Below are 57,671 nucleotides of genomic sequence, written 5' to 3' on the forward strand. Positions count from 1 at the left end.
GCCCGGTGGTGTCCTTGACCATCTGCGTGGTCTGGTGGACTCCGCTCGAGACGTTCCTGCTGAGCTGGCTCGCGCCGTCGGTGGAGACGACGGTCATGGTGTCGATCGCCGACATCGGCGCGGCGATCTCGCGGGCCATCGCGGGCAGGACCTCGAGGACCTTCGACAGGATGGCGGCCTGGTTGAACTTCTCGTAGGCCTCCGCCTGCGCGGCGATCCCGGCAGCCTCCGCCTTGCCGCGCGCTTCCGCGGACCCGGCCTCCGCGTCACCGCGGGACGCGATGACGGCGGCGTCGGCGCGGCCCTTGGCCTCGCTGATGGACGCCTCGGCGGTACCGCGCGCGGTGTTCGCGGCGGCGTCGGCCTCTGCGGCCACGCGGTCACCCTCGGCGACGAGCTTGCGGCGCGCGAGGTCCACGCGGGCCTCGATCTCGGACGCCTCGGAGGCACGACGGCGCTCCTCGAGCTTCGCGTCCGCCTGCTGGATGAGGCGGTACTTCTCGGCGTCCGCGGGCTTGCGCACCTCGGTGTCGAGCTCGCGCTCGCGCAGTTCCGAACGCCGCTGCGCCACCTGCTGCTCGCGCATGATGACCTGCTCCTGCTGTTCCGCCTGGGCGAGCGGTCCCGAGGCGTCGGCCCGCGCCTGGCGGGCGTCGGCCTCCTCCTTGAGTTCCGCGCGCCGGATGATCAGCTGCTGCTGCGCGAGGGCCACCTGCTCGTCGGACAGGGCGCGTGCCTGCTCCGACTCCTGCATGGAGCGTGCCTCGGCGATCTTCGCGTTCCGTTCGGCGAGGGCCGCCTCGGGCCGGCCGAGGTTCTTCAGGTACCCGGAATCGTCGTCCACGGACTGGATCTGGAAGGTGTCGATCTCCAGCCCCTGGTTGTGCATGGAGTGCTCCGCCTCCTCCTTCACGCTCTTGGCGAAGGTGGCGCGGTCCCGGATGATCGACTCGACGGTCAGGGTGCCCACGATGGAGCGCAGCGAACCGGACAGCGTCTCCTGCGTGTAGTGGTCGATGGCGTCCTGCTGGTTGAGGAAGCGCTGGGCCGCCTTGCGGACGGCGTCGGCGTCGCCGCCCACCTTGACCTGCGCGACGCCGGTCAGGTGGAGCTTGATGCCGTTCTTCGAGATGCCCTCGATGCGCAGGGACACCTGCCGGGAGGCCAGGGACAGCGGGTAGGCCCGCTGGGAGAACGGGTTGATGAAGATGCGGCCGAAGACGACGCGCTGGCTGTCCGGATCGGGCTGCCCCTTGCTGTCCTTGGACGAGATGATGAGTGCCTGGTCCGGGCTGGCGATGTGCAGCGCCATGCGGGCGAGCACGACGGCGGCGACGACGAGGACGAGGAGTACCACCGCGCCGATGATGAGCGGGATGAACGTGAGATCCACTTGCGACCCTTTCAATGGTCTTCGAAGAGGCCCCGGCGGCGCGGGTGCGCGCCGGAGCGTGATCAAGCTGTCGAGCGCACTGTGCTGATCCGACCCCCCATGTCGTCGATGTGGATGACCCGCATGCGGCGGGCCCGTGGTTCTAGGAGGCCGCTCCGGTGAGGAACGCCTGCATGAGGGGCCCGCCGGAGGTGGAGCCCAGCTCGCCCTCCTCGACGAAGACGGCGACGGCGAGGTCTCCCTGCAGGGCGACGACCCAGGCGTGCGTCCGCGGGGGATCCTCGCTGCCGAATTCCGCCGTGCCGGTCTTGGCCAGGACGGGGGCGCCGGGAACATCCTGCAGCAGCTGCGCGCCGCCCTGGGCGACGACGGCGCCCATGAGCGTCTTCAGCGTCGCCGACTCCGCGGCCGTGAACGCGCTCGGTGGCGCGGCCTCCGTGGGAGGGGCGTCGGTGGAGGCGGCACCGGAGGGTGCCGCGGTCGATGCCCCCGCGGTGGCGGACGGCGAGCCGGTCGGGCCCTCGGCGGACTCCCCGGGCGCGAGGAGCGTCGGGGTGACACGGGCGCCGGCGCCCACGGTCGCGGTCATGGTCGCGAGCGCGAGGGGTGAGACGAGGACCTCGCCCTGGCCGATCATGGCGGCGGCGTGGGCGGTCCCCTCGGCCTCGCCCGGCACGGAGCCGAAGAAGGCGGGCGTCCCGATGCCCGCCTCGACGCCGATCCCGAGGTCGGTGGCGGCGCTCGCCAGATCGGCCTGGCTGATCCTGTCCCGTGCGGAGATGAACCCGGTGTTGCAGGACTGCGCGAAGGTCTCGAGGAGGGGGACGGTGCCGACGGACTGCGCGGGGTAGGTGCTGGCGTTCTTGAACGTCCGGCCGTCCACCACGACCTCCTCGCTGCATTCGGTCGGCGTCTCCGGCGTGAAGCCCTTGCGGAGCAGGGCGAGGCTCGTGGCGATCTTGAACGTGGAACCCGGCGGGTACTGGCCGAGCAGCGCCGTCTGCAGGCCCTCGCTGCCCGGCCCGTTGGCGGCCGCGAGGATCTCACCCGTGCTGGGGCGGATGGCCACGATCGACGACGCCGACGGCTCGTCCGCGAGCACCTCCTCGCCGAGGCCCTGCAGCCGGGGGTCGAGGGTGGTGGCGAGGTCCTCGCCGTCCACGGGCGCGGTGGTGAAGAGGGTCCGGGGGGCCGCCGGCGCGTCGCCCGCCGCCACGGCGTCGACGGACAGCCCCGGGGTGCCGGCGAGTTGGGCATTGTGCTGCAGCTGCAGCCCGCCCAGGCCCGTGACGTCCCCCGCACGGATGGCGCCGTCGGACTGCTCCACGAGCTCCGCGGTGGCCTCCCCGACGCCGCCGAGGAGTTCCCGGGCGAAGGTGCGGGTGGGGGCGAGCTCGAGCGTGTCCGCCTGCCGGAGTGCCCCCGGGACGGCGTCGATCTGCGCGTCGGTCACGGTCCGGGTGGCGTCGTCACGCAGGACGAGGGCCACGACGAAGGCTTCGGCGCCGGCCGTGGCGACCTGCTCCTCGTAGCCGGCGGGGTCGAGGTCGAGCAGCGTCGCGAGGGCGCGGGCGGAGGCGGCCTGCTGCGCCTCGGGGACCAGGGTCTTGTCGATCCCCACGCGGACCACGGGGCGCTGCGTGACGATGACCGCGCCGCCCGCTCCCGTGATGTCGCCGCGGTCCCCGGGGACGCGCGTCAGGGTGAGCTTCTCCTCCGGCAGGAGGTCGGGGACGAAGACGCCGGGGTCCCAGGCCGCCTGCCAGGTGTCCTCGACGCGCGTGAGGTCCGCCGTCGTGCTGTAGGTCCAGTCCTGGTCGGTCGCGTCGAGGTCCCAGGCGTAGTCCAGCGTCGCCGTCGCCGTGTCCTCGCCGGTCTCCTCGACGCCCGCCACCGTGACCTGCGGCGGTTCCGGGGCGAAGCCCTCCGTGATGGCGGCGAGCCGGGCGGTCACCTCGGCGGGCTCCGCGGCGGTGAAGGCGGACTGTCCGACGTCGAGCCGGGCGAGCCCCGCGGCCAGCGTGCCGGAGGCGTCCTCCGCCGTGGGGCGGTCATCCGTGCAGGCCGCGAGGGTGAGGGCGAGGGCGACGGTGGTCAGGACGGACGTGGCACGCTGCAGTTTCCCCATGCGGCCCATTATGTCCGAGAACACAGGAACGCCCCCGCACCGGCGTGGCGGGCGGGGGCGTTCCCGGGGCGGGTCCTGCCCGGTGACGCTAGGCGGTCGTGGTCGTCCGGACGGCGCCCGGAAGCACGCGCGCCCGCTTCACGAGGTCCGCGCAGCGCTCGCCGATCATCATGGTGGTGATGTTCGGGTTCACGGTGGTGAGCTCGGGCATGACCGAGGCATCGGCGACCCGCAGGTTCCGGATCCCCTTCACCCGCAGCTCGGGATCCAGCGGGGACAGGGGATCGTCGACCGCTCCCATGCGCACCGTCCCGGCCGGGTGGTAGACGGTGTTGTGCGTCGCGCGGACGTAGTCCCGGAGCTGCTCGTCGGTCTGAACCTCGGCCCCGGGGTACAGTTCCTGCCCGGCCCATTCGGCCATGGCCGGCTGCGCCACGATCTCTCGGGCCTTCCGGATGCCGGCGATCATGACGCGCATGTCGTGCGGGTCGGTGAAGTACCGCGGATCCACCATGGGCTTGTCCCGGAAGTCCCGGCTGCGGAGCCGCACCGTCCCGCGCGAGCGGGCGTGCGTGACGTTCGGCGTGAGGCAGAAGCCGTTCTCCGTGGTCGGGTAGCCGTGCCGCAGCGTATGCATGTCGAACGGCACCGATCCGTAGTGGAACATGAGGTCCGGGCGGTCGAGCCCGTCCTCGGTGGTGGTGAAGATCCCGATCTCCCACCACTGGGTGGAGGTCTGCGGCATGGGCTTCTTCGCCTCCCACTGGATCACGCCCTCGGGGTGGTCCTGCAGGTGCTCGCCCACGCCGGGGGAGTCGACGCGCACGCGCACGCCGCGCTCCTCGAGGTGGGCGGCAGGGCCGATGCCCGACAGCATCAGCAGCTTCGGCGTGTCGATGGCACCGGTGGACACGATGACCTCGCGTCGTGCGGTCAGCGCGTGTGTGCGCCCGAAGGCGCCGTCCACGACGTCGACGCCGGTGCAGGTGTTGTCCGCGTCGATGCGCAGTTCCCGCGCCCGGAGGTCGGTGAGCAGCGTGAAGTTGGGCCGGTCCGTGATCGGGTGGATGTAGGACACGGATGACGACGCCCGGGTGCCGTCGGCCTGCCGATTGATCTGGAAGAGGCCGGCGCCGTTGATGACCGTCCCACCCGTGTTGAACCTCGTCCGCGGGATGCCGGCCTGCTCGCATGCGTCCAGCAGCGCCTGCCCGGAGGGGTCCTCCGGGGGGATGTTCATCAGGTGGACGGGGCCGCTGTCGCCGTGGTGGGGGGCGTCGGGCCCGGCGTCCTCGTTCTGCTCGAGCCGCTTGTACAGCGCGTAGGCCGTCTCCGCGTTCCAGCCGGTGGCGCCGAAGCGCTGCTCCCACTCGTCGATGTCCTCGCGCGGCGCCCAGAACGCGATGCACGAGTTGTGGCTCGAGCAACCGCCCATGACCCTGGCGCGTGAATGGCGCATGAAGGAGTTGCCGTGCTCCTGGGGTTCGATGGGGTAGTCCCAGTCGTACCCGGATTCCAGCAGTTCCATCCACCGGTCGAGGCGGAGGATGACCTCCTTGCCGCGGTCGTCCGGTCCGGCCTCGACGAGGGCCACCTCGACGTCGGGGTCCTCGCTCAGGCGGGCAGCGACGGCCGCGCCGGCGGATCCTCCGCCGACGACGATGTAGTCGAACGCGGTCTTCTGCAGCTGCTCTTCGGGGGTACTCATGCGGATTCCTCCTCGATCCGGGCGTCGAACCAGCCCGTGACCGCCGGGTCGATGTTGTGGTAGATGTGCTTGGCCTCCTGGTATTCCGCGAAGCCGGTGGGGCCGAGCTCGCGACCGACGCCGGAGTGCTTGAAGCCGCCCCACTCCGCCTGCGGCAGGTAGGGGTGGAAGTCGTTGATCCAGATGGTGCCGTGGCGCAGGCGGGCCGCGACGCGCTGGCCCTTGCCGGCGTCCTGGCTCCACACCGCGCCGGCAAGCCCGTAGTGGGTGTCGTTGCCGAGCTCCACGGCCTCGTCCTCGCCGTTGAACGTCTCCACGGTCACGACGGGGCCGAAGGCCTCGTCGACGAGCACGGACGAGCCGCGCGTGACCTGGTCGAGCACGGTCGGCGTGTAGTAGAAGCCGGTCTCGAGCTCGCCTTCGCCCCAGGTCCCGCCACAGCGCAGCCGGGCACCCTCCTCGATGCCCTTCTGCACGTAGGCCGTGACCTTGTCCCGGTGGGCGGCGGAGATCAGGGGGCCGGTCTCGCTGGCCTCGTCGAACGGGCCGCCGAGCCGGATCTGCTGCGCACGGCGCACGAGTTCGTCGACGAAGCGATCGGCGATGGGCTCCTCGACGAGGAGCCGGGCGCCCGCCGAGCAGACCTGGCCCGAGTGCACGAACGCGGCGTTGAGGGCGTTGTCGAGGGCGGCGTCGAAGTCCGCATCGGCGAAGACGATGTTCGGGTTCTTGCCGCCGAGTTCGAGGGCCACCTTCTTGACGGTGCCCGCCGCGGCCGCGGCGATGGTGCGCCCCGTCTCCAGGCCGCCCGTGAAGGACACCATGTCGACGTCGGGGCTCTCGGAGAGCGGCGCGCCGACCACGGCGCCGGGGCCGAGGACGAGGTTCGCGACGCCCTTCGGGAGCCCGAGCGTGTCGAGGACGTCCATCATGAGGATGGCGGTCGAGGGCGTGAGCTCGCTGGGCTTCAGCACGATCGAGCACCCGGCGCCGAGCGCCGGGGCGATCTTCCAGGCCGCCTGCAGCAGCGGGTAGTTCCACGGCGAGATGAGGCCGCAGACCCCCACGGGCTCGTAGACGATCCTGCTGACCACGCTGTTGTTGCCGGCGTCGACGATGCGGCCCGCGTCCTGCCCGGCGAGTTTGCCGAAGTACGCGAAGCAGTCGGCGATGTCGCTCATGTCCACCTCGCTCTCCACGAGGCGCTTGCCGGTGTCCAGGGTCTCGGCCCGTGCGAACTCGTCCTTGCGGGCACGCAGTTCAGCGGCCACCTTCAGGAGGAAGTCGCCGCGCTGCGGGGCCGGCACCGACGCCCACTCGCCGCCGTCGAACGCCCGGCGCGCGGCCGCGATGGCCCGCTCGGTGTCCTCACGGGTGCCCTCGGACACCTCGGCGACGAACGAGCCGTCCGCCGGGCAGCTGATGGTGCGGGTGCCGCCGTCGGATGCGGGTACCCACGCGCCGTCGATGAACAGGGTGGCCGGCGTCGTCCCGGTCGGTGTCTCGGTCATTTGGTGTCCTCCTGGTGTGCGAAATCGGATTCCCAGTTGTCCCTGGCCGACTGGTCCTCGGCGAAGGCCGTGTTGCCCGGCGCCGCCCGGTTCAGGTGCAGGAACTCGAGGTGGGTCTCGTAGTGGTCCAGGACGTCGGTGATGACCTGGTCCGTGCTGTAGCCCGCGAGGTCGTAGCTGTGGCTCCCCTCGAGGGAGAAGACCTCCATGCGGTAGTACTTGGCCTCCGTCGACGCACCGCCGCGCGCATAGGACGGCACGTCGTACTGGACGGGGTAGATCTGGTACTTGAACGGACGCTCGTCGCCGAGCTCCACCAGGAGATCCACGTGGCGGATCCCGCAGGGCTCGACGATGCCGGTCGCGAGGCCGACGTCGGCACCCTGCGCGAGCAGTTCGTCGTGCACCTCCTGCAGCGCGGGAAGCGCGACGGTGTCCACGAAGTGGTTGGCCTGCCGCGGCCCCGGGTAGCTCATGGCGCGGCTGAGTCGCTGCCGCCAGGTGCGCGAGGAGGTACCGCCCGTGCTCCGCCCCGAGATGATGCCGGGCAGGCTCGCACGGTAGCTGTCCGCGAGCGAGTTCTCCACCCGCAGGGCCCGATACAGGCCGAGCATGATGAACAGCAGCAGGATCGACAGCGGCAGCCCCATGATGATCGTCGCGTTCTGCAGCGTCGTCACGCCGCCCACCGTCAGCATCGCAAGCGTCAGCAGGCCGGTCACGAGGGCCCAGAAGACGCGCAGCCACTTGGGGCCGTCCGCCTCGGGGTCCTTGAGGTGGCTGGTGAAGTTCGCCATGACCAGTGCCCCCGAATCGGCGGAGGTCACGTAGAAGAGCAGGCCCGTGAAGGTCGCGACGCCGATGACGAGGGGCGCTGCGGGGTACTGCTCGAGAAGGCCGTAGAACGCCCGCTCCGGCTGGGCCATGGCCGTCTCCCCGAACGCCGCATTGCCGTTCATCACGATGTCGAGGGCGCTGTTCCCGAAGATCGAGATGAACAGCAGGATGAAGGTGAAAGGGACCAGCAGGGTCCCCAGGACGAACTGCCGGATGGTGCGGCCGCGGGAGATGCGGGCGAGGAAGAGCCCCACGAAAGGCGCCCAGGCGATCCACCAGGCCCAGAAGAAGAGCGTCCAGCCCTGCAGCCAGTCGCCGGGCCGGTCGTAGGCGAAGGTGTCCAGCGTCATGGCCGGGAAGCGGCTGAGGACGTCCCCGGTGTTCTGGATGATGCCGTCGAGCAGGAAGCTCGTCTTCCCGCTGAGCAGGATGAACACCATCAGCGCCAGGGCGAGGAGGACATTCAGCTCCGCGAGCCGCCGGATGCCCTTCTCGACGCCGGAGAGGACGGAGGCGGTCGCCATGACGACGGCGACGGCGATCAGACCGATCTGGACGGAGACGTTCTCGGGCAGGCCGAACATGAGCCTCAGGCCGTAGTTCAGCTGCACGACCCCGATGCCGAGCGAGGTGGCGATGCCGAAGATGGTGCCCAGGAGGGCGGCGATGTCCACGCCGTGGCCGAGCGGGCCGTCGACCTTCCTGCCGAAGATGGGGTACAGCGCGCTGCGGATGCTCAGGGGCAGGTTGTGCCGGTAGGCGAAGTAGCCGAGGGCGAGGCCCATGAGCGCGTACAGGGCCCAGCCGGTGATGCCGTAGTGGAAGAGCGTGAGGACCATGGCGTGCCGCGCGGCCTCGACGGTGCTGCCGTCGCCCTGAGGGGGAGCCAGGTACTGCGTCACGGGCTCGGACACCGAGAAGAACATGAGGTCGATGCCGATACCCGCGGCGAAGAGCATCGATGCCCACGTGAACATGCTGAACTGGGGTTTCGAGTGGTCCGGGCCCAGTTTGGTCTTGCCCACCCGGGTCAGGGCGAGGACCAGGACGAAGACCACCACGAGGGTGACGATCAGGAAGTAGTACCACCCCATGTTGGTGGAGACCCAGGTGACCAGCGATCCGATGACCGCCTCGGCGCCCGCCGCGTCCGCGATCGCCCAGGCGGTGATCGCGAGGATCCCGGCGGCCGATCCGATGAAGACGGTCCAGTTGACCCGGGTCCTCGGGGTATCGGCGGCCGTGGCGTCACCGCCTCCCGTGTCCGTCCCGGGCGGAGCGTCGGCTGTCTGACTCATGTCGTCCCTCTCGTCGGCGCCACGTCGTGGCGCTGTTCGTGCGGGCGGAATGGTACGGGCGAGGCAGGCCCGGATGCGGGCAGGCGGCGACCGTCGACATTCGCCGTGGGCCGTCAACGCTACGGGAATCACACCGGGGGCCGGGAAAAAGTTGATGTCGATCACATCTGGCCCGGTTGCTTCCCCGTGCCCTACGGTGCCGTCCGCAGCGGACGGCACGGCGCCCGCGGAGCCGGAATACCCCGGCGACGCCGAAAGTTGAGTCGAGTACACTCAAGGTGTCACCAGGATCGTCACCGCACCGGAAAGGAACCGCGCGTGGATACCAACTTCACCACCAAGAGCCGTGAGGTCTTGTCAGCTGCTGCAATGAACGCGTCCACGGCGGGCAACGCCCAGATCGAGGCGCCGCATTTCCTCAAGGCGCTGATGGACCAGCGGGACGGCATCGCCGTCGCCCTGCTGCGGGCGGCGGGCGCCGATCCGGACACCGTGAGCGTCCAGGCGAGCGCCGCGATCAAGGCCCTGCCGTCGTCGTCCGGTTCGTCCGTGGCGCAGCCGCAGTTCTCGCGCGGCGCCCTGCAGGTCGTCAGCGCCGCGCAGCAGGAAGCGGAGACCCTCGGCGACCAGTTCGTGTCCACCGAGCACCTCCTGCTGGCCCTGGCGGCCGACGGGGGAGCGGCGGGCGGCATCCTGCGGTCCGTGGGGCTCACCCGCGAGGCGCTCGCCGCGGAGCTGCCCGGCGTGCGGGGCGAGAAGCGTGTGACGACGCCGGACCCCGAGAACACGTTCCAGGCGCTGGAGAAGTTCGGGGTGGACCTGACCGAGGTGGCCCGCAGCGGCAAGCTCGACCCGGTCATCGGCCGCGACGCCGAGATCCGCCGCGTGGTGCAGGTGCTCAGCCGCCGCACCAAGAACAACCCCGTGCTCATCGGCGAGCCCGGCGTCGGCAAGACCGCCGTCGTCGAGGGACTGGCGCAGCGCATGGTCGCCGGGGACGTCCCCGAGTCGCTCCGCGGCAAGCGGCTCATCAGCCTGGACCTCGGGTCGATGATCGCCGGCGCCAAGTACCGCGGCGAGTTCGAGGAGCGCCTGAAGGCCGTGCTCGAGGAGATCAAGGGCTCCAACGGCCAGGTGGTGACCTTCATCGACGAGCTCCACACCGTGGTGGGGGCCGGCGCGTCCGAGGGCTCGATGGACGCCGGCAACATGCTCAAGCCCATGCTGGCGCGCGGTGAACTCCGGCTGATCGGCGCGACGACGCTGGACGAGTACCGCGAGAACGTCGAGAAGGACCCGGCGCTGGAGCGCCGGTTCCAGCAGGTCTACGTGGGCGAGCCGTCCGTGACGGACACCATCGGCATCCTGCGCGGGCTGAAGCAGCGCTACGAGGCACACCACAAGGTCTCCATCGCGGACTCCGCGCTCGTCGCCGCGGCCACCCTCTCCCACCGGTACATCCCCGGACGGCAGCTCCCGGACAAGGCGATCGACCTCGTGGACGAGGCCGCGTCGCATCTGCGCATGGAGATCGACTCGGCCCCCGTGGAGATCGACGAGCTGCGCCGCTCCCTGGAGCGCATGCACATGGAGGAGATGGCCCTGTCCCGCGAGAAGGACGAGGCGTCCCTCGAACGGCTGCACGCCCTGCGGGCCGAGATGGCCGACCGCCAGGAGGAGCTCGACGCCCTGAACGCACGGTGGGAGGCGGAGAAGGCGGGCCTGAACCGCGTGGGCGACCTGAAGGCCTCCCTCGACGGGCTGCGCTCACAGGCCGACCGCGCCCAGCGCGAAGGCGACCTCGAGACGGCGTCGCGCATCCTGTACGGCGAGATCCCGGGCGTGGAACGCGAGCTGCGCGAGGCCCAGGCCGCCGAGGAGCAGACGGCGACCACCCCCGAGCTCATGGTCGCCGAGGAGGTCACGGCGAACGACATCGCCGAGGTCATCTCCGCCTGGACGGGTATCCCGGCCGGGCGCATGCTGCAGGGCGAGAGCGAGAAGCTGCTCGCCATGGAGCAGGTCATCGGCGCGCGGCTGATCGGCCAGCAGCGGGCGGTCTCCGCGGTGTCCGACGCCGTCCGGCGCGCCCGGGCCGGAGTCTCGGACCCGAACCGCCCCACCGGGTCCTTCCTGTTCCTCGGGCCCACGGGCGTGGGCAAGACGGAGCTCGCCAAGGCCCTCGCGGACTTCCTGTTCGATGACGAACGCGCGATGATCCGGATCGACATGTCCGAGTACTCGGAGAAGCACTCGGTGGCCCGCCTCGTCGGTGCCCCTCCGGGCTACGTGGGCTACGAGGAGGGCGGCCAGCTCACCGAGGCCGTGCGGCGCCGCCCGTACAGCGTGGTGCTGCTGGACGAGGTGGAGAAGGCTCACCCGGAGGTCTTCGACCTGCTGCTGCAGGTGCTCGACGACGGGCGGCTGACCGACGGCCAGGGCCGGACCGTGGACTTCCGGAACGTCATCCTCGTGCTGACGTCCAACCTCGGCTCCCAGTTCCTCGTGGACCCGTCCCTCGACGACGCCGCGAAGCGTGCCGCCGTGATGTCCGCGGTGAACGCGAACTTCCGGCCCGAGTTCCTGAACCGGCTCGACGACGTCGTGGTCTTCGATCCCCTGAGCCTCGAGGAGCTCTCGAGGATCGTCGACCTCCAGGTCAGGGCCCTCGGCGACCGGCTGCACGATCGCCGGCTCGAGCTCGACGTAACGGCGGCGGCCGGCGAATGGCTTGCCCTCACGGGGTTCGACCCCGCGTACGGCGCACGTCCGCTCCGCCGGCTCGTGCAGCGCGAGATCGGTGACCGGCTGGCGAAGGGCATCCTCGCTGGCGAGATCGTCGACGGCGACACCGTCCTCGTCGACCGTCCCGCGCCGGACGTGGACGCCCTCGGCGAAGCCGGACCCGAGGCCGGGGGCCTGCTGGTCCACGCCGTCCGCTGACCGGGGCGCGGGGCCCGGGGTGCCGGGCGCGTCCCGTTCCGTCCGCGTGCTCCGGGGTCCCTTCAGGGCGTCAGCAGGCTCTGGCTGACGGCTCCGCCGTCCTCGACGACCGCGAAGCAGTCCACGCGGCGGTCCCCGTCCGCCCAGGTCCCCTCCGTGGGCGTGGCGCGCAGGAGCGTGACCCGGAGGTCCTCGGTGACGACGTCCGGGTCGATGCCGGAGGACGCCGCCGCGCATGCCGCCTCGGCGCGCAGGCCCAACTGGTCGCGTCCCGGGAACGCGGCGTCGTCGGCGTAGTCCTCGCTCGCCACGAGCTGCGCGTTGTGCGGCTCCGAGCAGTCGACCAGGACGGCCTCCTCCGTGATGTCCGTGAACTCCGCCAGGCATTCGCCGGCCGCGAGCGACGACGGATCCACGCGGTCCTCGTCCTCCGATCCGCCCAGCAGCGAGAGCAGCAGCCAGACGAGGAGCCCGAGCAGCACGACGGCGCCGCCCACGAGCAGCAGGAGCGGGACGATGCTGCTCCCGGACCGGGTCCTGTCCCGTGTCGGCTGCGGCTCGGCCGTCGATCCGCTGTTCTCCGGCACCGGACCGCCGCCCTTTGGCGCCGGGACCCGGCCTGCGGGGGCCGCGGAGTCCCGGGGGTCCGCGACCGGCTCCTCGGGGGATCCTCCGGTGATCCCCGGTGCCGAGGAGCGGATGCGTCCCCGGCCGATGCCGGGGTCGAGGCGGGGGTCGAAGCCAGGGTAGGGGCCGGGATCGCCCGAGCCGGTTTCGCCGCCCTCCGGAGGGAAGGCGTAGGGGCCGCCGATCGCCCCCTCCGCCGTGACTCCCGCTGCTTCCGTCCTGTCGTCCGCTCTGCCTCCCGTCGTGTCTTCCGCGCGGTCCGCCGCATCACCGGCGGCTCCTCCCGCGGGCGCCGAGCCGGCGGGAGCGGCCTCGACGGACGGGGCACCGGGCGGCAGCGGCCCGCCCACGAGGGTCCCCGCCTTCGCGGCCTCGGCGGCCACGGCGCGGGCTTCGGCGGCGGCATCGTCGAGGGAGGCCGCCTCCGCGACCTCCGGACTGATCTGCGCCGGTTCGAGGGCGGGTTCCGCGAGGTCGAGGGTGTCTGGGGATACCGTCAGCTCGGGCTCCAGCGTGTCGGCGGAGATATCCGGGTCCTCGAGGACCACGGTGTCGGGATCGAGCACGGCGGTGCTCTCGGGTTCCTCGGTGCCGTCCGGTCCGGGTCCGTGCCCGGGCTCCCTCGGCGCCTGCTCCTCGTTGCTCATGGTGGGCTGCTGCCTCCTCGCACTCCTGGTGCCGGATGGTCATCACCATGGCCGGCGCTCCGACGTGGAGTCGACTCTATCCAAGATCGCAGGCTCGGAGACGGCCCGGCGAAAAAACCTGCGCCGCGGACGGTGCGCCGGTGGGCGGCGGGGTCTCGGCGGCCGCGCACTCGGGTCCCCTCGAAAACATGTAACCTATACTTACGACAAAACGACCAAATAATCCGGGGCCTCGCTGCAGCCTTGGGCCTCGCGCCCCAGTGACCACCTCGGATCGACGCACAAAGGGGGTCACGCCATGGGGCGCGGCCGTCAAAAGGCAAAAGCAACCAAGCAGGCCAGGGACATGAAGTATTTCAGCCCGGCCACGGATTATTCGGCACTGCAGCGAGAGCTCACAGGCCCGGGTAGTCGTGCATCCACCCGACGTACCGAACCTCTCGAGCCGGTCGAGCCTGACTATTCGGAGTATGCGGACAAGTACGCCGATGAGCTCGACGACGACGGCGAGGAGGGCGGCTCGCGCCGCACCGGCTGACCGCGATCGGCCGGTCCTCCGTGGACTGGGACGTGAACCACCCGGCGCATCGCCCCTTCGGGGACGGTGCGCCGTTCTGCGTGCCCGGGCCCCGGCCCCTGGGCGGCAGGCATCAGGCCGGTGAGGCGAGGAGGGGCTGGAAGGCCAGTTCCGCGGCGCCGACGAGCAGGAGTTCCGGTCCCAGGGCCGCTCGCCGCACCGTCACACGGCCGGCCAGCGAGCCCGCATTGACGGCTTCCGCGAGCTGACCGCCCCGGAAGCCGACGAGCGACCCGAGGAATCCGCCGAGGACGATCAGCTCCGGGTCGAAGACGTTGACGAAGTCCGTGAGCGCGACGGCGAGCAGCCCCAGCTGCCGGTCGGCCTCCACCCGCACGGCGTCGGGCGGGTCGTCCGACAGCACCCGTTCGAGGGCCTCGATGCCTCCGCCGTCCAGGCCGGCCGCCTCGAGCAGCCGCTCGAGGCGGACCTCGGCGTCGAGGCAGCCCGCACGCCCGCAGTGGCATGCCCGGCCGCCCGGGCTGACGAGCGTGTGGCCCAGTTCGCCGCCGTACCCCCGGCTGCCGACCAGCTGCGCGCCGCCGCTCACGATGCCGCCGCCGATGCCGCTCGCGCTGCCGTTGAGGTAGACCGCGTCGTCGACGCCGAGCGCCGCGCCGAAGATGCTCTCCGCGAGCGAGCCGAGGGAGGCGTCGTTCGCGGCCACGGTCGGGAGTCCGAGGGCGCTGCCGAAGGGGCCAGTGAGGTCGGCGTCGTGCCAGCCGAGGTGCGGCGCGACGAGCACGCGACCCGTGCCGGCATTGACGAGCCCGGGCAGCGCGATCCCCGCGCCGAGCACGCGGTCGAGTCCGGCCAGGGTGGGCCGGAGGCCGGCCACGATCTCCTCGGTGAGCCCGACCGCGTCATCGAGCGAGGGGATGCCCCGGGTCTCCCGGCGGACCCTCGCGTGCACATGACCGCCGAGCCCGATGACACCGACGGTCAGGGCGTCGATGTCGGGGTTGACGGCGATCACCGCGACGGCCGGGTTCGCCTGCACGATGGGGCTCGGGCGGCCCACCCGGCCGCCGACGGCCGGGTCCGACTCGCGGACGAGGTTCTTCTCGGTGAGCGCCGAGACCAGGGCGCCCACCGTGGAGCGGTTGAAGCCGCTGCGGCGGGTGACGTCGGCCCGGGAGAGCGGGCCGTGGCGGTGGACCATCGTCAGGATCTGGGAGAGGTTCTGCGCGCGCAGGCCCTCGGTGCCGTTCGCCCCGCCGGGTAGTGACCGCACAGTCTCGGGTTCTCCTTCGTCCTGCAGGAGCCTCCTGCGCGTTGCCTCGCCCTATCGTATCCAGCCGCTGCCGGGGTGCCGCCGGTCAGGCGCGCTGCTGTGCCGGTCGGGCTGCCCGGGCGCGGGCCGCGGGCGGCGCCGCGGTGCTCTGGCGCACCACCAGGCTCGTGGCGAGGTCGAGCCGGAGATTGTTCGGTCGTTCGCCGTCCCGCAGGCGCAGCACCATCCGCGTGGCCTCCTCGGCCATCTGGATGAGCGGCTGATGCACCGTGGTCAGGGCGGGGCTGGACCACTGCGCCAGCTGCAGGTCGTCGTAGCCCACGATCGACAGCTCCTCGGGGACGCGGAGCCCGATCTGCCGGGCGGCGTCGAGCACGCCCAGCGCCTGCAGGTCGCTGCCGGCGAAGATCGCCGTGGGCGGGTGGGGGCCACGCAGCAGCGAGAACGCGTGGTCGCGTCCGCCGTCGACATGGAAGTTCCCGTACCTGATGAGGTCCTGGTCGATCGGCAGGGAGGCCATGCCCATCGCGGACCGGTAGCCGTCGATGCGCGCGAGGGAGCACATCATGTCCTCGGGCCCGCTGATCGCGGCGATCCTCGTGTGTCCGAGGTCGATGAGGTGGCGCGTGGCCATCATCCCGCCCGCCCAGTTGGCGGAGCCCACCGACGGGACGTCGGGGGAGGGGTCACCCGCAGGGTCGATGATGACGAACGGGATGGAGCGGGCGTCGAGCTTGCGGCGGAAGTCCTGCGGCAGGTCGGAGAACACGAGGACCACGCCGGCGGGCCGCCGGGACATCACGCCCTCGATCCAGTCGGGCCCGGGGGCGTGCCGCGTCCCCGTCTCGGTCAGTACCACGCTCATGCCGTGCTCGCGGGCCACGTTCTCCACCCCGCGGATGAGCTCGAGCGCCCAGGCGCTCTCCAGCTCGTGGAACACGAGTTCGACCAGGCCGGCCTTGGCCGCGGAGACCTTGCGCCGCCGGTAGCCGTGGTCCTCGAGGAGCTCCTCAACTTTCGCCCGGGTTGTCGGGGACACGTCGGCGCGTCCGTTGAGCACCTTCGAGATCGTGGACAGCGAGATGCCGGCTGCCGTTGCGAGCTGGGCGAGGGTGACACGCGGTTCTTTGGCCGGAATCGACATGACCCACAGCATACCCCCGCCCTCTTCCGCGGTTCGGGCTGCCGCTCTGCGCAGAATGTGACCGGCTGCACAGCAGGTCATGCGCATCGGCATGAGCGCTACATACACTCAACGCATCACATAACTTTCGGCTATATTGTCAAAACTTTCGAGAGGCGTTCAACGATGAACAACCGAACCTGGATGTCCCGCAGTCCCGCGGCACCGCGGTCCTGATGCTGGGCTTCACCCTCGCGGGGTGCGGTGGCCGAGGCGGTGACGCGTCAAGCCGACCCGAGAACGAACTGCATCTGGCCGTGTACGGCGACGCCAGCAACAGGGTCGAAGAGGCCATGGTGGCGAAGTTCAACGAGACCTCCGACGTCAACATCGTGCTCGACACGATTCCCGGCGCGGACTACCAGACCAAGCTGCAGACCATCATCGACACCGAGTCTGCCCCCGACATCTTCTTCGACTGGGGCGGTGGAAGCATCGCGAACTTCGTGGAGGCCGACCTGCTCATGCCTCTCGACGACTTCATCGAGGAGGACCCGCAGCTGAAGGAGGCCTTCCTGCCCTCCGTCTTCGAGACGGCCGTCATCGACCACAAGAGCTACGGCATCCCGATGCGCGGTACCCAGCCCGTGATGCTCTTCAACAACTCCGAGGTCCTGGAGCAGGCCGGCATCGACGCGCCCCCGGCCACCTGGGACGAACTGCTGGACGCCGTCGAGAAGCTGAAGGCCGCGGGCGTGACCCCGATCGCGCTCGGCGGCGCGGACCAGTGGCCCACGCAGATGTGGTTCCAGTACGTGTTCGACCGCGTCGCCGGCGAGGACCTGTTCCAGGCCGCGCTCGACGGCGACACCAGTGTCTGGGACTCCGAGGAGAGCCGCGAGGCGCTCGGCAAGCTGCGCGAACTGGTCGACGCCGGCGCCTTCGGGACCAACTTCGACTCCGTGAAGTTCACCGACGGCGGGTCGCCCACGCTGCTCTCCAGCGGCCGGGCAGGCTTCGAGCTCATGGGCTCCTGGGCCTACGCGACCCACCTCGACGCGAACCCCGAGTTCGCGGAGAACGTGCTCAGCTACAGCGAGTTCCCCGCGATCGAGGGTGGAGAGGGAGACCCCGCCAACCTCGCCGGCAACACGAACAACTTCTACTCGGTCCACAAGGACACCCGCTACCCCGACGAGGTGGCCGAGTTCCTGAAGCTCATGTACTCGGACGAGTTCGTGCAGGAGCAGATCGCCATCGGCAACCTGCCCACCACCACCAACACGGAGGAGTTCCTCGACGAGGCCTCCAACCCCGAGTACGCGAAGTACCAGTTCGACCTCGTGAAGGATGCCCCGCACTTCCAGCTCTCCTGGGACCAGGCCTACCCGCCCGAGGCCACGGTGACCATCCACACCGCCATCGCGCAGTTCTTCAGCGGCCAGATCGATGAAGACGGCTTCATCAAGGCCATGCAGAGTCTGTAGGACACACCATGACAACGCTTGCAACGCGCAGGCAGGCGACGCCGGGCGGCTCCACACCGAGCCGCCCGGCCCGTCGGGGCGCCTCCTCCGTGGGGCGCCCCGGCTTCGCCTGGGCCCTGCCCGCCACCATCTTCTTCGCCCTCTTCGCCCTCGTGCCGCTGGCAGCGGTCGCCGTCCTGTCCTTCACCTCGTGGAGCGGCCTCGGCGACCCCGAATTCGTGGGGCTCGAGAACTGGAAGACGCTGATCGCCGATCCCGTGATGCTGAAGAGCCTCTGGCTCAGCCTGCTGTTCACCGTCCTCGGTGTCGTCACGCAGACACCGCTGAGCATCCTGCTCGGCGTGTGGGCCGCGGGCAACCAGCGCAACCGCGCCGTCCTCAGCGCCATCTACTTCATCCCGCTGCTGCTCTCCTCGGCGGCGATCTCCGTCCTGTGGCGTGCCCTCCTCGATCCGAACTTCGGCATCCCGGGCCAGCTGCCCTGGCTCTTCGGGGACGGCAACCTGCTCGGCACGCAGGCCGGCGCGATCGGCGTCCTGATCTTCGTCGGCATGTGGCAGTTCACGCCCTTCCACACCCTGATCTACCAGGGCGCGGCCAAGGGCATCCCGACCGTCCTCTACCAGGCGGCGTCGATCGACGGCGCGGGCACGGTGCGGCAGTTCTTCTCCATCACGCTGCCCCAGCTCCGCAACACGGCGATCACCTCGATCATCCTCATGGTGGTCGGTGGCCTGACGACCTTCGAGACCGTGCTCATCCTGACCAACGGCGGGCCCGGCACGGACACCACGATCACCGCCTTCTACATGTACCAGCAGGCGTTCCAGAGCTTCGACTTCGGCGTCGGCAGCGCGATCGCCCTGGTGCTCGTCGTCGTCGCCACCCTGATCTCCCTCGTGGTGGTCAAGGTGTCCGGCTACGACAAGATGAACAGCTCGCTGGAAGGCCTGTGATGAAGACCCGCCCCAATTACCTCGCCGGCATCGGCTCCGTCGTCTGGCTGCTGATCGTCGCGATCCCGCTGTACGTGATGCTCTCGGGCACCTTCCAGACACGGGAGGAGTTCGGCGACAACGGTCCGCTGTCCTTCCCCACGAGCTTCACGCTGCAGAACTACGCGGACGCGATCACGAGCGGCTTCGGCCGGTACTTCCTCAACACCGTGGTGGTGACGGTCGGCGTCGTCGCGATCGTCCTGCTGCTCGTCCCGCCGCTCAGCTACGCGATCGTGCGCAGCCAGAGCAGGGCGGCGTCGTTCGTGTTCCGGTTCTTCCTGCTGGGCCTCGCCATCCCCATGCGCGACATCACGGGCGAGCTGTACGAGGCGATGGCGATGGACGGCGCGAGCCCCGCGCGCGCCTTCTTCCGGCTGGTGGTCCCGCTGTCCAAGGGCGGGATCTCCACGATCGCGGTCTTCTCCGCCCTCCAGGCGTGGAACGGTTTCCTGTTCCCCCTGATCCTGACCCAGTCCGAGAGCACCCGCGTGGTGACCCTCGGCCTCTTCAACTTCCAGACCCAGTACGGCATCAACATCCCGGGGCTGCTCGCCGCGGTGACCCTCTCGATGGTGCCCGTCCTGCTCGTCTACCTCTTCGCGCGGCGCGCGCTTGTCCAGGGCCTCATGGGCGCCGGCGGAAAGTGATCATGACCGAGACAACACTGAACGACGCCCCCTGGCAGGACACCACCGCCGCCCCCGCAGACCGCGTCGGGGCCCTGATCGGGGAGATGACCCTCCGCGAGAAGGTCGCCCTACTGGTGGGCGTGTGGGTCGGCGCCAACACCGAGGGCGGCGAGGTGGCCCCGCACCAGCACGAGATGAACGAGGCCGTGGACCTCGACGAGCTCATGCCCCACGGCCTCGGACAGCTGACCCGACCCTTCGGCACCGCCCCGGTGGAACCCGGCCTCGGTGCGCTGTCCCTGCGGCGCACGCAGGAGCCGATCATCGCGGCGAACCGCTTCGGCATCCCCGCCCTCGTGCACGAGGAGTGCCTCGCCGGCTTCGCCGCCTGGAAGGCGACGGCGTACCCGGTGCCCCTCGCCTGGGGTGCCACGTTCAATCCTGACCTGGTGCGGCGCATGTCCTCCGCGATCGGCGCCGACCTCCGCTCGGTCGGCGTGCACCAGGGACTCGCCCCCGTGCTCGACGTCGTCCGCGACGCCCGCTGGGGCCGGGTCGAGGAGACCATCGGCGAGGACCCGTACCTCATCGGCACCATCGCGACCGCATACGTCCAGGGGCTCGAGCGGGCCGGCGTCGTCGCCACGCTCAAGCACTTCGTCGGCTACTCGGCGTCGAAGGCGGGCCGCAACCTCGCCCCCGTGTCCGTCGGCGACCGTGAGCGGGCGGATGTGCTCCTGCCGCCGTTCGAGATGGCCATCCGCGAGTCCGGCGTGCGGTCGGTCATGCACGCGTACACGGACATCGACGGCGTCCCGACGGCGGCCGACGCGTCCCTCCTCACCGCGCTGCTCCGCGAAACCTGGGGCTTCGACGGCACCGTGGTGGCCGACTACTTCGGCATCGCGTTCCTCAAGGAACTCCACCGTGTGGCCGCGACCCTCGGCGAGGCCGCCGGGGCGGCCCTCACCGCGGGGGTCGACGTCGAACTGCCCACCATCCACACCTTCGGGGAGCACCTGATCGCCGAGATCGACGGCGGCCGGCTCGACGAGGGCCTGGTGGACCGTGCGCTCCGCCGCGTGCTGCGGCAGAAACTGGACCTCGGCCTCCTCGACGCGGACTGGTCGCCCGTGCCGTCGGCGCTCGCGGGCGGCGGTACGCCCGTGGTCGACCTCGACTCCCCGGGCAACCGGTCCATCGCCCGCGAGCTCGCCGAGCAGTCGATCGTCCTGGTCCGCAACGAGGGCATCCTCCCGCTCGCCGCGGTACCCCGCATCGGGCTCATCGGGCCCAACGCGGACACGCACCGCGCCTTCCTCGGCTGCTACTCGTTCCCGGCGCACGTCGGCGAGCAGCATCCCGACGTCGCGATGGGCCTCGTCATCCCGACGGTCGCGGAGGCGCTCCAGGACGAGTTCCCGGACAGCGACATCACGATCGCCGCCGGGTGCACCATCGACGGGACAGCGACCACGGGCTTCGACGAGGCGCTCGCCGTCGCGCAGGGCTCCGACGTCGTCGTGGCCGTCCTCGGCGACCGTGCCGGGCTGTTCGGTCGCGGCACGAGCGGCGAGGGGTGCGACGCCGAATCGCTGGACCTCCTGGGCGTCCAGCAGCAGCTCCTCGACGGGCTGCTCGCGACGGGGAAGCCCGTCGTCGTCGTCCTGCTGACCGGGCGGCCGTACGCGCTCGGAGCGGCTGCGGGCGGCGCGGCCGCGATCGTCCAGGGCTTCTTCCCGGGGGAGGAGGGCGCTGCCGCCGTGGCCGGGGTGCTCAGCGGGAGGATCAACCCGGCCGGGCGCCTGCCGGTCAGTATCCCGGGATCGCCGGGCGCCCAGCCGTCCACCTATCTGGCCGCACCGCTCGCGCAGGCGAGCGGGGTGTCGAACATCGATCCGACGGCGGCCTTCGCCTTCGGCCACGGGCTCGGCTACACCGGGTTCGCCTGGTCGGACGCAGGAACCACGGCGGACACCGCCGCGACCGACGGCGAGGCGGGCGTCCACGTGACGGTCACGAACACCGGGGGGCGCGACGGCGTCGAGGTGGTGCAGCTGTACCTGCACGATCCGGTGGCGTCCGTCGTCCGCCCGGTGCAGCGCCTGATCGGCTACGCGCGGGTGGCCCTCGCCGCGGGCACCTCGGCGCGGATCGCCTTCACGGTACCGGCCGACGTCACGTCCTTCACGGGCCGGGACGGCGGGCGGATCGTCGAACCTGGCGCGATCGAGCTGCGGTTGGGGGCGTCGAGCAGCGATCTCCGCGCGGCCCTGCCCCTCACCCTGACCGGGAGCACGCGGACCGTGGACCACACGCGCCGGCTGCACTGCGACGTGCAGGTCACGGCGCTCTGACGGGAGCCGTCCGAGGCCGAGGCCGAGGCCCGTGACCGCTCCGGCGGGCGCGGGCCTAGTCGTCGTCCGGGCTCCTGCCGGAGGGGGCTGCGGGCCGGTGCTGGTCCGTGGACGGACCCACCACGTAGTGGGCCCGGGGCCGTCGCGGGAGATCGTCGATCAGCTCGTTCAGGGCCAGCGCGACGGTATTGCCCTCACCCTGCGGGATCGGGAACATGCCGTGCAGGTAGGCGTCCAGCTCGAACTCCGTGAGGTAGCCGCCGATGCTGAAATAGTGGAGCCAGAGGTCGCCGGCGGTCAGCTCCGCGTGATGTGCTGCGAGCCAGGCGCTGTGCTGCTGGGTCTGTAAGGTCATCTCAATGCCTGCTCGGGCTTCGACCGGGAAACGAGTCATGTCCGTGCTCTTGAAAACACCACCGGGGAACCGGAAAAGCCCCGGGCGGACACTTATTGCAAGCCAGCTTACCTTTTGGTCGAGGGCGCCGGTGGAACGATCCGGATATTAGTAAGCCGTCTTGCTATTTCCGATCGCAGGCCGTAGCGTTGTGGGGGTAGAGCGGCCGTAGAGAACACTGCGGATCCTCCAGCTCACAAACCCATGGACGAGCCCGATCAGGGCGTCCATCGCCGTATACCGGCCCCCTTACATTTCAGGAGCATCTCTTGGCTAACACCAACGCGCACAACAACACCCACTCCAGCAACACCAACACTGGCGATCACGCGGCCGACACGCGCCGCTCGACCGAGACGAAAGCCTCGACCAAGACCACCGAGTTCTTCGCCTACATCGCGATGGTCCTCGCCACGATCGTCACCTCGGTGATGGTGGGTAATGGCGAGGGCGGCGGCGACGACATCTTCGACGGCCGTGACGCCATGCAGCTGATCACGTACCTGACCATCGGTTACATGGTGGCCCGTGGCCTGGCGAAGTCCGGAAGCCGCGAGCACTACAGCGCATAGCCCGCATCGTCATCCCCGTGTCGGAGGTCCTCCGGCACGGGGATGACCTGTATCCCGCGCCCCTGCCCGCTCGATCCTGACGGCCACCGGTCGGCGCCACCGCCGACACCGATCCACCCAGCACCCATCACGACCGCCAAGGACACCCATGAGCGATCTCGCCGTCCCGCCCTCCACGCCCGCAGCAGCCCCGCGTTCCGTTCGTCTGTCACGGCCCAATGACGTGGTGGCGTCGTACTCGGTGCTGCTGAAGCAGGTCCGCAAGGAAGGCCTGCTGACCCGGCGGCGCGGCTTCTACATCAGCGTGTTCGCGGTCCTGGCCCTGGCCATGGGGGTGGCCTGGACCGGCTTCGCGCTCCTGGGCGACACCTGGTTCCAGCTGCTCGTCGCCGCCGTCCTCGGCATCCTGCTCACGCAGGTCGCGTTCCTCGCCCACGAAGCCTCCCACCGCCAGATCTTCGCCAGCCGTCGCGCCAACGACTGGTCCGGGCGGATCCTCGCCGCCGGCGTCGTGGGCATCAGCTACGCCTGGTGGATGGACAAGCACACGCGCCACCACAACGACCCCAACACCCGCGGCAAGGACCCCGACATCGAGGTCGACACCATCTCCTTCCTCGAGGAGGACGCCGCGAAGGCCCGTGGCCTCCAGGCCTGGATCACCCGCCGCCAGGGCTACCTGTTCTTCCCCCTGCTCACCCTGGAGGGCATCAACCTCCACGCCCGCTCCATCGCCACCCTCTTCGCCCGCCGCACCATCCCTGGCCGGTGGGCCGAACTGGCGCTCCTCGGCGTCCGGTTCGGCGCCTACCTGGGCGTCCTCTTCTGGTTCCTGCCCGTCGGGATGGCGTTCGCGTTCCTGGGCGTGCAACTGGCTGTCTTCGGCCTCTACATGGGCGCCAGCTTCGCCCCCAACCACAAGGGCATGCCCGTGGTGCCGAAGGACAGCACCCTGGACTTCTTCCAGAAACAGGTGATGACCTCCCGCAACATCCGCGGCGGTTCCTTCATCAACAACGCCTTCGGCGGCCTGAACTTCCAGATCGAACACCACCTCTTCCCCGACATGCCGCGCCCGCACCTGCGCCGCGCCGCGGTCATCGTGAAGGAGCACTGCGAACGCCTCCGGGTGCCCTACACCGAAGTCGGCGTCACCGCCTCCTACACCGCCGTCATCACCTACCTCAACCGCGTCGGCCTCGCCGCCCGCGACCCCTTCGACTGCCCCACCCTCCATCGCTACCGCCGCCCCTGAGCCACCGATCCCGACCCACTGGACCACCGTGAATCCCATGCACCCCACTCCCACCCTCGATGACGGCGCCGCTGCCGGCACCGCGGACGTCGCAGCCCTGCCGGTGCGCGGCGCCCTGACCTGCCGCGTGCATCGCGCCCGGCAGGCACCGGACCCGGGGTCCCCGCGCCGGCTCTTCGTGCTGGTGCACGGGCTCGGGATGTCCCACCGCTACTTCGAGAGGCTGCAGCGCACGCTCATCGGGCACGGCGACACCCTCGTCCTGGATCTTCCCGGCTTCGGCGGGACGCCCACCCCGGACCATCAGCTCGACGTCGAGGCGTACGCGGCGGTCATCGCCCGGGTGCTGGACGAGGAGGGCGTGCAGGACTGCGTGGTGATCGGCCACTCGATGGGCGCCCAGTTCGTGACCGAGCTCGCCATCGGCCGGCCCGATCTCGTCTCCCGGCTCGTGCTGATCGGGCCGGTCACCGACTCCGCACGCAGTTCGGTGGGCCGGCATGCCCTCATGCTCGCCGCGGACACGCTCGTCGAACCCCCGGTCAACAACCTGATGGTCGGATCCGCGTACGCGCGATGCGGGATCCGCTGGTACCTGAAGGAACTGCCGGTCATGCTCGGGTACCGGCTCGACGACAGGCTGCCCCTGGTCACCTGCCCGGTTCTGGTGGTCCGCGGCACCCTCGACATCATCTCGGGCCATGACTGGTGCGAGAGACTCACCCGTACGGCACGGCACGGCCGCCTGGTCGAACTCCCGGGCCGGCCGCATGCCGCGCACAGGGGAGGTGCCGTGGACATCGCTGCCGCGATCCTCGCGTCCCTCCCCGACCACGGGGAACGGTTCCGGGAGCCGGCGCAGGCCGATGCCCCCCGGCAGGAAGGGCGGACGCCCACCCATCTCACCCGCACGGTGCATACCTACCCGCAGGGACCGCACCCGTCCGGGGAGGTCATCGAGATGCGGAGCGTCACGGTGCAGGACAGGCAGTGCCGCTCCTACCCCGACGCCCACGGCTCGTCCGCCGGCCGCACCGAGCCCGACGGCGGGGCATCCCCGCCGGTCTTCGTGCTGATCCACGGCATCGGCATGTCCCACCGGTACTTCCGTCGGCTCGGCGCGCTCCTCTCCGCCGACGGCGAGGTGCACCTCATCGACCTGCCGGGCTACGGATGGACGGGGCGACCGGCGCACGCGACGACCAACGAGGGCACGGCGGAGCTCATCGGGACACTCCTCGACGAGGCCGGCGCGTCGTCCTGTGTCGTCGTCGGGCATTCAATGGGGGCGCAGAGCGCGACGGAACTGGCCATCGAACGCCCGGACCTGGTCTCCCATCTCGTGCTGATCGGAGCCGCCGTGGACGCCGAACGCCGCACCGCCCGCCAGCAGGCCCTGAGGCTGGGCGTGAACTCCATCTTCGAGAAGCCGCTGCTGAGCACGGTCCAGTTCCTGGACGTCCTGCGGTGCGGCCCGCGGTGGTACGTCACCCAGCTCGGACTCGCGATGAGCTATCCGCTCGAGGACCGGCTGCCCCGGGTGGAACAGCCCGTGCTCGTGCTGCGCGGTTCACGCGACGTCGTCGCCGGCGCCGCCTGGTCGGACCGGCTCGCACGCACCGCGCGGCGGGGCGAAGCGGCCACCATCGACGGCGCACCCCATGCCGCCCATCACAGCGCCGCCGGCGCCGTGGCAACCGCCATCGCCGGCTTCCTCCAGCGGCGTCGGACCGGGTGATCCGCGGACCGGCTCTACCACGACCAGGTGGCGGGCGGACCGGACCGGCCGTGATGATCGGTGGTGGGTCCGGTCCGTTCCGTCTGGCACGATGATTGCTATGACTGAGCACAATGAAGGCCGCGTCCGTGAGGATCCGGCGACCGGAGAGGCCCCCGTGACGGGTGAGGATTCCAGCGGACGTCGGGGCAAGCCGTCGTCGCATCACGGCGACGACGACCGGGAGCGTGATCTCGCCACGGAACTGGCCGAGCTCGCCCGGTCGCTGCAGCAGGAACCGGACTCGGACGCGGTCCTCGCCGGGTTCGTCCACGCGGCCCTCGAACTGATCCCCGGGGTCGACGAGGGTTCGGTCAGCGTCGTCATCGGACGGAAGAACGTCGGATCCCGAGGCTCATCCGGGGACCTGCCGGCGCGGATCGATGCGCTGCAGATGGAGACCGGGGAGGGCCCGTGCCTGGAAGCCGCATACGAGCACCGGACGGTGCGGGTCCCGGACATGGCGCACGAGGAGCGGTGGCCGCTCTTCGCGCAGCGCGCCACCGAGGCCGGCGCCCGGGGGATGCTCTCCATCCAGCTGTGGGTGGAAGGCGATGACCTGGGCGCCCTGAACCTCTACTCGTACGAGGCCAACGCGTTCACGGACGAGTCGGAGAACGTGGGCCTGCTGGTCGCCTCCCATGCGGCCGTGGCGTTCGCCGAGGCCGAGAAGAGCCGGCAACTCCATGCAGCCGTCGATTCGAGGGATGCCATCGGCCAGGCCAAGGGCATCCTCATGGAGCGCCACAAGGTGACCGGGGACCAGGCGTTCTTCGTCCTGTCGATGGCCAGCCAGCGCAGCAACACCAAGCTGAGGGACGTCGCCGATCACCTCATCACCAGCGGCGAGCTCCCCGCGAAGAAGACCGCAGGCTAGCGGAGCCGCGCGTCGACCCGCCGCAATGACGTCGTCGCCGCGGAGAAGGACCAGTTCGGCGGTATCACGGTCGGGTCGGCGTTCTTCGGCCGGCTCACCGCGATCGGCCTGACCGTCATCCTCAGTGCCCTCGAGACCGCGATCGGCGTCGGCATCGACCACCGGGCCGGCGTGTAGCAGGCGCCCACCATGGACAACGAGAGGCGCCACCGGGTGGCGCCTCTCGCCGTTCCGGGGGACCTCAGAGCCGGAGGGACCCCACCGCCGCCCGGTACTGCTCCCGGATGACCGGCCGGTGGTCCACGGCGCGGTCCTCCACGGTGTCGAGCGTCCAGGACGGCCGCGAGCCCGTCAGGGCCCATGCGGCCTGGGCCGCTGCCCCCCGTGCCACGTATTCGCCGGGGGCCGGGACGCGGACGGGGAGGTCGAACACCTGTGCCGCCACCTCCTGCACGGCCGCGTTCTGGGCGGCACCACCGATCAGCAGGAGGTGGCGCGGCTGCACCCCCGTGGCACGCACCGCGTCCAGGGCGTCGGCCAGTCCGCACAGCATGCCCTCGATGGCGGCCCGCGCCAGGTTCTGCCGCGTGGCGGACATGATGCTGAGGTTGTGGAAGCTGGCCTTTGCCGTCGGGAGGTTGGGCGTGCGTTCTCCCTCGAAGTAGGGGACGAGGACCACGCCGTCCGAGCCCGGTTCGGCAGCCCTGGCCAGCTCCGCGAAGCCGTCGTGGTCCACGCCGAGGATCCCCGCCACCGAGGACAGGACGCGCGCCGCGTTGAGGGTGGCCACCAGCGGCAGGAACAGCCCGCTGGCGTCGGCGAATCCGGCGACGGTCCCGCTGCCATCCGCGACGGCGTCGGCGGCGACGGCGAAGACCGTGCCGCTGGTGCCGAGGGACACGACGACGTCGCCCTCCTCCGCACCGAGCCCGAGGGCTGCCCCCGCGTTGTCGCCCGCGCCCGCTCCGACCACGATGCGGCCCTCACCCGATGCGGTGAGGGAGCCGTGGACCACGCCCGCGGCCTGATCCGCCTGCAGCACGCGGGGGAGGACCACTGCATCCGGGCGCGCCTCCTCGCCCTCGGCCTCACGGTCCGGGCGTGCCTCACGGCCCGGGCGACCGAGCACGTGCTCGAACATTGCGAGGTCGTACGCGTCCGCCGCGGGGCTCCAGTAGCCGGTGCCGCTCGCATCCGAGCGGTCGGTCACCAGTTCCTCCAGCACCGGTCCGAGCGGCGACTCGCCCTCCGGGCCGAAGCCGCGCAGCCGCCAGGTCAGCCAGTCGTGGGGGAGTGCCACGGCGGCGATGGCCGGGACGACGTCGGGCTCGGCGTCGCGCACCCACCGCACCTTGGTGCCGGTGAAGGACGCCACGGGTGCGGATCCGGTGCGGGCGACGATCTCCCCGAGGCCCAGTTCGCCGATCAGGTCCCGGGCGGCGTCCGCGGACCGGGTGTCGTTCCACAGCAGGGCGTCCCGGAGGACCCTCCCGTCACGGCCGAGCAGCACCATCCCGTGCTGCTGGCCCGCGACGGAGATCGCGTCGACGTCGGCCCCGAGGCCGTCCGCGGACTCCAGTGCAGCGCGCAGTGCGCTCCACCAGGCCTCCGGGTCCACCGCCGTGCCCTCCGGATGGAGGGCGCGGCCGGTGCGGACCTCGGCGCCGGTCACGGTGTCGACGACGACGACCTTGCAGCTCTGCGTCGAGGAGTCGACGCCGGCAACGAGGGCCATGGGTCAGCGGGCTCCGAGCAGGTGCTCGATGAAGAGCTGCTGCAGCTTCACGAAGCCGAAGCCCTTGCCGTTGAAGTAGGCGTCGGCGTCGAAGTCCTCGTAGGAGGCGCGGTCGGCGCGGAGGGCCTCGTAGCCCTCGCCCTCGTTGAGCGTGGGCTCGTTGATCTCGGAGACGCGGGACGCCGTGAGGGCGGCCTGGACCTCGGGGTCGGCGCGGAACGCGGCGGCGCGCTCCTTGAGCAGCAGGTAGGTCTGCATGTTCGCGGCCGCCGAGTCCCACACGCCGTCCATGTCCTCGGTGCGGCTGGGCTTGTAGTCGAAGTGGCGCGGTCCGTCGTAGGACGGGCCGCCCGTGGGGCCGCCGTTCTCCAGCAGGTCCACGAGCGAGAACGCGTTCTGCAGGTCGCCGTGCCCGAACACGAGGTCCTGGTCGAACTTGATGCTGCGCTGGCCGTTGAGGTCGATGTGGAACAGCTTGCCCTGGTAGAGGGCCTGCGCGATGCCGTGGGTGAAGTTCAGGCCCGCCATCTGCTCGTGGCCGGTCTCCGGGTTGATGCCCACCAGTTCGGGGCGCTCGAGGGTCTCGATGAAGGCCATCGCGTGGCCGAGCGTGGGCAGGAGGATGTCGCCGCGCGGTTCGTTGGGCTTGGGCTCGATCGCGAAGCGGATGTCGTAGCCCTTGTCGGTGACGTAGTCGCCGAGCAGGTTCACGGCCTCGCGGTAGCGCTCGAGGGCTCCGCGGATGTCCTTGGCGGCGTCGTACTCGCTGCCTTCGCGGCCGCCCCACATGACGAACGTCTTGGCGCCGAGCTCGGCGGCGAGGTCGATGTTGTCCAGGACCTTGCGGAGGGCGAAGCGGCGGACGCCGCGGTCGTTGCTGGTGAAGCCGCCGTCCTTGAAGACCGGGTGGCTGAACAGGTTGGTGGTGACCATCGGAACCACCATGCCGGTGGACTTCAGGACCCCGGTGAGCCGGTCGATCTCGCGCTGGCGGTCCGCCGCGGAGCAGCCGAACGGGAACAGGTCGTTGTCGTGGAAGGTGATGCCGTAGGCGCCGAGGTCGCTCAGGCGGTTGACGGCCTCGACCACGTCGAGGGGGGCCCGGGTCGCGGAACCGAACTGGTCCTGGGCCTCCCAGCCCACCGTCCAGAGGCCGAAGGAGAATTTGTCGTCGCGTGTGGGCTCGATCGTCATTGAGTGCTCCAGGAAGTGTGTGGGGTTAATATGTTGCCGTTACAAACATATTAGGTTTGAGCCCAGAGTCAAGCATGGTGTCCTCCTTGTGCCGAGCGCCCTAAGGGTGCAGCGCGCGGACGCTGGCCCGCTGGACGAGCCGCGTGGAGAGCTCGATCCGCGGGCTCTCGACCGCCTCGCCGCGGATGAGGCGGACGAGCGTGCGGGCCGCGAGGCTCCCCATCTCGGAGAGGGGCTGGCGCACGGTGGTGAGGGGAGGCGAGGCCCAGCCGGCCTCGGGGAGGTCGTCGAAGCCGATCACGCTGAGGTCGTCCGGGATCCGCAGTCCCTGCTGGCGTGCCGCCTCGTACACCCCGAGGGCCATCTGGTCGCTCGCAGCGAAGATCGCGGTGGGCCGGTCGGTCCGCGCGAGGAGCTCCGTTCCGGCGGAGAATCCGGAGGCGTAGTCGAAGTCCCCGCCGATGATGAGCTCCGGGTCGACGGCGATACCGGCGGCGTCGAGCCCCGCCCGGTAGCCGTCGAGGCGTTCCCTGCTGCACCAGAGTCCGGGGCGGCCGGCGACGAACCCGATCCGGCGGTGGTTGTGCTGGAGGAGGTGCTCGGTCGCGGTGACGGCGCCCGTCCAGTTGGTCGCCCCGATGGTCGGTACCTCGAGATCGGGTACACCGGCCGGGTCCACGACGACGAGGGGCAGGTTGAGGCGCTGCAGTTCGGCATGCAGGAAGGAATCGAGGTCCGTCGTGACGAGGATGGCGCCGTCGCTCGCGCGGGCCCCCAGGGTGTCGAGCCACTTGCGGGTCGAGTCGCTGCCGCCGCGGCGGTGGATCGCGGAGACCACCACGGACAGGCCCTCCGTGTTCAGCGACTCCTCGACGCCGCGGATGATCTCGACCGCCCAGGGGCTGTCGAGATCGTTGAACACCAGGTCCACCAGGCCGGCCGCGGCCGGCCGCCCCGCGCCGCGTCGCCGGTAACCGTACTCCCGCAGCAGGACCTCGACCCGCTCGCGCGTCGCGGGGGCGACGTCGGACCGTCCGTTGAGGACGCGGGACACCGTGGGGACCGACACGCCCGCCGCGGAGGCGATGGCAGAGATCGTCACCGCGGGGTGGGCATTGTCCTGCATGACGTCCTCCTGGGGAAGCCCCGACGCTGCAGCAGGGCATCTCCGGGGTCGAAAACCGCCGCACCCTTGACCTTCCCGGCGCGGTGTTCCTAACCTACAGCAACGGTATTTCCGGAAACTTCCGGAAACATCCGATCGTCGGATCGGCTCCGTTCCTCACGTACCTCAAAGGAGAGCTCATGCAGGTTCGTTCATCCATCGCCGCGGCAGTCCTCGTGTCCGCCCTGGTCCTTCCCGCGGCGGCGCCCGCGCTCGCGGCGCAGCACCAGCCGCCCCGCCCCCACGGGATCGAGAAGAAGGACACCCTCCGCTGGGTGGCTCCGCAGGACCTCAGGATCGGCACGGCCGTCGCCGGCGGCGGCCACCACGAGACGCAGCCCTACCCGGATCCCTTCACCTTCGACCAGGAGTACCGGGAGCGCCTCGCGGCGGAGTTCAGCTCGGTCTCGCCCGAGAACCAGCTGAAGTGGGAGTTCGTCCACCCGGAGCAGGGCACCTACCGGTTCGCCGAGATGGACGCGATCGTGCAGTTCGCCCAGGAGAACAAGCAGGTGGTCCGCGGCCACACCCTGTTCTGGCACAGCCAGAACCCCGCCTGGCTCGAGGAGGGCGACTTCACGAAGGACGAGCTGCGCGCCATCCTCAAGGACCACATCCAGACCGTGGTGGGCCGGTACGCGGGGAAGATCCAGCAGTGGGACGTCGCCAACGAGATCTTCAACGACAACGGGACCCTGCGCACCACGGACAACATCTGGATCCGCGAGCTCGGCCCGGAGATCATCGCCGATGCGTTCCGCTGGGCGCACGAGGCGGATCCCAAGGCCAAGCTGTTCTTCAACGACTACGGCGTGGAGGGCATCAACGCGAAGAGCAACGCCTACCTCGAACTGATCCCGCGGCTGCAGGCCCAGGGTGTCCCGGTGGACGGCTTCGCCATCCAGGGCCATCTGAGCACGCGCTACGGATTCCCGGGCGACCTGCAGGACAACCTGCAGCGCTTCGACGACCTGGGCCTCGAGACGGCGATCACCGAGATCGACGTACGCATGGACGTCGCGGCGGGGACCTCGCCGACGGACGCCCAGCTCGCGACGCAGGCGAGCTACTACCAGCGCGCCCTGGACGCGTGCGTGAGTGTCGACGAGTGCAATTCCTTCACCATCTGGGGCTTCACCGACAAGTACTCCTGGGTGCCCGTGTTCTTCAGCGGTGAGGGCGAGGCGACCGTCATGTGGAACGACTTCACCCGCAAGCCGGCCTACTACGCGCTGCAGGACACCCTGGAACAGGCGTCCCCCGGTCGCGGCAACCGCTGATCCGTGATGGACCACAGGACAGGAAGAACCATGAGACGACGCTGTCTGATCGCGGGCGCCACGGCCGTCGGCCTGGTGGCCGGAGCCGGCGCCCTGGCGCTGCCCGCGGCGAACGCCGAGGAGCCCGCGGTGCTCCTCAGCGAGGACTTCGAGGACGGCGCCTTCGGGCCGCTGGTCCAGAACGGCGGAGCCACGCTGTCGGTGGTCGACGCCGACGGCGACAAGGCGCTGCTGGTCAAGGGCAGGACCAACGACTACGACGGCGTGAAGACGCCGGCCGACCTCCTGCAGGCCGGTGGCACCTACTCCTTCTCCGCGCAGGTGAAGCTCGCCGCAGCCGGGATGACGACGTCGGCGCGCTTCGTCGTCGAACCCGCGTACAGCTGGGTAGGGAACACCACGGTCACCGCCGATGCGTGGACCACGGTGAGCGGGACGTTCACCGCCCCCACCGGTGCGGATCCGGCCACGCTGCGTGCCTACCTCGGAACGGGAGACCTCGGTGCACCGTACGACTACCTCGTGGACGACGTCGTGATCACCGGCACCGCCGGGCCGGGCGACGGCGGCGCCTGGCAGCCAACCCCGGATCCCGCCTTCGTCCCGGGCGGCGCCACGAACCCCACGGCCACCCCTCTCGCTGCAGCCCGCGGCGCCGGGAACGCCGTCGCCCTCACCTTCGACGACGGCCCCAACCCGGGCGAGACCGCCGCGGTCCTCGACCTGCTGAAGGACAAGGGCATCACCGCGACCTTCTGCGTCATCGGCCAGAACGTGCGGGCCGACGGCGGGGCCGCGCTGCTGCGGCGCATCGTCGCCGAGGGGCACACGGTGTGCAACCACGGCACGTCCTTCGCGGACATGGGGTCGTGGAGCCGCGCGCAGATCGAGGCCGACCTCACGGAGAACCTGCGCATCATCCGTGACGCCGCGGGCGATCCCGCCCTGCAGGTGCCGTACTTCAGGGCACCCAACGGCAGCTGGGGCGCCACCGGCGAGGTGGCCGCAGCACTCGGCATGCAGCCGCTCGGCCTCGGGAACGTCATCGCCGACTGGGACGGCAACGATCTCAGCGAGGCCACCCTCACGGCGAACCTCCGCGGGGCGTTCACCCCCGGAGCCGTGGTGCTCGCACACGACGGCGGCGGGGACCGCACCACGACGGTCCGGGCCGTGACGACGGTCGTGAACGAGAAGCTCGCCGAGGGCTGGACGTTCACCCTCCCGCGCGGCGGTGCCGGCGTCGCCACGACGATCACGAGCGGCTTCGAGACCGGCGCCGACGGCTGGGCGGCTCGGGGCGACGGCGTCCAGGTCACTCCCGGCACCGACGCGCGCACCGGGACGGGCAGCCTGCTCGTCACCGACCGCACCCAGCCCTGGCACGGCGCCGCCCTCGACGTGACCGCAGGACTGCCCGTGGGCACGGCCGTGGAGGTCTCCGTGTGGGCGAAGCTCGCCCCGGGGGAGGCTCCCGCCTCCCTCAAGGTCTCCGTGCAGCGCGACAACGGTGCGGGAAGCGCCTACGAGGGCGTGGCCGGCGCCGCGGCGACCGTCTCGGCCGACGGCTGGACACAGCTCAGGGGCACCTACACGCTCGGGGCCGCGGCGGACAGGGCCCAGGTGTACGTCGAGGGCCCGGTGGGCACCGACTTCCTCCTCGACGACTTCAGCCTCGCGCCGATCGTCGAGAAGCCCGTCCAGACGGACCTCCCCGGGCTGAAGGACGTCCTCGGGGCCGACGGGATCGAGCACGTCGGGGTGGCCATCGACGCACGGGAGACCGTGGGGACGGCCGCCGACCTCCTCCGTCAGCACTACAACGCCGTCACCCCGGAGAACGCGGGCAAACCGGAGAGCGTGCAGCCGGTCGAGGGCCGGTTCGCCTTCACGCAGCTGGACCAGCTGCTGGACTTCGCCGATGCGAACGACGTCGAGGTCTACGGGCACGTCCTGGCCTGGCACTCGCAGACCCCGGCCTGGTTCTTCAGGGACGGGACGCGCGACCTGACCGACAGCCCCGCCGACCAGGCCCTGCTGAAGGCCCGCATGGAAGCCCATATCAAGGGCATCGCCGACCACATCGACGCCCGCTACCCCGACGGGGACAGCCCCGTCTGGGCGTGGGACGTCGTCAACGAGGTCATCGCCGACGGTGACACCGCCAATCCGCACGACATGCGGGACAGCCGGTGGTTCCAGGTCCTCGGCGAGGGGTTCGTGGACGAGGCCTTCCGCCTCGCCGACCACTACTTCCCCGACGCGGCCCTGTTCATCAACGATTACAACACCGAGATGCCGGAGAAGCGCGCCGACTATCTCTCGCTGATCGGTGCGCTCGAGGCACGCGCCGTACCGATCGACGGGGTGGGCCACCAGGCCCACGTGGACGTCGCCCGGCCGGTGGAGTGGCTCGAGGACTCCATCGTGGCGGTGGAGCGCCTGAACCCGGAGCTGCTGCAGGCCATCACCGAGCTCGACGTGAACGCCTCCACGGAGAACCAGGGCGCCGATGTCAGTGGCGCCCCGCAGGATCCGTACAGTCCGGCGTTCGAGGACGACGCGGACGCGGCGGCCGAGGTGGGCTACTACTACCGCGACCTGTTCGCGATGCTGCGGGAGCACGACGAGTCCGTGGACTCGGTGACCTTCTGGGGCATCAGCAACGCCCGCACCTGGCTGCGGACCTGGCCGATGCCCCGGCCCTGGGAGCAGCCCCTCCCGTTCGACGACGAGCTGCAGGCCACCCCGGCCTACTGGGGCATCGTCGACCCGTCACGCCTGCCCGCGCGGCCGGCCGACGTCCTGCCGCCCCGGATCGCGGACCGGTCCGACGAGCAGGCGGTGTCGAACGGTGCCAGCGGCGCGAAGGTGAAGTACGCCCTGCCGTCCGCTATCGACACCCTCGACGGCGCGGTCCCGCTGGACTGCGATCCGGCACCGGGCTCACGCTTCGTCATCGGTGTCACGACGGTCACCTGCACCGCCACGGACGAGGCGGGCAACACCCGCACCGGCTCGTTCGACGTCGTCGTGACCCGCAAGCAGCCCGGGAAGCCCTGACGGTCCCACGGCACTCCCCGGCAGCACGACGAAGCCCCTGTCCTCTCCGGAGGGCAGGGGCTTCGTCGTCGGGAGTGACCGGGGTCAGGAGGCGTAGGCGCCCAGGAGCCGCACGGAGCCGCCGTCCACGCCCTTGGCGCCCTGGACGTAGTCCGCTCCGTCGGTGCTCCCGCCGCCCGCGACCTGCACGCTGCCCATGACCCAGGACGGGACACCCGCCGCATTCAGCTGCGCCAGGGCGGCGTCGGCGCCCGCGGCCCCGACGATCGCGACCATGCCGACGCCGAGGTTGAGGGTGCGCTCGAGGTCCGGCAGCGGGACGGAACCGAGCTGCGCGACGATCGTGAAGATCGGGGGGAGGCCCCAGGTGGAGCGGTCCACGGTGGCTTCCAGTCCGCGGGGCAGCACCCGGGCCAGATTCGCCGCGAGCCCGCCACCGGTGACGTGGCTGAAACCGTGCACCTGCGCGGCGTCGTTCCGTGCCAGCGCGAGGCAGTCCGAGGCGTACACGCGCGTGGGCTCGAGCAGCTCCTCGCCGAGCGTCCGGCCGAGCTCGGAGACCTGCCGGTCCAGCGACCAGCCGGCCTGGTTGATGACGCGGCGGACGAGGGAGTAGCCGTTGGAGTGCAGGCCGGAGGAGGCCATGCCGATCACGACGTCGCCCGCCCGGACCCGCTCGGGACCGAGGACGCGGTCCGCCTCGACCACGCCGGTCGCGGCTCCCGCGACGTCGTACTCGTGCTCGCCGAGCAGCCCCGGGTGCTCCGCGGTCTCCCCGCCCACCAGGGCGGTGCCGGCCGCCGAGCAGCCGGCGGCGATGCCCCGCACGATGTCCGCGATGCGCTCCGGGACCACCTTCCCGCAGGCGATGTAGTCCGTCATGAACAGCGGTTCCGCGCCGACCACCACGATGTCGTCCACGACCATGCCCACGAGGTCGAACCCGATCGTGTCGTGGATGTCCATGGCCTGGGCGATCGCGACCTTGGTGCCCACGCCGTCGGTGGACGTCGCGAGCAGCGGCCGCGTGTAGGTGAGGAGGCGGGAGACGTCGAAGAGCCCCGCGAAACCACCCACCCCGCCGATGACCTGCTCGCCGTGCGTGGCACGGACGGCGTCCTTCATGAGCTCGACGGCGCGGTCACCCGCCTCGACGTCCACTCCTGCGCTGGCATACGTGATGGGGTTGGGCGCGCTCATACCCGCTCTTTCTTGTCGTCGTCGGTCAGTACGGCTTCGAACTCGGCATCCGGCCCGGGGTCGCAGCCCACGGCGCCGGAGCGGTCGGCCGGGTCGAGGCGCTCGAGCAGGTTCTTGCCCAGGCGGTCGTCGCCGGGCAGTTCGATAGGGTACGTCCCGGTGAAGCAGGCCGTGCAGAGGCGCTCGCGGGGCTGCTGCGTGGCGTCGATCATGCCGTCCTCGGAGATGTAGGCGAGGCTGTCGGCGCCGACGGACTTGCTGATCTCGTCGATCGCCGCGCCGTTCGCGATGAGCTCCGCGCGGGACGCGAAGTCGATGCCGTAGAAGCAGGGCCACCGCACCGGCGGCGAGGAGATCTTGACGTGGACCTCGGCGGCACCGGCCTCGCGCAGCATGCGGACGACGGCGCGCTGCGTGTTGCCGCGGACGATCGAATCGTCCACCACGATGATGCGCTTGCCGCGGATGACGGACTCGAGGGCGTTGAGCTTGAGCCGGATGCCGAGTTGGCGGAGCGTCTGGCTGGGCTGGATGAAGGTGCGGCCCACATACGCGTTCTTCACGAAGCCGTGGGCGAAGGGGATGCCGGATTCCTCGGCGAAGCCGACGGCGGCGGGCGTCCCGGACTCGGGGACCGGGATCACGATGTCCGCTTCGGCCGTGTTCTCGCGGGCCAGCTGGCGGCCCATCTCCACGCGGGCCTCGTACACGGAGCGCCCGGCGATCGCGGCGTCGGGCCGGGCCAGGTACACGTACTCGAAGACGCAGCCGGCGGGGGTGGGGGAGCCGAAGCGGCTGCTGCGCACGCCGTCCTCGTCGATCGCGATGAACTCACCGGGCTCGATCTCCCGGATGAAGCTCGCGCCGACGGTGGCGAGCGCCGCCTGCTCGGAGGCGACCACCCAGCCGCGCTCGAGCCGGCCGAGGACGAGCGGGCGGACGCCGTAGGTGTCGCGGGCCGCGTAGAGCGTCCCCTCGTCCATGAAGACGAAGCAGAACGCGCCGCGGATGCTCGGCAGCAGCGCCAGGGCCGTCTGCTCGAGCGAGCGGTCGTCGTCGCCGCCGAGGAGCGCGGTGACGAGGGCGGTGTCGGTGGTGTTGCCCTGCGCCATCTCGCCGGCACGGGGCTTGCCGTGGCGCGCGAGGACCATCTGGTGGAGCTCGGCAGAGTTGGTGAGGTTGCCGTTGTGGGCGAGGGCCACGGTGCCCGCCGCGGTGGCGCCGAGGGTGGGCTGTGCGTTGGCCCAGTGCGAGGATCCGGTGGTGGAGTAGCGGCAGTGGCCGACGGCGATGTGCCCGGTCAGGGTGTTGAGCGTGGACTCGTCGAAGACCTGGGACACGAGGCCCATGTCCTTGTAGACGTTGATCCGGCGGCCGTCGCTCGTGGCGATGCCCGCCGACTCCTGGCCGCGGTGCTGCAGCGCGTACAGGCCGTAGTAGGCGAGCTTGGCCACCTCCTCGCCGGGCGCCCAGACCCCGAAGACGCCGCAGGCGTCCTGGGGTCCTTTTTCGCCGGGAAGAAGATCGTGGGAGAGGGTTCCGTCGCCGCGCAGCATGCGGCCATTCTCTCACGGTACGGTGTGCCGCCCTTCTTCCGGGGGCGCTTATTTCGTGCCTGCGAGCTTTCCGATGAGTCGTTCCATCCGGGCGATGCCGACGAATCGTCCCGCGTTGTCCGTCACGAGGAGCGGAACGAAGCGGGAGCCCGCCTCCCGGGTGATGGACCGGGCGAGGGCCTCGTCGACGGGTGTGTCCACGTTGACGACCAGGCCGGTGGTGACGATGCCCAGGCGCGCCGCCTCCTCGGTGAGGACCGCCTGCGGTCGCCTCCCGTCGAGGAGTACGACGTCGGTGAGGTCCGGGTCCCGGGTGAACAGGGCTGCCGCCGCGCCGGGGGAGGGGGCGGTCGCCGCCGGTTCGAGGACGCCGCGGACCGTCGACGCGGCGGCGTCGCGCACCCGGGCGGACAGGCGGAGCGCGAGGTCGAGGTCGAGGTCCTGCCAGGGCGGAGCGGGCCGGCCCAGCAGGTACCCCTGCACGAGGGGGACCCCGAGGGCGGCGAGGGTGTCGAGTTCCTCCACCCGCTCGATGCCCTCGGCGAGGATCCAGGCGTCGACCCTGCCGGCGAAGAGCCCGATCATCTCCATGAGGGCCCGCTTGGCCTCGTCGGCGTCGATGTCGCGCACCAGTTCCCGGTCCATCTTGATGATGGACGGCCGGAGCGCGAGCAGGTGCTGCAGGCCCGCGTACCCGGACCCGGCGTCGTCAACGGCGATCATGGCGCCGGCTGCGCGCAGGGCGTTCAGGTGGGGTTCCAGCTGCAGGTAGGACTCGATGGGCGTCTGCTCCGTCAGCTCCACGACGACGCCGCCGAGGCCGCCCTGCTCGGCCCACACCTGCTGCACCAGCGGTGAGAGGAGCAGGGCGGGCGAGACGTTCACGGTGAGGAAGCAGTTCTGCGGGAGTGTTCCCCGGTGGAGGAAGGCGCTGCGGAGCGCTGCCGCCTCGAGCTCCGCCGCGCGCCCCTCGCGCCGCGCCCGGGCGAACCACACCTCGGGATTCCCCTCGCCGTACCCCGGGAAGCGGACCAGGGCCTCGTAGCCCACCACCGTGCCGCGGGCGGTATCGATGATGGGCTGGTAGGCGGAGGTGATCCCCTCGCCGAGGCAGGCGGCCGCGAGCTCGGCACTCTCCCGCGGGGCCACCGCCTGGTCCACCGCCTGGTCCACCGCCTCCATCGGGAGCGGGATCAGACGGCGACGATGCTGCCGCGGACCGCGCCGACGAGCTCGGGCGAGATCTCGGTCAGGCCGTGCGCCGACGCCGCGTGCGCTCCCACGCGGGCGAGGACCTCGTCCTCCGTGCTGCAGACCCAGCGGGCTTCGCAGCCCGGTACGACATCTCCACATGCGAATGCCTTCATGGCACAGTCCTCTTCTCCGGCTCGATGGTTCCCCCCATCACGCCCTACTGTCGTCACCCGGGCCCGGGGTGTAAGCAGCGGCCTCCGCCGGTGGAGGGACTCAGGCGTCGTCCGTGCGCTCCGCCCGTGCCCGCTCGGCACGCCTGACGCTGCGGCGGTCGATGACGAGCACCAGCAGCGCGGCGAGGAGCAGCCCGGGCAGGGCGAAGGCCACGGTGAAGAACCCGAGGACGGACTCACGCGTGAGGGTCGGGTCCTCCGGGCCGGTATAGGCGAGCACCAGGGCCGCGAGGAAACCGAGGATCGCACCGACCAGCATGAACGGTACGAACTTCGGCGCCCGGCGGACGGTCACCTCGCGGACAGCCGGCGCGGCCGGCGCGGGCGACGGCTGCTGGACGGGATCGGCATCGTGGACCGGTGTGTCAGGGCCGGCGGTCGGGCGGTCCCCGGGGGCGGTCCGGCCGTCCGCCGGCACCCGATCGTCGCCCCGCGGATCCGGCTGGTCGGGGGAGGTGTGCGGCTGCTCGGAGGTCATGGTTTAAGGCTACCGGGCGTCAGCGTTCCAGCCGGACGAGCTGGTAGCCCGCTTCGTCGAACGCGAGGGTGTAGTCCGTCCCCGGGAAACGCTGCTCCGCGTGGGCTTCGGCGTCGGCCGGGCGGGTTGCACCCCAGCTCCAGTCGTCGGCGTCGACGATCAGGTAGTCGGGCGCGGGATTGGCGTTGCCGAGCCAGTACACGCGGGTGTCCGGCACGAGGTACGCCATGAGGACCACGCCGCTCTCCACCGTGGCCCCCGCGGGGATGAGGCCCATCATGCGGTGGGCGGCGTCCCAGCGCGCGGACTGCCGGTAGGTGTCCGGCTCGGCGAGGACGGCGAACTTCTGGGTCGGTAGCAGGACCAGGCAGGCGGCGACGGCGGCGGGGACCCCCAGCAGCGCCACCGACCGCACCCAGCGGCGGCGGTTGCTCCGGAGGGAGTGCGTGCCGTCCACCAGGCCGAGGAAGAGCACGGGCATGAGGACCGCGCTGTAGTGCCACTCGGGACCCCAGTACCCCTCCTGGCCGGAGGCGAACCGCCACAGCAGGGTGGGCAGGAGCACCAGGCTCAGCGACGAGCGGAGGAACAGGACGCCGCCGGCGAGCAGGAGCAGCAGGAGCGTCTCGTGCTTCGCGGTGCCAGTGAGGAGGCCGACGACGGCGCCGGCGGGGTCCGCGATCATCGCACCGGCGTCGATGCGGTCCGAGTAGTCGTACTGGCCGGCGGCGTTCAGCGCCGGCAGGACCACGCGCACGGAGAGGACCAGCCACAGCGCCCCCCAGGCGGCGAGCCACAGGCCGGCCACCGACCGGAGCCGCCACGCGATCACCAGCCCGAGGGCCATGACGGTGAGCCCGAGGTCCTCCTTCACGAAGACGAGCAGGCCGCCCCACAGGACGGCGGGCAGCACACGCCCTGCCAGCAGGGCTTCGAGGCCGAGGGCCAGGAGCGGCACGGCGAACGCGATCTCGTGGAACTGCGCGGCGACGGCGGACTGCAGTCCCCAGGACAGTGCGTAGGCGATCCCCACGGCGATCCCGGCGGCGGGCCCGAGGAGCCGCATGCCCGTGCGGGCGACGACCGCCACGGACAGCCCGAAGAGCAGGTTCTGCACGATCAGGAGGGTCAGTCCCGACGGCGCGACCGCGTACGCGGGTCCCAGCAGCACGAGCAGCGGGTGGAAGTGGTCACCCAGGAGGTTGAAGTCCTCGCCCTTGATGGGGACGATCGGCGCGTCGACGCCGGCGTAGGCCTTCGCGAGCTGCGTGAAGATCCCGAGATCCCAGGACGGTGCATCCAGCCGGTTCCACTGGGTGACGGAGAAGACGGTGTAGAGGAGGGCGGCGGCGAGGCCGGTCAGCCAGGCGCCGGGCGGCTGTCGGCGGACCGCCGCGGCGGTCCGCCCCCGGAGCGTGGCGGGNGCGACGGGTGACGGGCCCGATGGCGCTGTCAGGTCGGCGCTGGGCGCGTCACCGTTCACGGGCGCCCGACGAGGGGGAGCCAGGCGCTGAGGTCGGCACGCTGACCGGAGGCCGCCACCTTGCCCGCCGCGACGGCGTCCGGCCAGGCCGTGGCCCCGGTGACGAGCGCGAGCCAGGTGGTGGCGTCGGTCTCGACGACGTTCGGCGGCGTGCCGCGGGTGTGGCGGGGCCCCTCGACGCACTGGGTGACGCCGAACGGGGGGACCCGCACCTCGACGCTGTTGCCGGGCGCGAGCTCCGCGAGCTCCTCGAGGGTGAACCGCACCGCCATGGCGAGTTCGGGGCGGCCGGCCGAGCCGTCCGCCACCTGCGCCAGCGCGCGGCGGCCGTCCTCACCGGTGATGCGTCGTCGTGCCATGGGCTGCCGCTCCTAGTCGAGCAGGGCCAGGACCGGGGCGGCCAGGCGCAGGCTGCCCACGGAGCGGCCCCCGCCGAGGACCGGGGAGACGACCTTCTCGAGCGTGGCCCCGACCTTCTCGGCGTCGATCGCGCCGGATGCGGCGAGGAGCGTGAGGCCCACGAGGGTCGCCGCGCGGGCGTTGCCGTCGAGGACCTTCAGGGCCAGGGTCGCGCCGGTCGGCGCGGCGAGGACGAGGACACCCTCGGCCCCGCTCTTGGCGAGCACACCGAGGTCCTCCATGACCACCGAGTTCTCCATGCCGTTGCCGTGCACCGCCCAGGGGTAGTCCAGCATCGCGGTGGCGATCGTCGCCGCGCGCGCGTCCGCGTGCTTGTCCGACGGCGCCTTCGCGATCTTCCCGATCCCGCGGGCGAGGCCCGTCAGCGAGACGGCGGCGACGGGCGCACCGCACCCGTCCACACCCCAGGCCGATACCGACTCCTCCGTGTACTCCTCGATGACGGAGGCCACGGAGCGCTGCAGCGGGTGGGTGGGGTCGAGGTAGGTGTCGGTGTCCCAGCCGTTCTCCGTGCACGCCCACAGGAAGGCCGCGTGCTTGCCGGAGCAGTTGAAGGCGATGCGCTGCCTGCCCTTGCCGCTGCGGACGAGCTCGTTGCGGGCCTCCTCGTCCTGCGGCCAGTCCTCGGGGCACTGCAGGTGGTCCTCGGTGACCCCGGCGGCGGCGAGCATGGTCCGCACCACGTCCATGTGCTCCCTGCTGGCCACGTGGCTTGCCGCCGCGAGGGCCACCTGGGGTCCACGCAGGGGGACCCCCGCCTTCATGCTGGCCAGGGCCTGGAACGGCTTGAGCGTGGACCGGGGGAAGATCGGGCTCGTGATGTCCCCGAGTCCGGTCACCACGGAGCCGTCGGCGGCGAGAACGACGGCGGCCCCCACGTGGCGGGACTCGATGAAACCGTTGCGTTCGAGGACGGCGAAGTCCACGGCGTCAGCCGTAGTGAAAGTGGAGGGCATGGTCCCAGTATTCCTCATCCGCTGTGCCGGCCCGCGGGGATCCCCCGTTGACACCACTGCGCCCACCGGAGAGGACGGTCATCCGGTGGGCGCAGGTCCGGGGTCACTTCACCGTGAACTGCACCGACTGCCAGCCGGACGCGCCGTTCGGGACGGTGTCCGCGCGCTCGTCGGTCTGGAGGCCGTCGACGGCGTCGGTGGCCCTCGCCCTGACCGTGTGCAGCCCGGACTCCAGCGAGACCTCGTGCGACCACTGGCGCCAGGTGTCCACGGAGGCCTCGGCGGCGAGGTCCACGGGTTCCCAGTCACCGCCGTCCACGGAGACCTCGACCGCGGTGATGCCGCGCTGCTGGGACCAGGCGACGCCGCCGAGCATGACGGCGCCGCCGTCCACCTGGGCGAAGGACGTCGGGACCTCCACGCGCGCCATCGTCTTGATGGGGCCCAGCTCGGACCACCCGCGGTCCGTCCAGTACGCCGTCCGGTCGGCGAAGCGGGTGACCTCGAGGTCCACGACCCACTTGGTCGCCGAGACGTAGCCGTACAGGCCGGGGACCACCATGCGGACGGGGAAGCCGTGCTCCACGGGCAGCGGCTCGCCGTTCATGGCGACGGCGAGGATGGCGTCGCGGTCGTCCTGCAGCACGGGCAGGGGCGTGGAGGCGCTGAAGCCGTCCGAGCTCGTGGACAGGACCATGTCCGCGCCGGCCAGGGGCCTGGCCCGCGCGAGGACGTCGCGCAGCGGGTAGCCGAGCCACTTCGCGGTCCCGGCCAGGTAGCCGCCCACGGGGTTGGAGACGCAGGTGAGGGTGATGTGGCGTTCGATGAGGTCGGCGTCGAGGAGGTCCTGGAACGAGAGTTCGAACTCCTCCTCCACCATGCCGTGCACGCGGAGTACCCAGTCGTCGGTGGTGAGCTGCGGGACGCTGAGCGCCGTGTCGATCCGGTAGAAGTCGCCGTTCGGGGTGACGAAGGGTGTCACGCCCGCCACGGGCGACTGGACGCCCGCGGGCAGCGCCGGCGCGGGACTGGCCGGCGCGGGGAACTGCAGGCCGTCCCGGAGGGCGGCGACGTTGTTGCGTGCCCCGGCCAGCAGCCGGCCCCCGCCGGCGGCCGCGGCAGCGACGACGGCGGTGACGCCCGCGGCGGCGAAGAACCCGCGGCGCGACGTCGCACCGGGGCCCGGGGCGCCGGACCGCGGGGGAGCGGTCGCCACGGCCCCCGTGCGGGCCCCGTCGGTCCCGTCGGCCTCCGTGATCGCGGTGCCCGTCCGTCCGGCGGCGTCCGCCGACGCGGCCTCGTCGGAGGACGGGACGACGGCGGCATGGCGCAGGCGGGCGGTCAGCCAGCGCAGCGCCAGCAGCCCCGCTGCCGTGCCGACGACGGTGGGGAGGGCGTCGGGCAGGGAGGCTCCGGCGCGGGTGAGGACGCAGGCCAGGATGACGGCCCCCATGAACAGCACCCCGGCGACACCGAGCGCCCACCGCCGGAACGCCACGATGCCGAGGACGGCCGCCAGCAGTGCGATCGTGATGCCCATGCCCACGAGCAGCGCCAGCTTGTCATCGGTCCCGAACGTCGCGATCGCGAAGTCCTTCATCCACGGCGGGGTGAAGTCGATGAAGGTGGATCCCATGGCGATGACGGGGGTGGCGCTGGCCCGGAAGAAGGCCCCGGCGAGTTCGGCGACGCCGAGCACCACGCCGGCGGCGATGATGCCGGCGAGCGCGGCGAGCAGGGGAAGGCCGCGGCGGGACGTCGAGAGGTTGCTCATGGGAAGTATTCGGAGAGGCCCGTGGGCCGTATGGGTCGCGCGGGCCGCCGTAACAGGCGCCGATCCTGTGTCGGGCCGGGAGCCCCTCCAGTACGCTGTCTAACTGTGAAGGTTCTTGTACTGGGCCCCGGAGGCCGCGAACACGCCATCGTCCGGGCCTTGCTGGCCGATCCCTTCGTCCGGGAGGTGCAGGCCGCCCCCGGCAACGCCGGGATCGCCGAGGACGTCCCCACCCACGACATCGACGCGAACGATCCCGCCGTCGTCGTCGGGCTGGCCCGCCGGCTGGGCTCGGACCTCGTGGTGATCGGACCCGAGGCGCCGCTCGCCGCCGGCGTCGCGGACGCACTGCTCGACGCCGGGATCCCCGTCTTCGGGCCCACCCGGGCCGCCGCGCAGCTCGAGGCGTCCAAGGCCTTCGCCAAGCAGGTCATGGCCGCCGCCGGCGTGCCGACCGCGATGGCCCGCGTCGCCGCCACGGACGAGGAAGCCGGCGAGGCGCTCTGCGCGTTCGGCGCCCCCTACGTGGTGAAGGACGACGGGCTCGCCGCCGGCAAGGGCGTGGTGGTCACCGACGACCTCGCCGAGGCCCGCGCCCACGCCTCCGCGTGCTTCGCGGCGGGAGGCACCGTGGTCATCGAGGAGTACCTCGACGGACCCGAGGTCTCCCTGTTCGTCCTCTCCGACGGCCGCACCGTGGTCCCGCTGGCACCGGCCCAGGACTTCAAGCGCATCCACGACGGCGACCAGGGTCCCAACACGGGCGGCATGGGCGCCTACTCGCCGCTCGAGTGGGTGCCGGCCGGCCTCGTGGACGAGGTCGTCACGCGCGTGGCGCAGCCCGTGATCGACGAGATGGCGCACCGCGGCACGCCCTTCGCCGGCGTCCTCTACGTGGGCCTGGCGCTCACGTCGCGCGGCCTGCGCGTGATCGAGTTCAACGCACGGTTCGGGGACCCCGAGACGCAGGCCGTCCTCGCGCGCCTGACCACACCGCTGGGCGGGGTGCTCCTCGCGGCCGCGAAGGGCGCCCTCGACCAGATCGACCCGCTCAACTGGTCGCCCGAGACCGCCGTCGCCGTCGTGCTCGCCTCCGAGAACTACCCCGACGCCCCGGTCACGGGCCGGCGCGTGCGCGGGCTGAAAAGGGCCGCGCAGGTGGAGCGCGCGCACGTCCTCCACGCCGGCACCGCCCTGCGGGACGGCAAGGTGGTGAGCTCCGGCGGCCGGGTGCTGGCCGTCGTCGGGGTCGGGGACTCGCTCGCGGACGCGCGGGCCACCGCCTACGAGAGCCTCGGCCGGATCGACCTCGCGGGCGGGCAGTCCCGCACGGACATCGCCCTGAAGGCCTCCCGCTCGGAGATCGCGGTCACGGGCCCCGCGGCGGCCACCGCATGAGCAGCTTCGCGCCCGAGCACCCCGACCTGCCGGGCTGGCGGCATGTCTACTCCGGCAAGGTCCGCGACCTGTACGAGCCGGAGGACGGGCGCGACGACGTCGTGCTCGTGGTCGCGAGCGACCGCATCAGCGCCTACGACCACGTGCTGGCCACCCAGATCCCCGACAAGGGGCGCGTGCTCACGCAGCTCAGCCTCTGGTGGTTCGAGCGGCTCAGCGGCATCCCGAACCATGTGATCGCGTCCGACGCCGCCGGCGGCGTGCCCGCCGCCGTCGAGGGCCGGGCGATGATCTGCCGCCGGCTCGTCATGTACCCGATCGAGTGCATTGCCCGCGGCTACCTCACCGGGAGCGGGCTGCTGGAGTACCGGCAGTCCCGCACCGTCTGCTCCCTGCCGCTGCCCGAGGGCCTGGTGGACGGCTCCCGGCTCGAGCCGGCACTCTTCACGCCGTCGGCGAAGGCCGAGGTGGGCGAGCACGACGAGAACATCACCTACGACGCCGTCGTCATGACGGTCGGCGATGACGCCGCGGCCCAGCTGCGGTCCCTCACCCTCGACATCTACACCGCGGCGGAGTCGATCGCCCGGGAGCGCGGGATCATCCTCGCCGACACGAAGGTGGAGTTCGGCCTCGACCCGGCCACCGGCCGCATCACCCTCGGCGACGAGGTGCTGACGCCGGACTCCTCACGCTTCTGGGACGCCGCCCTCTACGCGCCCGGGCAGGCGCAGCCCTCGTTCGACAAGCAGTTCGTCCGGGACTGGCTGACATCCGACGCCTCCGGCTGGGACCGGCAGTCGGAGCCGCCGGCGCTGCCCGCCGACGTCGTCGAGCGCACACGCGCCCGCTACATCGAGGCGTACGAGCGCCTGACGGGCCGCACCTTCGCCTGAGGCACCGGCGGTCCGGACGCGTCGTCGGTGCCGGCTCCCAGGAGCGGCCTGCCGCCTGTGCGGCGCGTCGCGACGGGACACGGCCGTCCGGCCGCGACAGCCGTGCACGACGGGCGCCGAGGCGGCAGCCGACCGGCGCCACGCCGGGTCGCGGGGACGATGCCCGTGCGCGGATCGTTGTCGTCTCGGTCCGGCCTGCAGTCCGGCCGGTCGGCCCGGCTTCATTCGACCAGCGCCGTGCGGATCCTCAGGGTGACCAGCGGCGCCGACCCCTCGAGGAGCACCGTGAACAGCACCCAGCACAGCACCCACCGTTCGAGCGCCACCCGACGCGCGGCCGGCGCCGCCGCCCTGGCCATGACCGCCTTCCTGGTACCGGCGGCGGGCGCCGCGGCCGCACCCCCGACGTCGTCTCCCCCGACGTCGGTGCCCTCCCATCGGCAGCAGGACATCACCATTCCGCTGCCCGGCGCATCCTCCGCCGAGGGCATCGCCAAGGGCAGGGGATCCACGTTCTATGCGGGAGACCTCGGCCGCGGCGACATCTTCCGCGGGGACCTCCGCAAGGGGACCGCGGAACTCTTCATCGACGCACCCGAGGACAGGGCCGCGGTCGGCCTCAAGGCCGACGTGCGGAACGACCTCCTGTTCGTCGCGGGCGGCGCGACGGGCCAGGCGTACGTCTACGACACCGACACCGGGGCGGAGGTGGCCGACGTCCAGCTCGCCACGGGCGCTGCGTTCATCAACGACGTCACGCTCACGCGGGACGGCGCCTACTTCACCAACTCACAGGCCGCGGAGCTGTACTTCGTCCCCGTCGACCACGACGGCGAGCTCGGGGAACCCGACACGATCGCCCTGACCGGCCCGGCGAAGGCGCTGACGGGGGACTTCAACCTCAACGGCATCACGTCGGTGGACCGCGGCAGGACGCTGATCGTCGCGCACTCGGCGAACCGGGCCCTCTACACCGTGGATCCGGAGACGGGCGTCAGCGCGGACATCGCGACGGACGCGCTGCCGAACGTGGACGGCATCCTCGCCAAGGGGGACACCGTGTACGCCGTCCAGAACTTCAGCAACCAGATCAGCCGGATCGACCTGTCGAGGGACCTGACCCGCGGCGAGGTCGAGGACGTCATCACGAGTCCGCTGTTCGAGGTGCCGACGACGGTGGCACTGTTCGGCAACACGCTGGCACTCGCCAACGCGAAGTTCGGCGTCGTCGATCCCGGCGGCTACGAGGTGGTGACGGTCTCCGCGCGCTGACCGCGGCCGGAGACACGCGGGGCCCACCGGCCGGGAGCGGCCGCCCCTGCCGGTCCCACTAGGATGGGGCTGCCGCGCACGGCCCCGCCGCGTGCGGCGCGTCGGCGCGCTCAGGCGACGACGCCCGGGGGAGGAAGAGCCATGCAGCAGTTCGAGGAGACCGTCACCGTCCCGGCCACGCCGCTGGCGGCCTGGCGCTTCACCGGACGGTTGCGCACCTACCAGGCCGACGTGCTCGAGCGGGTGCCGGTCGTCGCCGGGGACCCCCTGCACATCGTGGCGCCGCCCGGCTCGGGCAAGACCCTGCTCGGCCTGCTGCTCGCCGCGCGGCGCGGCGCCCGCGCGGTCGCGCTGGCCCCCACGGCGACCATCCGCTCCCAATGGGCCCGGGCGGCGGAAGGACTCGAGGGTACGTCCGGCGCCGTGTCGGAGGACCCGCACGAGCTCGGCGACCTGACCGTCCTGACGTACCAGATGCTCAGCGTGATCGAGGGAGGGAACCCCCTCACCGATCTGGCCGTCGCCGAATGGGCCCGCGAACTCGAGGCGGGCGGGCGCACGGCGACGGCGGCCGGCGCATGGATCGAGGCGCTCCGGGCGGCCAATCCGACGGCGTTCCGCGACGGCGTCACACGCCGGTCCCGCACGCTGCGGCGGCAGTTCGCCCAGCAGGACGCCGACCTCCTGGCCCGCGTGCTCCACCCCAACGCCCTCGCCCTCGTGGACCGCCTCGTCGAGCACGGCGTGCAGACCATCATCCTGGACGAATGCCACCACCTGCTCGATCACTGGGCGCTCGTCGTCGCGTATCTCGCCTCGCGGATCCGCGACGCCGGACGGACCCCCCTGCTGATCGGGCTGACCGCCACGCTGCCGTCGGTCGAGGACAAGCGGTCCTACGACAACTACGCCGGACTGCTCGGCGAGGTGGACTACGAGGTGCCCACCCCTGCCGTGGTCAAGGAGGGCAACCTCGCGCCCTACCGGGACCACGTCTGGTTCGTGGAACCGATCGAGGACGAGCTCGTGTTCCTGCGCGACCACGAGCGCCGCCTGGCCGGCCTCATCCGGGAGCTGCTGGCCGGGGACGACGGCGTCGCCCACCTCACAGCGCTCCTCCAGCCATCGTCCGACGGCGGTGACGAGCCCCCCGAGCAGCGCCTCGCGCGGGCCTTCGCGAGCGACTTCGGCCTCGCCGAGTCGGCCGCACGGATGCTGCTCGACCTCACCCCGGACCATCCGCTGCGCGGCCTGCTGCCCCCCGACCTGCGCACGCCACCCGACACCGAGCAGAGCGTCCGCCTGCTCGCCCGCTACGCGCTGGACCGGGTGCTGCCCGACCCCTCACGCGCCGACCAGTGGCAGCGGATCAAGCGGACGGTGGCGGACTTCGGCTACACCCTGACGGACCGCGGCGTCCGGCGCGGCCGCGACCCCATCGACACGCTGCTCGCCTCGTCGGCGGCGAAGGACGCCGCCGTGGGCGACATCCTCCGCCTCGAGCTCGGCCAGGCGACCGGGCACCTCGTGCGCGCCGTGGTGATCGCCGATTTCGCGGTCCACGGGAACAAGCGCGGCGCGGCCCGCCGCCCGGCGGGTGCGCTGCGGGTGTTCGACGCCGTGGCCGGCGACGCGACACTCGCGGCGCTGCGCCCGGTACTCGTCACCGCCCGGCACCTCAGGATCGCCGCGCGTGATGCCGCCGTCCTCGTCCCGGCGCTGTCCGCGGCCCTCGACGCCGACCTCACCCCGACCCCCGTGGACGGTTCCCCGGGCGTGCTCGACCTCGACACGGCGGGCCGGGGATCCGCGGCCGTCGTCGCCGCGGTGTCCGCCCTGCTCGCCCGGGGGGAGGTGCGCGTGGTGGTCGGCACCCGCGGACTGCTCGGAGAGGGGTGGGACTGCCCCGCCGCCAACACGCTGATCGACCTCACCGCTGTCGCGACGTCGTCGTCCACCCAGCAGCTGCGCGGACGCACCCTGCGGCTGGACCCCGCCTGGCCGCGGAAAGTGGCCCACAACTGGGTGGTCACCGCCGTGATCCCCGCGAGGATCGCCCTGGCATCCGCGCCCGACCTCCGCCGGATGATGCGGAAGCACGATCGCATCTGGGGACTGCTGCGGGAGGACTCCACGCAGGTGGTCCGCGGACTGCCGATCGCGCTCACCGGGGAGCAGGCCGGCCGGCTGCGCGCCCTCGAGGGCAAGGACCGGCGGCAGACCGCAGCCGGCCTCAACGAGAGCACCGCGGCGGCGCTGCCCCCGCGTGAGGACAGCTACCGGTCGTGGCGGATCGGTGAGCCCTACGCGGACCGCGAGGGGGCGGCGGCCGTCGTGAGCCGTGCGTCCACCCGGGCTTTCAGGACCGGGTGGACGCTCCAGCTCATCCTCACCGCGATCATCGTCATCGTGGGTGCGGTCCTGGTGCAGGTCGCCCGGCCGCTGGCGACCCTCTGGCAGGTCCACCCCGCTGCGGGGCTCGCCGGCACTGCCCTCGCGCTCGGCCTCGCGGGTTGGCTCGTCCGGCCGCTGGTGCGGCAGGTGGGCCTCGCGGCCCGGCAGGCCTTCACCACGACCGCCGCCTACCGCCGGGTGGTGCGGGCGGTCGCCGATGCGCTGCACGATGCCGGGCACGTCCCCGCCTTCGGTGAAGGGGACATCCGGGTGGCACCGGAGGGGAACGAGGACCTGACCGCGCGGTTCGAACTCGAGGTGCTCGGCGGCTCGCCCGCCGAGCGCCGCATCGTCGCGACGGCGCTCGCCGAACTGTTCGGCCCCGTCCGCAGCCCGCGGTTCCTCCTCCGGATCGAGCGCGGCGACCCGGCACGGGTCCGCCACCAGCCCCTCCTCCAGCTCGGCCTGTGGGCCGCGCGCCTGCTCACGCGGCGGGACCGCTTCCTACCCGTCCCGGCCCTCCTCGGACGGCGGCGGGCGGACGCGGAGGCCTTCGCGCGGAGGTGGCAGCGGACGGTCGGTCCGTGCGCCCTGCTGGAGATCGATGCCCCGGAGGACCTCGCGCAGCTGACCCGGGCCCGGCGGGACGCGGCGGGTTCCTCGGCGCCGCCCGCCGTCCGGGAGCACTGGTCCTGACCGACACAGAAGAGGCCCGCCGGCTGCTGCCGGCGGGCCTCTCCTTTTCTCTGGTCGGGGTGACAGGATTTGAACCTGCGGCCTCGTCGTCCCGAACGACGCGCGCTACCAAGCTGCGCCACACCCCGATGCCGCTCGCGGGAGGCGGACCTCCCGAACAGCAACTGTCCAAGGATAGCGGAGGATCAGCGGCGAGGAAAACCGGCACCTGCTCCGCGGGCCGGCGTCAGACCAGCGAGTCCTTCCACGCCGCGTGCAGCGTCGCGAAGCGCCCCGTGCCGCCGATGAGCTCGGCGGGCGTCCCGTCCTCCACCACCCGGCCGTCGTGGACCACGAGCACGCGGTCGGCGATGGCCACGGTGGAGAGCCGGTGCGCGATGATCAGCGCCGTACGGTTCCCGAGCAGCTTCTGCAGGCCCTCCTGCACCAGGCGCTCGCTCGGGATGTCCAGGGACGAGGTCGCCTCGTCGAGGATGAGGACGGCCGGGTCGGCGAGGAATGCGCGGGCGAAGCTGATGAGCTGCCGCTGCCCCGCCGAGACGCGCCCTCCGCGCTTGTTGACGTCGGTGTCGAAGCCCTCGGGCAACTCCAGGATGAACTCCTCGGCGCCCACGGCACGGGCGGCCGCGACGATCTCCTCGCGGCCGGCCTCGGGTCTGCCGAGGGCGATGTTGTCCGCCACGGACCCGCTGAACAGGAAGGCCTCCTGCGTCACCATGACGACGGCGCGCCGCAGGTCTTTCGGCGCGAGGTCGCGGAGGTCGACGTCGTCGAGCGTGAGGCTGCCCTCGGACACGTCGTAGAAGCGCGCGATGAGCTTGGCCAGCGTGGACTTGCCGGCACCCGTCTGGCCCACGAGGGCCACGGTCTGCCCGGCGTCGATGGTCAGGTCCAGGTGCGGCAGCACCACGGGTCCGGTGCCGTAGCGGAATTCGACGGCGCGGAATTCGACGGCGCCGCGGGGGTGGGGGAGGGACACCGGGTGCTTCGGCGGGCGCACGGTGGGGACCTCCTCGAGCAGGCCGGAGACCTTCTCCAGCGCCGCGGCGGCGGACTGGAAGGAGTTGTAGAACATGGCCATCTGGTCCACGGGCTGGAAGAACCGCTTGCTGTAGAGCAGCAGCGCCAGCAGCGCCCCGACCTCCAGCGTCCCGCCGAGGACCCGGAAGCCGCCGAAGACGAGGACGACGGCGACGGTCACGTTGCCGATCAGCACGAGCCCGGGCTGGAAGACACCGTTGAGGTTGATGGAGCGGACCGTGACCCGGCGGTAGTCCTCCGCCAGCTCGTCGTAGCGGTCGGCGTTGACCGTCTCGCGGCGGAACGCCTTGACGGCGCGGATGCCGGTCATCGTCTCGATGAAGTGGACGATCAGCTTCGCCGACACCACGCGCGACTCCCGATAGGCGATCTGCGAGTGCTTCTGGTACCAGCGGGCGAGGAGGAACATGGGGATCGCCGCGGCCAGGATCAGCAAACCCGTCCGCCAGTCGAGGGCGACGATCGTCACCGCTGTGAACAGCATGAAGACGGCCCCGGACGCCAGCGAGCTCACGCCAGAATCGAGCAGCTCCCGGAGCGCCTCGAGATCCGAGGTCTGCCGGGAGATGATGCGCCCCGAAGTGTACTTCTCGTGGAATTCCAGGCTGAGGCGCTGCGTGTGCCGGAAGACCCGCACCCGGAGGTCCAGCAGCATGGCCTGGCTCAGCTGCGCCGTCGCCCGCACGTACCCGGCCGTCAGGACCGAGGCGAGCACGGCCGCCAGGAGGTAGGTGCCGCCGGCGAACCACAGCAGGCGGGGATCCCCCGCCATGAGGGCGGGCAGCGCGCGGTCGATGCCGAACGCGATGATCGCCGGTCCGGCCACCCGGGCCGCCTGCGAGATCACGACCAGCAGGACGGTCCAGATGAACTGCCGGCGGTTGGGCCGGATCAGCGAACCGAGGAGGCGGAAGGACCGCGACCGCACGGACTTGCTCTGCGCCCGGTCGAGGAGGACGTCGTCCTCGTTGAGGACACCGGCGGAGGTGGTCCCCTGCCCGTCCCTGTCCTTCGGCGCCTCGCCGGGTGCTGCCGTGGTGCGGCTCATGCCAGCGCCTCCTCGTCGTCGTGCGTGGATCCGCCGGTGCGCCCGAGCTGGGCGATCTCCTCGTCGTCGAGGCTGGCGATGACGTAGCGGTAGTGGTCGCTGCGGGCGAGCAGCTCGGAGTGCGTGCCGACGTCGGCGATCCGCCCGTCCTGCATCAGGGCCACCCGGTCGGCCAGGGCGACGGTGGACGGCCGGTGGGCCACGATGAGCGTCGTGGTGGCGCGGAGCATGGCGCGGAGGCCCACCTCGACGCGCTCCTCCGTGGCGACGTCGAGCGCGGACAGCGGGTCGTCGAGGACCAGGACGGTCGGCTGCGCGGCGATCGCCCGGGCCAGGGCGATGCGCTGGCGCTGGCCCCCGGACAGGCTGAGGCCCTCCTCGCCGATGAGCGTGTCGAGACCCTCGGGCAGCTCGTACGCGAACCGGGCCTGCGCCACCTCGAGCGCCTCGGCGAGGATCCGCTCGGCCTCGGCGCCCGTGGCGTCGGAGCCCATCAGGACGTTGTCGCGGACCGAGTTCGAGAACAGCGTGGTGTCCTCGAAGGCGACCGCCACGAGGGTCCGCAGCTCGCCGAGCGTGAACTGCCTGAGGTCCACGCCGTCGATCGTGATGCTGCCGGCCGTGACGTCGTGCAGGCGGGGGACGAGCTGCAGGAGCGTGCTCTTCCCGCACCCCGTCACCCCGACCAGGGCCATGGTCTCGCCCGCGCGGAGGGTCAGGTCGACGCCGTCGATCACGTCGCCCGTGTCCTCCTGCGCATCGGGGTAGCGGAAGTGGACGGCGTCGAACACGACGTCGCCGCGGGGCGCCTCGAGGTGCACGGGCGTGGCCGGGTCGGTGATGGTGTTCTCCGACTCCATGACCTCGTAGTGCCTGTCGATGGCCGTCTTCGCCGTGAAGGTCATGGCGAGCAGCGGGCCGATGAACTCGACGGGGCCGGCCACCGCGGCCGCGGTCGCGAAGAAGGCCACGAGGGCGCCGATGCTGACGTCGCCGTTCGCGGCCAGCATCACCCCGACCACGAGGGACGCGCCGAGGGCGAGCTCGGGCAGCAGCGTGACGACCATGGAGAAGTTCGCGAGGGCCTTCGCCTTGTAGATCTCGGTCCGGCGGAGCTCCTCGGCCTGCTCCTCGAAGTCCTCGAGGGCCTCCTGGCTGCGGCCGAACGCCTTGAGGACGCGGATGCCGTGGACGGATTCCTCGACCGTCGTCGCGAGGTCGCCGGCCTGGTCCTGGCTCTTGCGGGACACACGGCTGTAGGAGGTCCGGAAGCGGTAGCCGTAGACCATCAGCGGCACGGCGGCGGCGAGGAAGATCAGCGCCAGTACCCAGCTCATGAAGAACATGATGACGACGCCGATCACCACGGTCAGCGACGTGACCACCAGCATGATGAGCCCGAAGGCCATCCATCGCCGCATCAGGTTGAGGTCGCTCATGGCGCGGGAGAGAAGCTGCCCGCTGCCCCAGCGGTCGTGGAACTCGACGGTCAGGTTCTGCAGGTGGCGGTAGAAGGACGTGCGCATGTTCGTCTCGACCGTCGTCGCCGGCGTGATGACGAACTGGCGTCGCAGGGCCACGAAGGTGGCCTCGAGGACACCGAGGAGCAGGACGACGCCGGACGCGATCCAGACCGTACGGGCGGACCCGCCCTCGGCCAGGGCGTCGTTGATGAGGACGCGCAGCACCTGGGGGATCGCGAGCGCCATGAGGCTTGCGCCGAGCGCGCACAGCAGCCCGAGGATCAGTCGGGGAACGATGGGCTTGACGTGCGGGTACAGGCGGCCGAGCGATTCCCACAGCGTGTTCTGGTTCTTCATGCCAACTCTTCGGTGATCGATGGTTGTTGGTGTCCCTCAGCAACGATCCTAGGTCACGGGTGCTGTAGCGCCGGTCACAGCCGTGACACCCGAAGAAGCAGGCGGGTGCCGGCTAGCTCCCGTTCCCGGGAGTGAGCGTCAGGAGCACGGCCTCGGGCCGGCAGGCGAAGCGGATCGGCGCGAAGCGTGAGGTCCCGATGCCCGCCGAGACATTGAGCGGGACGGAGCGCCCGTCCGACTCCCACTGCGTGAGTCCCCGTGCACGCCAGGTCGGCAGGTCGCAGTTGCTGACGAGGGCGCCGTAGCCCGGGACGCAGACCTGGCCGCCGTGCGTGTGTCCGGCGAGGATGAGGTCCGCGCCTCCGGCCGTGAAGTAGTCCAGGACGCGCTGGTAGGGCGCGTGGGCGACGGCCACCCTGATGTGCGGCGCCTGGGCGGAGGTGCTGCTCCCGGAGGGGTACGGCACGTACCGGTCGCGGTCGAGGTGCGGATCGTCGACACCCGTGAAGTCGATGCGCATGCCCCGGAAGCCGATCGACTGGGACCGGTTCGTGAGGTCCACCCAGCCGGCCGCCCCGAACGCGCTGAACATGTCCGCCCAGGGCAGGTCCTTCGGTGCCGACTCCCTGGGCGTGATCGAGGGACCCGCGAAGTAGCGCAGCGGATTCTTGAGCGCCGGCGCGTAGTAGTCGTTGGACCCCGGGACGAAGACCCCGGGAACCTTCAACAGCGGCTCGAGCGCGTCGAGGAGGGGGCCCACGGCCTTCCGGTGGCTGAGGTTGTCGCCGGTGTTGACCACGAGGTCCGGCTTCAGGCTCGCGAGGCGGAGCAGCCAGTCCGCCTTGGACTTCTGCCCCGGCACCATGTGGATGTCCGAGAGGTGCAGGACCCGCAGGGGAGCGGCGCCCGGCGGGAGGATGGGAAGGGTCTCCTCCCTCACCTCGTACAGCGTGCGCTCGACGGTCGAAGCGTAGGCGAGGGTCGCGGCCGCGGCGGTCAGGGTGAGGCCTGCCGCCCAGCCGAGCGGTGCCCCGCTCCGGGATGTCTGAGTCGATGTCACGCTAGCCGTTTCCTCCAGTGCCGTTGTTGCCGGTTGTTCCTCCAGTGGTACCACCGGTGGAGCCACGCGTGCCAGTCCCGCGGTTGTTCGTGCCCGGCGTGGTGCCGCGCTGCGTGCCGTTGATCATCCTGGACGGGGGGTCCACGAAGGACTTCCCCACGTGCAGGTCGGGGATCTGCTGCATGAAGCGTGCCCAGGAGGGGCCCGCGATGAGCGAGCCGTCGATCTCCGGGTAGGTGCGCCCGCCGATCTGGAGGCCGCTGAGGGAGGTGTTGCCTTCCTTCCAGTTGCCGATCCAGCTCGCGGTCGCCATGCCCGAGTTGTAGCCCATGAACCAGGTCTGCGACCGCTGGTCGTTGGTGCCCGTCTTGCCGGCCATCGGGATGTCCCCGAACTCGAGGAGCTGGCCCGAACCGCTCTCGATGACCTCCTGGGTGGCGTAGTTCACGCCCCGTGCGGTCTCCTTCGACACGGCCTGCGTGCAGTCGACCGGGGCAACGGGGTAGCTCGTGCCGTCGGCGGCGGTCACCTCGGTGAGGGCGCGGGGCTGGCAGACGTTGCCCTCGGCCGCGAAACCTGCGAACGCGGTCACCATGGACAGCGGGGCGACGTCCTGGACGCCGCCGATCAGGCCGGGCGCGAGGACGTCGAGCCGCTCCGGCTCTCCGCCGGCGCTCTTGCCGTTGTGCACGCCCATGTCGTACGCGATGTCGAAGATCCTGCACATGTCCAGCTGGCGGGCGGTCTCCATGGTGATGGTGTTGTAGGACTGCGCCAGACCCCGGAGGACCGTGAAGGTCCCGTAGTTGGTGTCGCCGTAGTTCTGCGGCGTGTAGCCGCTGCCGTCGTCGGTCAGCACGGTGTAGGCACCGCCGCGCAGGCAGCTCGCAGGCCACCTGTCGCCCTCGGGGTAGGTGCGCTTCCGTCCGTCGATCGCGGTGTTGAGGGAGCGGCCCGAATCCACCCAGGCGGCCACGGTGAAGGGCTTGAACGTCGAGCCCGGCTGGAAGCCGCCCACGCCGCCGAGGCTCTTCGCGGGGTCCCCGCCCTGGTACTGGTCCACGTTGAAGTTCAGCACGGAGTCGCCGGCGGCCTCGCCCGGGATGTACCGGGTGTTCTGCGCCATGGAGAGGATGTTGCCGGTCCCTGGCTCGATGCTGGTCATGGAATGCCCCACCGAGCCGTCGGTGGTGTCCGGATTCGCCGTCTCGTTGACCGCGGTCTGCGCCGCGGCCTGCACACGCGTGTCGAGGGTCGTCCTGATCGTCAGGCCGGAACGGTACAGCACCTTCTCGCGGTCCTCGACGGTCTCGCCGTAGGCGGGATCGTTGAGGATGAGGTGGGAGACGTAGTCGCAGAAGTAGGGCGCCTGGGCCGCGCCGACGCAACCGCTCAAGGTCGGGGTGACGTTCAGCCCGAGATCCGTGGCGATGGCGGCGTCGTGTTCCTCCTGCGTGATCTTGCCGCGCGTGAGCATGGAGCTGATGACGAGGTTGCGACGCTGGAGCGCACCCTCGGGGTTCTCGGTGGGACTGTAGGCGCTCGGGCCGTTGACCAGTCCGGCCAGCAGCGCGCTCTGCGGGATGTCGAGATCCTTCGCGTCCACATCGAAGAAGTACTTCGACGCAGCCTGGACGCCGTAGGTGTTCCCGCTGAACGGCACGATGTTGAGGTAGCCCTCGAGGATCTCCTCCTTCGAGAGCTCCTTCTCGACGGCGATGGCGAGCTTCATCTCGCGCAGCTTGTCGCCCACCGACTTCCCGCCGCCGCTCAGGGTGATCGTCCCGCCGTTCTGCCGGGCGGAGTCGATCAGCACATTGTTGACGAACTGCTGCGTGATGGTGGACGCTCCGCGGCTCGTCCCGCTCGAGACGTTGCTGGCGATCGCGCCCAGGATGCCCTCGAGGTCCACGCCGCCGTGATCGTAGTAGCGGTAGTCCTCG

Annotated in this window: 41 protein-coding genes and 1 tRNA gene (2 of these 42 only partly in view); 16 read left to right on the forward strand and 26 right to left on the reverse strand. The window is 71.3% G+C overall.

What is annotated here, in order from left to right; genetic code table 11:
- The 5 genes from RY94_RS03115 to betT form a co-directional block, all read right to left on the reverse strand.
- Window positions 1-1,393: the 5' portion of a flotillin family protein gene (locus RY94_RS03115; RefSeq protein ID WP_052273875.1), read on the reverse strand. Its footprint begins 92 nt before the window's first position; only the first 1,393 of its 1,485 coding nucleotides appear in the window; the start codon lies at window positions 1,391-1,393; the stop codon falls past the left edge of the window.
- Between the two features lie 142 nt (window positions 1,394-1,535).
- Window positions 1,536-3,521: a penicillin-binding transpeptidase domain-containing protein gene (locus RY94_RS03120; RefSeq protein ID WP_043443399.1), complete on the reverse strand. Its 1,986-nt coding sequence runs from the start codon at window positions 3,519-3,521 to the stop codon at window positions 1,536-1,538.
- Between the two features lie 88 nt (window positions 3,522-3,609).
- A complete protein-coding gene (locus RY94_RS03125; protein ID WP_043441723.1) occupies window positions 3,610-5,229 on the reverse strand; it encodes a GMC family oxidoreductase in 1,620 nt (539 codons plus the stop codon).
- Entirely contained in the window at window positions 5,226-6,740 is a 1,515-nt protein-coding gene (locus RY94_RS03130; RefSeq protein ID WP_043441726.1) for an aldehyde dehydrogenase family protein, read from the reverse strand. The genes RY94_RS03125 and RY94_RS03130 overlap by 4 nt, the downstream gene beginning before the upstream one ends.
- Entirely contained in the window at window positions 6,737-8,875 is a 2,139-nt protein-coding gene (gene betT / locus RY94_RS03135; protein ID WP_043441729.1) for a choline BCCT transporter BetT, read from the reverse strand. Before betT ends, RY94_RS03130 begins: the two co-directional genes overlap by 4 nt.
- Window positions 8,876-9,193: 318 nt before the next feature.
- Here betT and clpB point away from each other — a divergent pair, with 318 nt between their 5' ends.
- Window positions 9,194-11,818: an ATP-dependent chaperone ClpB gene (gene clpB / locus RY94_RS03140; RefSeq protein WP_043441733.1), complete on the forward strand. Its 2,625-nt coding sequence runs from the start codon at window positions 9,194-9,196 to the stop codon at window positions 11,816-11,818.
- A gap of 62 nt (window positions 11,819-11,880) precedes the next feature.
- Here the strand turns inward: clpB and RY94_RS03145 are convergent, their stop codons facing one another.
- Window positions 11,881-13,092 (reverse strand): septum formation family protein, encoded by a 1,212-nt coding sequence (locus RY94_RS03145; RefSeq protein ID WP_043441736.1) that lies wholly within the window; start codon window positions 13,090-13,092, stop codon window positions 11,881-11,883.
- A 298-nt stretch (window positions 13,093-13,390) separates the two neighbouring features.
- Between RY94_RS03145 and RY94_RS17080 the strand changes: the two genes are divergently transcribed.
- Window positions 13,391-13,630 carry a DUF3073 domain-containing protein gene (locus RY94_RS17080; protein ID WP_082046016.1) on the forward strand — a complete coding sequence of 80 codons (240 nt, stop codon included), beginning with the start codon at window positions 13,391-13,393 and terminating at the stop codon, window positions 13,628-13,630.
- A gap of 112 nt (window positions 13,631-13,742) precedes the next feature.
- Here the strand turns inward: RY94_RS17080 and RY94_RS03150 are convergent, their stop codons facing one another.
- Both RY94_RS03150 and RY94_RS03155 read right to left on the reverse strand, forming a co-directional pair.
- Complete coding sequence (locus RY94_RS03150) at window positions 13,743-14,903, reverse strand: ROK family transcriptional regulator (RefSeq protein WP_043441739.1); 1,161 nt, start codon at window positions 14,901-14,903, stop codon at window positions 13,743-13,745.
- A gap of 85 nt (window positions 14,904-14,988) precedes the next feature.
- Entirely contained in the window at window positions 14,989-16,047 is a 1,059-nt protein-coding gene (locus tag RY94_RS03155) for a LacI family DNA-binding transcriptional regulator (RefSeq protein ID WP_231554393.1), read from the reverse strand.
- Window positions 16,048-16,262: 215 nt separating this feature from the next.
- Here RY94_RS03155 and RY94_RS03160 point away from each other — a divergent pair, with 215 nt between their 5' ends.
- The 4 genes from RY94_RS03160 to RY94_RS03175 are packed head-to-tail and all read left to right on the forward strand — an operon-like array spanning window position 16,263 to window position 21,497.
- Window positions 16,263-17,513, forward strand: coding sequence for an extracellular solute-binding protein (locus tag RY94_RS03160; RefSeq protein ID WP_043441741.1), 1,251 nt, complete (start codon window positions 16,263-16,265; stop codon window positions 17,511-17,513).
- 8 nt (window positions 17,514-17,521) lie between these two features.
- On the forward strand, window positions 17,522-18,469 hold the full coding sequence (locus RY94_RS03165) for a carbohydrate ABC transporter permease (protein ID WP_043441744.1): 948 nt from the start codon (window positions 17,522-17,524) through the stop codon (window positions 18,467-18,469).
- Window positions 18,469-19,158 carry a carbohydrate ABC transporter permease gene (locus tag RY94_RS18295; RefSeq protein WP_043441748.1) on the forward strand — a complete coding sequence of 230 codons (690 nt, stop codon included), beginning with the start codon at window positions 18,469-18,471 and terminating at the stop codon, window positions 19,156-19,158. Before RY94_RS03165 ends, RY94_RS18295 begins: the two co-directional genes overlap by 1 nt.
- A 2-nt stretch (window positions 19,159-19,160) precedes the next feature.
- A complete protein-coding gene (locus tag RY94_RS03175; RefSeq protein WP_052273877.1) occupies window positions 19,161-21,497 on the forward strand; it encodes a beta-glucosidase family protein in 2,337 nt (778 codons plus the stop codon).
- Window positions 21,498-21,552: 55 nt separating this feature from the next.
- Here RY94_RS03175 and RY94_RS03180 read toward each other — a convergent pair whose 3' ends face one another.
- Entirely contained in the window at window positions 21,553-21,852 is a 300-nt protein-coding gene (locus RY94_RS03180) for a hypothetical protein (RefSeq protein WP_052273878.1), read from the reverse strand.
- A gap of 308 nt (window positions 21,853-22,160) precedes the next feature.
- Here RY94_RS03180 and RY94_RS03185 point away from each other — a divergent pair, with 308 nt between their 5' ends.
- The 4 genes from RY94_RS03185 to RY94_RS03200 all read left to right on the forward strand — a co-directional run bounded on the left by RY94_RS03185 (window position 22,161) and on the right by RY94_RS03200 (window position 26,372).
- Window positions 22,161-22,463 carry a hypothetical protein gene (locus RY94_RS03185; RefSeq protein WP_043441752.1) on the forward strand — a complete coding sequence of 101 codons (303 nt, stop codon included), beginning with the start codon at window positions 22,161-22,163 and terminating at the stop codon, window positions 22,461-22,463.
- A gap of 148 nt (window positions 22,464-22,611) precedes the next feature.
- The gene (locus RY94_RS03190; RefSeq protein WP_052273879.1) at window positions 22,612-23,718 is read left to right on the forward strand and encodes a fatty acid desaturase family protein; all 1,107 of its coding nucleotides are present in this window, start codon (window positions 22,612-22,614) and stop codon (window positions 23,716-23,718) included.
- Between the two features lie 37 nt (window positions 23,719-23,755).
- Window positions 23,756-25,456 (forward strand): alpha/beta fold hydrolase, encoded by a 1,701-nt coding sequence (locus tag RY94_RS16585; protein WP_052273880.1) that lies wholly within the window; start codon window positions 23,756-23,758, stop codon window positions 25,454-25,456.
- Between the two features lie 100 nt (window positions 25,457-25,556).
- Entirely contained in the window at window positions 25,557-26,372 is an 816-nt protein-coding gene (locus RY94_RS03200) for a GAF and ANTAR domain-containing protein (protein WP_082046017.1), read from the forward strand.
- A gap of 241 nt (window positions 26,373-26,613) precedes the next feature.
- Here the strand turns inward: RY94_RS03200 and RY94_RS03210 are convergent, their stop codons facing one another.
- The 3 genes from RY94_RS03210 to RY94_RS03220 form a co-directional block, all read right to left on the reverse strand.
- Complete coding sequence (locus RY94_RS03210) at window positions 26,614-28,107, reverse strand: FGGY family carbohydrate kinase (protein WP_043441756.1); 1,494 nt, start codon at window positions 28,105-28,107, stop codon at window positions 26,614-26,616.
- Window positions 28,108-28,110: 3 nt separating this feature from the next.
- Window positions 28,111-29,301: a xylose isomerase gene (gene xylA, locus RY94_RS03215; protein ID WP_043441759.1), complete on the reverse strand. Its 1,191-nt coding sequence runs from the start codon at window positions 29,299-29,301 to the stop codon at window positions 28,111-28,113.
- A 100-nt stretch (window positions 29,302-29,401) separates the two neighbouring features.
- Window positions 29,402-30,427 carry a LacI family DNA-binding transcriptional regulator gene (locus RY94_RS03220; protein WP_043441762.1) on the reverse strand — a complete coding sequence of 342 codons (1,026 nt, stop codon included), beginning with the start codon at window positions 30,425-30,427 and terminating at the stop codon, window positions 29,402-29,404.
- Window positions 30,428-30,606: 179 nt separating this feature from the next.
- On the opposite strand from RY94_RS03220, the gene RY94_RS03225 reads away from it, so the two are divergent.
- Window positions 30,607-31,746 (forward strand): endo-1,4-beta-xylanase, encoded by a 1,140-nt coding sequence (locus RY94_RS03225; protein WP_043441763.1) that lies wholly within the window; start codon window positions 30,607-30,609, stop codon window positions 31,744-31,746.
- Window positions 31,747-31,776: 30 nt separating this feature from the next.
- On the forward strand, window positions 31,777-34,809 hold the full coding sequence (locus RY94_RS17085) for an endo-1,4-beta-xylanase (protein ID WP_197060581.1): 3,033 nt from the start codon (window positions 31,777-31,779) through the stop codon (window positions 34,807-34,809).
- A gap of 84 nt (window positions 34,810-34,893) precedes the next feature.
- Here the strand turns inward: RY94_RS17085 and purM are convergent, their stop codons facing one another.
- From purM to RY94_RS03275, 9 genes are all read right to left on the reverse strand, one after another.
- Entirely contained in the window at window positions 34,894-36,009 is a 1,116-nt protein-coding gene (gene purM, locus RY94_RS03240; protein WP_043441766.1) for a phosphoribosylformylglycinamidine cyclo-ligase, read from the reverse strand.
- A complete protein-coding gene (gene purF, locus RY94_RS03245) occupies window positions 36,006-37,565 on the reverse strand; it encodes an amidophosphoribosyltransferase (protein WP_043441771.1) in 1,560 nt (519 codons plus the stop codon). The genes purM and purF overlap by 4 nt, the downstream gene beginning before the upstream one ends.
- Window positions 37,566-37,613: 48 nt before the next feature.
- Window positions 37,614-38,747, reverse strand: coding sequence for an EAL domain-containing protein (locus RY94_RS03250; RefSeq protein ID WP_043441774.1), 1,134 nt, complete (start codon window positions 38,745-38,747; stop codon window positions 37,614-37,616).
- A gap of 11 nt (window positions 38,748-38,758) precedes the next feature.
- Window positions 38,759-38,932, reverse strand: coding sequence for a DUF1059 domain-containing protein (locus RY94_RS17090; protein WP_082046019.1), 174 nt, complete (start codon window positions 38,930-38,932; stop codon window positions 38,759-38,761).
- A 100-nt stretch (window positions 38,933-39,032) separates the two neighbouring features.
- Entirely contained in the window at window positions 39,033-39,470 is a 438-nt protein-coding gene (locus RY94_RS18300) for a hypothetical protein (protein WP_231554395.1), read from the reverse strand.
- A gap of 19 nt (window positions 39,471-39,489) precedes the next feature.
- Entirely contained in the window at window positions 39,490-40,953 is a 1,464-nt protein-coding gene (locus RY94_RS03260) for a DUF2079 domain-containing protein (RefSeq protein ID WP_052273881.1), read from the reverse strand.
- The gene (locus tag RY94_RS03265; protein WP_043441776.1) at window positions 40,950-41,312 is read right to left on the reverse strand and encodes a sterol carrier family protein; all 363 of its coding nucleotides are present in this window, start codon (window positions 41,310-41,312) and stop codon (window positions 40,950-40,952) included. Before RY94_RS03265 ends, RY94_RS03260 begins: the two co-directional genes overlap by 4 nt.
- 12 nt (window positions 41,313-41,324) lie before the next feature.
- Window positions 41,325-42,329 carry an asparaginase gene (locus tag RY94_RS03270; RefSeq protein WP_043441777.1) on the reverse strand — a complete coding sequence of 335 codons (1,005 nt, stop codon included), beginning with the start codon at window positions 42,327-42,329 and terminating at the stop codon, window positions 41,325-41,327.
- Between the two features lie 103 nt (window positions 42,330-42,432).
- Window positions 42,433-44,103: a molybdopterin-dependent oxidoreductase gene (locus RY94_RS03275; protein WP_043441778.1), complete on the reverse strand. Its 1,671-nt coding sequence runs from the start codon at window positions 44,101-44,103 to the stop codon at window positions 42,433-42,435.
- Between the two features lie 105 nt (window positions 44,104-44,208).
- On the opposite strand from RY94_RS03275, the gene purD reads away from it, so the two are divergent.
- The 4 genes from purD to RY94_RS03295 all read left to right on the forward strand — a co-directional run bounded on the left by purD (window position 44,209) and on the right by RY94_RS03295 (window position 50,759).
- Window positions 44,209-45,501, forward strand: coding sequence for a phosphoribosylamine--glycine ligase (gene purD, locus RY94_RS03280; RefSeq protein ID WP_043441780.1), 1,293 nt, complete (start codon window positions 44,209-44,211; stop codon window positions 45,499-45,501).
- Window positions 45,498-46,397 carry a phosphoribosylaminoimidazolesuccinocarboxamide synthase gene (locus RY94_RS03285; protein ID WP_043441782.1) on the forward strand — a complete coding sequence of 300 codons (900 nt, stop codon included), beginning with the start codon at window positions 45,498-45,500 and terminating at the stop codon, window positions 46,395-46,397. The genes purD and RY94_RS03285 overlap by 4 nt, the downstream gene beginning before the upstream one ends.
- Window positions 46,398-46,682: 285 nt before the next feature.
- The gene (locus tag RY94_RS03290; RefSeq protein WP_043443418.1) at window positions 46,683-47,669 is read left to right on the forward strand and encodes a hypothetical protein; all 987 of its coding nucleotides are present in this window, start codon (window positions 46,683-46,685) and stop codon (window positions 47,667-47,669) included.
- Between the two features lie 141 nt (window positions 47,670-47,810).
- The gene (locus tag RY94_RS03295) at window positions 47,811-50,759 is read left to right on the forward strand and encodes a DEAD/DEAH box helicase family protein (protein WP_052273883.1); all 2,949 of its coding nucleotides are present in this window, start codon (window positions 47,811-47,813) and stop codon (window positions 50,757-50,759) included.
- A gap of 51 nt (window positions 50,760-50,810) precedes the next feature.
- Here the strand turns inward: RY94_RS03295 and RY94_RS03300 are convergent.
- The 5 genes from RY94_RS03300 to RY94_RS03320 all read right to left on the reverse strand — a co-directional run.
- Window positions 50,811-50,887: transfer RNA gene (locus RY94_RS03300), tRNA-Pro, on the reverse strand.
- Between the two features lie 98 nt (window positions 50,888-50,985).
- Entirely contained in the window at window positions 50,986-52,848 is a 1,863-nt protein-coding gene (locus RY94_RS03305) for an ABC transporter ATP-binding protein (RefSeq protein WP_043441785.1), read from the reverse strand.
- Entirely contained in the window at window positions 52,845-54,668 is a 1,824-nt protein-coding gene (locus RY94_RS03310) for an ABC transporter ATP-binding protein (RefSeq protein WP_052273884.1), read from the reverse strand. Before RY94_RS03310 ends, RY94_RS03305 begins: the two co-directional genes overlap by 4 nt.
- 112 nt (window positions 54,669-54,780) lie before the next feature.
- The gene (locus RY94_RS03315) at window positions 54,781-55,728 is read right to left on the reverse strand and encodes a metallophosphoesterase (protein ID WP_043441787.1); all 948 of its coding nucleotides are present in this window, start codon (window positions 55,726-55,728) and stop codon (window positions 54,781-54,783) included.
- A gap of 1 nt (window position 55,729) precedes the next feature.
- On the reverse strand, window positions 55,730-57,671 hold the 3' portion of the coding sequence (locus tag RY94_RS03320; RefSeq protein WP_052273885.1) for a transglycosylase domain-containing protein. Its footprint extends 320 nt past the window's final position; 1,942 of the gene's 2,262 nt are visible here — the last part of the coding sequence; its start codon lies beyond the right edge, outside the window; the stop codon is at window positions 55,730-55,732.

The sequence above is a fragment of the Arthrobacter sp. L77 genome (genome assembly GCF_000816565.1).
Lineage (GTDB): Bacteria > Actinomycetota > Actinomycetes > Actinomycetales > Micrococcaceae > Arthrobacter_D > Arthrobacter_D antioxidans.

Coding starts and splice junctions, on each gene's coding strand:
- xylA (WP_043441759.1), bottom strand. CDS start 29,301: ATGACGATCGAGCCCACACGCGACGACAAATTCTCCTTCGGCCTCTGG.
- betT (WP_043441729.1), bottom strand. CDS start 8,875: ATGAGTCAGACAGCCGACGCTCCGCCCGGGACGGACACGGGAGGCGGT.
- RY94_RS17090 (WP_082046019.1), bottom strand. CDS start 38,932: ATGAAGGCATTCGCATGTGGAGATGTCGTACCGGGCTGCGAAGCCCGC.
- RY94_RS03165 (WP_043441744.1), top strand. CDS start 17,522: ATGACAACGCTTGCAACGCGCAGGCAGGCGACGCCGGGCGGCTCCACA.
- RY94_RS03155 (WP_231554393.1), bottom strand. CDS start 16,047: ATGTCGATTCCGGCCAAAGAACCGCGTGTCACCCTCGCCCAGCTCGCA.
- RY94_RS03120 (WP_043443399.1), bottom strand. CDS start 3,521: ATGGGGAAACTGCAGCGTGCCACGTCCGTCCTGACCACCGTCGCCCTC.
- RY94_RS03310 (WP_052273884.1), bottom strand. CDS start 54,668: ATGAAGAACCAGAACACGCTGTGGGAATCGCTCGGCCGCCTGTACCCG.
- RY94_RS03305 (WP_043441785.1), bottom strand. CDS start 52,848: ATGAGCCGCACCACGGCAGCACCCGGCGAGGCGCCGAAGGACAGGGAC.
- RY94_RS17085 (WP_197060581.1), top strand. CDS start 31,777: ATGAGACGACGCTGTCTGATCGCGGGCGCCACGGCCGTCGGCCTGGTG.
- RY94_RS18295 (WP_043441748.1), top strand. CDS start 18,469: ATGAAGACCCGCCCCAATTACCTCGCCGGCATCGGCTCCGTCGTCTGG.
- RY94_RS03130 (WP_043441726.1), bottom strand. CDS start 6,740: ATGACCGAGACACCGACCGGGACGACGCCGGCCACCCTGTTCATCGAC.
- RY94_RS17080 (WP_082046016.1), top strand. CDS start 13,391: ATGGGGCGCGGCCGTCAAAAGGCAAAAGCAACCAAGCAGGCCAGGGAC.
- RY94_RS03160 (WP_043441741.1), top strand. CDS start 16,263: ATGCTGGGCTTCACCCTCGCGGGGTGCGGTGGCCGAGGCGGTGACGCG.
- RY94_RS03145 (WP_043441736.1), bottom strand. CDS start 13,092: ATGAGCAACGAGGAGCAGGCGCCGAGGGAGCCCGGGCACGGACCCGGA.
- RY94_RS18300 (WP_231554395.1), bottom strand. CDS start 39,470: ATGACCTCCGAGCAGCCGCACACCTCCCCCGACCAGCCGGATCCGCGG.
- RY94_RS16585 (WP_052273880.1), top strand. CDS start 23,756: ATGCACCCCACTCCCACCCTCGATGACGGCGCCGCTGCCGGCACCGCG.
- purF (WP_043441771.1), bottom strand. CDS start 37,565: ATGCTGCGCGGCGACGGAACCCTCTCCCACGATCTTCTTCCCGGCGAA.
- RY94_RS03180 (WP_052273878.1), bottom strand. CDS start 21,852: ATGACCTTACAGACCCAGCAGCACAGCGCCTGGCTCGCAGCACATCAC.
- RY94_RS03210 (WP_043441756.1), bottom strand. CDS start 28,107: ATGGCCCTCGTTGCCGGCGTCGACTCCTCGACGCAGAGCTGCAAGGTC.
- RY94_RS03125 (WP_043441723.1), bottom strand. CDS start 5,229: ATGAGTACCCCCGAAGAGCAGCTGCAGAAGACCGCGTTCGACTACATC.
- RY94_RS03220 (WP_043441762.1), bottom strand. CDS start 30,427: ATGCAGGACAATGCCCACCCCGCGGTGACGATCTCTGCCATCGCCTCC.
- purM (WP_043441766.1), bottom strand. CDS start 36,009: ATGAGCGCGCCCAACCCCATCACGTATGCCAGCGCAGGAGTGGACGTC.
- RY94_RS03175 (WP_052273877.1), top strand. CDS start 19,161: ATGACCGAGACAACACTGAACGACGCCCCCTGGCAGGACACCACCGCC.
- RY94_RS03285 (WP_043441782.1), top strand. CDS start 45,498: ATGAGCAGCTTCGCGCCCGAGCACCCCGACCTGCCGGGCTGGCGGCAT.
- RY94_RS03225 (WP_043441763.1), top strand. CDS start 30,607: ATGCAGGTTCGTTCATCCATCGCCGCGGCAGTCCTCGTGTCCGCCCTG.
- RY94_RS03250 (WP_043441774.1), bottom strand. CDS start 38,747: ATGGAGGCGGTGGACCAGGCGGTGGACCAGGCGGTGGCCCCGCGGGAG.
- RY94_RS03190 (WP_052273879.1), top strand. CDS start 22,612: ATGAGCGATCTCGCCGTCCCGCCCTCCACGCCCGCAGCAGCCCCGCGT.
- RY94_RS03275 (WP_043441778.1), bottom strand. CDS start 44,103: ATGAGCAACCTCTCGACGTCCCGCCGCGGCCTTCCCCTGCTCGCCGCG.
- RY94_RS03200 (WP_082046017.1), top strand. CDS start 25,557: ATGACTGAGCACAATGAAGGCCGCGTCCGTGAGGATCCGGCGACCGGA.
- RY94_RS03265 (WP_043441776.1), bottom strand. CDS start 41,312: ATGGCACGACGACGCATCACCGGTGAGGACGGCCGCCGCGCGCTGGCG.
- RY94_RS03295 (WP_052273883.1), top strand. CDS start 47,811: ATGCAGCAGTTCGAGGAGACCGTCACCGTCCCGGCCACGCCGCTGGCG.
- RY94_RS03270 (WP_043441777.1), bottom strand. CDS start 42,329: ATGCCCTCCACTTTCACTACGGCTGACGCCGTGGACTTCGCCGTCCTC.